50 protein-coding genes (1 of these 50 running past the window's edge) are annotated in these 56,282 nt (G+C 65.5%); 28 read left to right on the forward strand and 22 right to left on the reverse strand.

Going from position 1 to position 56,282, the window contains the following annotated elements; all coding sequences use genetic code 11:
- Positions 1-255: 255 nt before the first annotated feature.
- The 4 genes from AC1DGP_RS28660 to AC1DGP_RS28675 are packed head-to-tail and all read right to left on the reverse strand — an operon-like array spanning position 256 to position 4,666.
- Positions 256-1,365: an ABC transporter ATP-binding protein gene (locus tag AC1DGP_RS28660; protein WP_441507827.1), complete on the reverse strand. Its 1,110-nt coding sequence runs from the start codon at positions 1,363-1,365 to the stop codon at positions 256-258.
- 4 nt (positions 1,366-1,369) lie between these two features.
- On the reverse strand, positions 1,370-2,899 hold the full coding sequence (gene argH, locus AC1DGP_RS28665; protein WP_441507828.1) for an argininosuccinate lyase: 1,530 nt from the start codon (positions 2,897-2,899) through the stop codon (positions 1,370-1,372).
- A gap of 7 nt (positions 2,900-2,906) precedes the next feature.
- Complete coding sequence (locus tag AC1DGP_RS28670) at positions 2,907-3,773, reverse strand: carbohydrate ABC transporter permease (RefSeq protein WP_441490308.1); 867 nt, start codon at positions 3,771-3,773, stop codon at positions 2,907-2,909.
- Positions 3,770-4,666 (reverse strand): carbohydrate ABC transporter permease, encoded by an 897-nt coding sequence (locus tag AC1DGP_RS28675; RefSeq protein WP_441490307.1) that lies wholly within the window; start codon positions 4,664-4,666, stop codon positions 3,770-3,772. Before AC1DGP_RS28675 ends, AC1DGP_RS28670 begins: the two co-directional genes overlap by 4 nt.
- A 149-nt stretch (positions 4,667-4,815) precedes the next feature.
- Here AC1DGP_RS28675 and AC1DGP_RS28680 point away from each other — a divergent pair, with 149 nt between their 5' ends.
- On the forward strand, positions 4,816-6,075 hold the full coding sequence (locus tag AC1DGP_RS28680; protein WP_441507829.1) for an ROK family protein: 1,260 nt from the start codon (positions 4,816-4,818) through the stop codon (positions 6,073-6,075).
- Positions 6,076-6,121: 46 nt separating this feature from the next.
- Here the strand turns inward: AC1DGP_RS28680 and AC1DGP_RS28685 are convergent, their stop codons facing one another.
- Positions 6,122-6,988, reverse strand: a complete 867-nt coding sequence (locus AC1DGP_RS28685; RefSeq protein WP_441507830.1) for an MBL fold metallo-hydrolase — start codon at positions 6,986-6,988, stop codon at positions 6,122-6,124.
- Positions 6,989-7,074: 86 nt separating this feature from the next.
- Between AC1DGP_RS28685 and AC1DGP_RS28690 the strand changes: the two genes are divergently transcribed.
- Positions 7,075-8,364 carry an extracellular solute-binding protein gene (locus tag AC1DGP_RS28690; RefSeq protein WP_441490304.1) on the forward strand — a complete coding sequence of 430 codons (1,290 nt, stop codon included), beginning with the start codon at positions 7,075-7,077 and terminating at the stop codon, positions 8,362-8,364.
- A gap of 58 nt (positions 8,365-8,422) precedes the next feature.
- Here AC1DGP_RS28690 and AC1DGP_RS28695 read toward each other — a convergent pair whose 3' ends face one another.
- Genes AC1DGP_RS28695 through AC1DGP_RS28710 form a run of 4 tightly spaced genes read right to left on the reverse strand, consistent with a single transcriptional unit; the run spans position 8,423 to position 13,040 of the window.
- Positions 8,423-9,670, reverse strand: a complete 1,248-nt coding sequence (locus AC1DGP_RS28695; protein ID WP_441490303.1) for a Gfo/Idh/MocA family protein — start codon at positions 9,668-9,670, stop codon at positions 8,423-8,425.
- Positions 9,671-9,683: 13 nt separating this feature from the next.
- Positions 9,684-10,550 (reverse strand): ABC transporter permease, encoded by an 867-nt coding sequence (locus tag AC1DGP_RS28700; RefSeq protein WP_441507831.1) that lies wholly within the window; start codon positions 10,548-10,550, stop codon positions 9,684-9,686.
- Positions 10,547-11,488 (reverse strand): ABC transporter permease, encoded by a 942-nt coding sequence (locus AC1DGP_RS28705; protein WP_069877829.1) that lies wholly within the window; start codon positions 11,486-11,488, stop codon positions 10,547-10,549. Before AC1DGP_RS28705 ends, AC1DGP_RS28700 begins: the two co-directional genes overlap by 4 nt.
- A 31-nt stretch (positions 11,489-11,519) precedes the next feature.
- Positions 11,520-13,040 (reverse strand): ABC transporter substrate-binding protein, encoded by a 1,521-nt coding sequence (locus AC1DGP_RS28710; RefSeq protein WP_441507832.1) that lies wholly within the window; start codon positions 13,038-13,040, stop codon positions 11,520-11,522.
- 199 nt (positions 13,041-13,239) lie between these two features.
- On the opposite strand from AC1DGP_RS28710, the gene AC1DGP_RS28715 reads away from it, so the two are divergent.
- From AC1DGP_RS28715 to ggt, 3 genes are read left to right on the forward strand one after another with little or no spacing between them, the layout of a single operon-like run.
- Positions 13,240-14,481: an ROK family transcriptional regulator gene (locus tag AC1DGP_RS28715; RefSeq protein ID WP_441490498.1), complete on the forward strand. Its 1,242-nt coding sequence runs from the start codon at positions 13,240-13,242 to the stop codon at positions 14,479-14,481.
- Entirely contained in the window at positions 14,478-15,227 is a 750-nt protein-coding gene (gene nagB / locus AC1DGP_RS28720; RefSeq protein WP_441507833.1) for a glucosamine-6-phosphate deaminase, read from the forward strand. Before AC1DGP_RS28715 ends, nagB begins: the two co-directional genes overlap by 4 nt.
- A 21-nt stretch (positions 15,228-15,248) precedes the next feature.
- Positions 15,249-16,841: a gamma-glutamyltransferase gene (gene ggt, locus AC1DGP_RS28725; RefSeq protein ID WP_441507834.1), complete on the forward strand. Its 1,593-nt coding sequence runs from the start codon at positions 15,249-15,251 to the stop codon at positions 16,839-16,841.
- Positions 16,842-16,947: 106 nt separating this feature from the next.
- Here ggt and AC1DGP_RS28730 read toward each other — a convergent pair whose 3' ends face one another.
- Together AC1DGP_RS28730 and AC1DGP_RS28735 are read right to left on the reverse strand one after the other, a co-directional pair.
- The gene (locus AC1DGP_RS28730; RefSeq protein ID WP_441490297.1) at positions 16,948-18,183 is read right to left on the reverse strand and encodes an MFS transporter; all 1,236 of its coding nucleotides are present in this window, start codon (positions 18,181-18,183) and stop codon (positions 16,948-16,950) included.
- A 206-nt stretch (positions 18,184-18,389) separates the two neighbouring features.
- The gene (locus tag AC1DGP_RS28735; protein WP_441507835.1) at positions 18,390-19,277 is read right to left on the reverse strand and encodes a LysR substrate-binding domain-containing protein; all 888 of its coding nucleotides are present in this window, start codon (positions 19,275-19,277) and stop codon (positions 18,390-18,392) included.
- A gap of 245 nt (positions 19,278-19,522) precedes the next feature.
- Here AC1DGP_RS28735 and AC1DGP_RS28740 point away from each other — a divergent pair, with 245 nt between their 5' ends.
- From AC1DGP_RS28740 to AC1DGP_RS28760, 5 genes are all read left to right on the forward strand, one after another.
- Complete coding sequence (locus AC1DGP_RS28740) at positions 19,523-20,266, forward strand: helix-turn-helix transcriptional regulator (RefSeq protein WP_441507836.1); 744 nt, start codon at positions 19,523-19,525, stop codon at positions 20,264-20,266.
- An 82-nt stretch (positions 20,267-20,348) separates the two neighbouring features.
- Positions 20,349-21,056: an HAD-IA family hydrolase gene (locus tag AC1DGP_RS28745; RefSeq protein ID WP_441507837.1), complete on the forward strand. Its 708-nt coding sequence runs from the start codon at positions 20,349-20,351 to the stop codon at positions 21,054-21,056.
- Between the two features lie 78 nt (positions 21,057-21,134).
- Positions 21,135-23,552, forward strand: coding sequence for a heavy metal translocating P-type ATPase (locus tag AC1DGP_RS28750; protein ID WP_441507838.1), 2,418 nt, complete (start codon positions 21,135-21,137; stop codon positions 23,550-23,552).
- Between the two features lie 348 nt (positions 23,553-23,900).
- Positions 23,901-25,172, forward strand: coding sequence for a hypothetical protein (locus tag AC1DGP_RS28755; RefSeq protein ID WP_441507839.1), 1,272 nt, complete (start codon positions 23,901-23,903; stop codon positions 25,170-25,172).
- A gap of 16 nt (positions 25,173-25,188) precedes the next feature.
- Positions 25,189-25,536 carry a hypothetical protein gene (locus AC1DGP_RS28760; protein ID WP_441507840.1) on the forward strand — a complete coding sequence of 116 codons (348 nt, stop codon included), beginning with the start codon at positions 25,189-25,191 and terminating at the stop codon, positions 25,534-25,536.
- 15 nt (positions 25,537-25,551) lie between these two features.
- Here AC1DGP_RS28760 and AC1DGP_RS28765 read toward each other — a convergent pair whose 3' ends face one another.
- Positions 25,552-26,541: a radical SAM protein gene (locus tag AC1DGP_RS28765; RefSeq protein WP_441490290.1), complete on the reverse strand. Its 990-nt coding sequence runs from the start codon at positions 26,539-26,541 to the stop codon at positions 25,552-25,554.
- A 135-nt stretch (positions 26,542-26,676) separates the two neighbouring features.
- On the opposite strand from AC1DGP_RS28765, the gene AC1DGP_RS28770 reads away from it, so the two are divergent.
- On the forward strand, positions 26,677-27,195 hold the full coding sequence (locus AC1DGP_RS28770; RefSeq protein WP_441490289.1) for a hypothetical protein: 519 nt from the start codon (positions 26,677-26,679) through the stop codon (positions 27,193-27,195).
- Positions 27,196-27,372: 177 nt separating this feature from the next.
- Positions 27,373-30,543: an ATP-binding protein gene (locus AC1DGP_RS28775; RefSeq protein WP_441507841.1), complete on the forward strand. Its 3,171-nt coding sequence runs from the start codon at positions 27,373-27,375 to the stop codon at positions 30,541-30,543.
- A 51-nt stretch (positions 30,544-30,594) separates the two neighbouring features.
- On the opposite strand, the gene AC1DGP_RS28780 is transcribed toward AC1DGP_RS28775, so the two are convergent.
- The 4 genes from AC1DGP_RS28780 to AC1DGP_RS28795 form a co-directional block, all read right to left on the reverse strand.
- A complete protein-coding gene (locus AC1DGP_RS28780; RefSeq protein ID WP_441507842.1) occupies positions 30,595-31,533 on the reverse strand; it encodes a homocysteine S-methyltransferase family protein in 939 nt (312 codons plus the stop codon).
- 80 nt (positions 31,534-31,613) lie between these two features.
- The gene (locus AC1DGP_RS28785) at positions 31,614-33,452 is read right to left on the reverse strand and encodes a CHASE2 domain-containing protein (RefSeq protein WP_441507843.1); all 1,839 of its coding nucleotides are present in this window, start codon (positions 33,450-33,452) and stop codon (positions 31,614-31,616) included.
- On the reverse strand, positions 33,449-33,958 hold the full coding sequence (locus tag AC1DGP_RS28790; RefSeq protein WP_441507844.1) for a FecR domain-containing protein: 510 nt from the start codon (positions 33,956-33,958) through the stop codon (positions 33,449-33,451). Before AC1DGP_RS28790 ends, AC1DGP_RS28785 begins: the two co-directional genes overlap by 4 nt.
- Positions 33,959-33,981: 23 nt before the next feature.
- Entirely contained in the window at positions 33,982-34,665 is a 684-nt protein-coding gene (locus AC1DGP_RS28795) for a Crp/Fnr family transcriptional regulator (protein ID WP_441490284.1), read from the reverse strand.
- Positions 34,666-34,824: 159 nt separating this feature from the next.
- Here AC1DGP_RS28795 and AC1DGP_RS28800 point away from each other — a divergent pair, with 159 nt between their 5' ends.
- Together AC1DGP_RS28800 and AC1DGP_RS28805 are read left to right on the forward strand one after the other, a co-directional pair.
- A complete protein-coding gene (locus AC1DGP_RS28800) occupies positions 34,825-35,130 on the forward strand; it encodes a hypothetical protein (RefSeq protein ID WP_441490283.1) in 306 nt (101 codons plus the stop codon).
- Between the two features lie 90 nt (positions 35,131-35,220).
- Positions 35,221-38,400, forward strand: a complete 3,180-nt coding sequence (locus tag AC1DGP_RS28805; protein ID WP_441507845.1) for a cyclic nucleotide-binding domain-containing protein — start codon at positions 35,221-35,223, stop codon at positions 38,398-38,400.
- A 21-nt stretch (positions 38,401-38,421) separates the two neighbouring features.
- Here AC1DGP_RS28805 and AC1DGP_RS28810 read toward each other — a convergent pair whose 3' ends face one another.
- Positions 38,422-38,916: an Lrp/AsnC family transcriptional regulator gene (locus tag AC1DGP_RS28810; protein ID WP_441490281.1), complete on the reverse strand. Its 495-nt coding sequence runs from the start codon at positions 38,914-38,916 to the stop codon at positions 38,422-38,424.
- A 158-nt stretch (positions 38,917-39,074) separates the two neighbouring features.
- Between AC1DGP_RS28810 and AC1DGP_RS28815 the strand changes: the two genes are divergently transcribed.
- Genes AC1DGP_RS28815 through lpdA form a run of 5 tightly spaced genes read left to right on the forward strand, consistent with a single transcriptional unit; the run spans position 39,075 to position 44,336 of the window.
- Positions 39,075-39,374: a hypothetical protein gene (locus tag AC1DGP_RS28815; RefSeq protein ID WP_441507846.1), complete on the forward strand. Its 300-nt coding sequence runs from the start codon at positions 39,075-39,077 to the stop codon at positions 39,372-39,374.
- Positions 39,371-40,600: a 3-methyl-2-oxobutanoate dehydrogenase (2-methylpropanoyl-transferring) subunit alpha gene (locus AC1DGP_RS28820; protein ID WP_441490279.1), complete on the forward strand. Its 1,230-nt coding sequence runs from the start codon at positions 39,371-39,373 to the stop codon at positions 40,598-40,600. Before AC1DGP_RS28815 ends, AC1DGP_RS28820 begins: the two co-directional genes overlap by 4 nt.
- Before the next feature lie 4 nt (positions 40,601-40,604).
- Entirely contained in the window at positions 40,605-41,621 is a 1,017-nt protein-coding gene (locus AC1DGP_RS28825) for an alpha-ketoacid dehydrogenase subunit beta (RefSeq protein WP_441507848.1), read from the forward strand.
- Positions 41,621-42,934, forward strand: coding sequence for a dihydrolipoamide acetyltransferase family protein (locus AC1DGP_RS28830; protein WP_441507849.1), 1,314 nt, complete (start codon positions 41,621-41,623; stop codon positions 42,932-42,934). The genes AC1DGP_RS28825 and AC1DGP_RS28830 overlap by 1 nt, the downstream gene beginning before the upstream one ends.
- A 4-nt stretch (positions 42,935-42,938) precedes the next feature.
- Positions 42,939-44,336, forward strand: coding sequence for a dihydrolipoyl dehydrogenase (lpdA, locus tag AC1DGP_RS28835; RefSeq protein WP_441507850.1), 1,398 nt, complete (start codon positions 42,939-42,941; stop codon positions 44,334-44,336).
- Positions 44,337-44,372: 36 nt separating this feature from the next.
- Here the strand turns inward: lpdA and AC1DGP_RS28840 are convergent, their stop codons facing one another.
- The 4 genes from AC1DGP_RS28840 to AC1DGP_RS28855 all read right to left on the reverse strand — a co-directional run bounded on the left by AC1DGP_RS28840 (position 44,373) and on the right by AC1DGP_RS28855 (position 48,245).
- Positions 44,373-45,839: an ATP-binding protein gene (locus AC1DGP_RS28840; RefSeq protein WP_476768629.1), complete on the reverse strand. Its 1,467-nt coding sequence runs from the start codon at positions 45,837-45,839 to the stop codon at positions 44,373-44,375.
- Positions 45,817-46,473, reverse strand: a complete 657-nt coding sequence (locus tag AC1DGP_RS28845) for a response regulator transcription factor (protein WP_441507852.1) — start codon at positions 46,471-46,473, stop codon at positions 45,817-45,819. The genes AC1DGP_RS28840 and AC1DGP_RS28845 overlap by 23 nt, the downstream gene beginning before the upstream one ends.
- On the reverse strand, positions 46,473-47,171 hold the full coding sequence (locus AC1DGP_RS28850) for a PepSY domain-containing protein (RefSeq protein WP_441507853.1): 699 nt from the start codon (positions 47,169-47,171) through the stop codon (positions 46,473-46,475). Before AC1DGP_RS28850 ends, AC1DGP_RS28845 begins: the two co-directional genes overlap by 1 nt.
- Before the next feature lie 507 nt (positions 47,172-47,678).
- Positions 47,679-48,245: a hypothetical protein gene (locus AC1DGP_RS28855; RefSeq protein WP_476776570.1), complete on the reverse strand. Its 567-nt coding sequence runs from the start codon at positions 48,243-48,245 to the stop codon at positions 47,679-47,681.
- Between the two features lie 124 nt (positions 48,246-48,369).
- Here AC1DGP_RS28855 and AC1DGP_RS28860 point away from each other — a divergent pair, with 124 nt between their 5' ends.
- The 4 genes from AC1DGP_RS28860 (at position 48,370) to AC1DGP_RS28875 (ending at position 51,901) form a co-directional block, all read left to right on the forward strand.
- Positions 48,370-49,923: a sensor histidine kinase gene (locus tag AC1DGP_RS28860; protein WP_441507855.1), complete on the forward strand. Its 1,554-nt coding sequence runs from the start codon at positions 48,370-48,372 to the stop codon at positions 49,921-49,923.
- The gene (locus tag AC1DGP_RS28865) at positions 49,920-50,519 is read left to right on the forward strand and encodes a response regulator transcription factor (RefSeq protein WP_441507856.1); all 600 of its coding nucleotides are present in this window, start codon (positions 49,920-49,922) and stop codon (positions 50,517-50,519) included. The genes AC1DGP_RS28860 and AC1DGP_RS28865 overlap by 4 nt, the downstream gene beginning before the upstream one ends.
- 134 nt (positions 50,520-50,653) lie before the next feature.
- Entirely contained in the window at positions 50,654-51,142 is a 489-nt protein-coding gene (locus AC1DGP_RS28870; protein WP_441490269.1) for a GlcG/HbpS family heme-binding protein, read from the forward strand.
- A gap of 69 nt (positions 51,143-51,211) precedes the next feature.
- Positions 51,212-51,901: an ankyrin repeat domain-containing protein gene (locus AC1DGP_RS28875; RefSeq protein ID WP_476768626.1), complete on the forward strand. Its 690-nt coding sequence runs from the start codon at positions 51,212-51,214 to the stop codon at positions 51,899-51,901.
- A gap of 276 nt (positions 51,902-52,177) precedes the next feature.
- On the opposite strand, the gene AC1DGP_RS28880 is transcribed toward AC1DGP_RS28875, so the two are convergent.
- The gene (locus AC1DGP_RS28880; RefSeq protein WP_441507858.1) at positions 52,178-52,495 is read right to left on the reverse strand and encodes a hypothetical protein; all 318 of its coding nucleotides are present in this window, start codon (positions 52,493-52,495) and stop codon (positions 52,178-52,180) included.
- A gap of 454 nt (positions 52,496-52,949) precedes the next feature.
- Between AC1DGP_RS28880 and AC1DGP_RS28885 the strand changes: the two genes are divergently transcribed.
- From AC1DGP_RS28885 to AC1DGP_RS28905, 5 genes are all read left to right on the forward strand, one after another.
- Complete coding sequence (locus AC1DGP_RS28885; RefSeq protein WP_069877798.1) at positions 52,950-53,768, forward strand: transporter substrate-binding domain-containing protein; 819 nt, start codon at positions 52,950-52,952, stop codon at positions 53,766-53,768.
- 68 nt (positions 53,769-53,836) lie between these two features.
- Positions 53,837-54,517: an amino acid ABC transporter permease gene (locus AC1DGP_RS28890; protein ID WP_441490266.1), complete on the forward strand. Its 681-nt coding sequence runs from the start codon at positions 53,837-53,839 to the stop codon at positions 54,515-54,517.
- Positions 54,514-55,170, forward strand: a complete 657-nt coding sequence (locus tag AC1DGP_RS28895; protein WP_441507859.1) for an amino acid ABC transporter permease — start codon at positions 54,514-54,516, stop codon at positions 55,168-55,170. Before AC1DGP_RS28890 ends, AC1DGP_RS28895 begins: the two co-directional genes overlap by 4 nt.
- On the forward strand, positions 55,151-55,879 hold the full coding sequence (locus tag AC1DGP_RS28900; RefSeq protein ID WP_069877795.1) for an amino acid ABC transporter ATP-binding protein: 729 nt from the start codon (positions 55,151-55,153) through the stop codon (positions 55,877-55,879). The genes AC1DGP_RS28895 and AC1DGP_RS28900 overlap by 20 nt, the downstream gene beginning before the upstream one ends.
- Positions 55,880-55,881: 2 nt before the next feature.
- Positions 55,882-56,282, forward strand: the 5' portion of a protein-coding gene (locus AC1DGP_RS28905) for a LacI family DNA-binding transcriptional regulator (RefSeq protein ID WP_441507860.1). Its footprint extends 622 nt past the window's final position; 401 of the gene's 1,023 nt are visible here — the first part of the coding sequence; the start codon lies at positions 55,882-55,884; the stop codon falls past the right edge of the window.

A 56,282-nucleotide genomic window follows, 5' to 3' on the forward strand; every position in this document is an offset into this window, starting at 1 on the left:
GAGCCTCGAGCTCGCTCTCTTGATCAGGTCAGCGGATCAGCGGAATCCATCAGGGCCGGCGGATGACACCATCCGCAGCGACAGGCCGAAGACATGACCGCACCCGCGACCTTCACATGACCGAAGCCGAACCCTTGATCCGCAGGCGCGACGAACCGCCTCTGTCGTCGTGGCGCTCCCATGGTGAACCTGGCCCATAGCGCCTCCTTCCACTCACGCGAAAAGACTGCACCATCAAAGCCCGGGATCAAACACCTAGGAAAGGCGCAGCCGCGTCTCCGCATCGAACAGGTGTAGCCGGTCGAGATCGCATGCGAGTTTCACTGCCGCTCCGGCGGCAGGTACGAAGCGGCCATCAGCCATGCCGACCACTTCGCGGCCGGCGAGCTTGACGATGACCTGCGTCGTGACGCCGAGGGGTTCGGCTACGACCACCGTGGCATTGAGCTTCTGCCGCCCCGCGGAGGTGAGGTCGGGTGCATCGAGCGGCTCGACCGTGAGATTGTCGGGCCGCAGGCCCATCAAAACCGTGCTGCGGTCGCCGAGGCGCGCGCCCGCGTCAGGGGCGAGAGTGAGCGCCGCGCCACCGGGCTCCAACGCCAGCGCGGGCATCCCGTTCTGCTGGACCACGGAGACCTCCAGCAGGTTCATCGTCGGCGTGCCGATGAAACCGGCAACAAAGGCGCTCGCAGGGGTGTGAAACACGTCGAGCGGCGTGCCGACCTGCTCGATCCGTCCGTCGCGCATGATCACGATTCTGTCAGCGAGAGTCATCGCCTCGATCTGGTCATGCGTCACATAGACGATCGTGGTGCCGATCGACTGGTGCAGCCGCTTGATCTCGGTGCGCATCTGGCCGCGCAGCTGGGCGTCGAGATTGGAGAGCGGTTCGTCGAACAGGAAGACGGTGGGATCGCGCACGATGGCGCGGCCCATGGCGACGCGCTGGCGTTGGCCGCCGGAGAGCGCATTAGGCCGGCGTTCGAGCAGGTCGGTCAGCCCAAGCAGCGCGGCCGCTTCGCGTACCTTGCGGTCGATCTCGGCCTTCGGCAGTTTTGCAGCGTAGAGGCCGAAGGCGATGTTCCGGTGCACCGTCATATGCGGGTAGAGCGCATAGTTCTGGAACACCATCGCGATGTTCCGGTCCTTGGGCTCCAGCGTGTTCACGACGCGGCCGCCGATCGAGATCGTGCCGTCGCTGAGGCTCTCGAGCCCGGCGATCATCCTGAGTGTTGTCGACTTGCCGCAGCCTGAAGGACCGACCACGACGATGAACTCGCCATCGGCGATCTCGAGGTCGATGCCGTGGACAATGCCGACATCGCCATAGCGCTTGACGACCTTGCTGAGCGAAACGCTGGCCATCGGCTCAAAGTCCCTTCGGCGCGGAGAATGAGGCAATGGCGCCGGACAGCGTCTTGCCCGCTGCGGCGTCCCGCGCAGCGTGACGGGCAATCAGCTCCCGCGCCTCTGCAGCCTGTGCCTCGTAGAGGGAGAGGCTTTCGGCGATCGCGGCAGGGGCCGGTCCGCCTGGGAGGGTCCGCACCGAGACGAAATACTCGGGCGTCACGGCCTCGCGGAATTCGGCCTCGGTCAACACCGGGTCGCGGTCGGTGACCTTGCGGAACAAGGCGACGAACTCGGCATAGGGCACCGTGCCAAGGGTCTGCCGGGTCGCCTGCAGGTGCTTTGCCATCGCGGCGGCGACATGATGCGTGATGGCGAAGGGCAGTTTTTCGCGGCGCACCAGCGTGTCGGCGAGCTCGGTGATCGTGGCGTAGGACGCCTCGATATTCGCCCGCGCCCGCGTCTCGTCGACCTTGGCGGATGCGAAGACCCCGCCGAGAAGGCTGAGCGCGCGTTCGGCCATGACGAAGGCTTCGTAGCCCTGACCATGGACCTCGTGCTCATTGTCGTTCATGTCGGTGAAGGGCGTATTGTGCAAGGCGAGCAGCACCGCGTCGCATTTGCCCCCGGTGAGCGAAGCCATCAGGCGCAGATGCTCGACGGGAACCGGATTGCGCTTCTGCGGCATGATCGAGGAGATCTGCACGAAGCCGTCGGAGAAGCGCAGTTGCCCGACCTCGAACGAGGTCCAGAAGGCGAGGTCCTGCGCGAAACGGCCGAGATTCAGCGCCAGCACCCGCAGGGCCGAATAGACGCCGGCGGTATAGTCGCTCGAGGCGATGCAGCCATAGGAGTTCCGCAGGAAATCGGGGAAGCCGAGCAGGTCTGCGACGCGGGCGCGGTCGAGCGGGAAGCCTGTCGTGGTGATGGCAGCTGCGCCCATCGTGCTGAGGTCGACGACCTCGCGCGCCTGCATCAGCCGGGTCACGTCGCGCAGCAACACCTCGATCACTGCGCCGAGATAGTGGCCATAGGTCGAAGGCTGGGCCGGCTGGCCGTGTGTATAGGCGAGGATCAGCGTGCCGGCCTCCTCGCGCGAGCGCCGGATCAGCGTTGTGATCAGGTCGAGCAGCTGCAGGCCGAGCGTGTCGAGCCGCTCGCGCAGCGCGAGCTTGAACAGGGTGTGGTCGATATCGTTGCGCGAGCGCCCGGTATGCAGGCGCCCGGCGATGTCCTTGCCTATCAGCGCCGCGAGCTTGGTCTCGATGAAGAAGAACAGGTCCTCATGCTCGCCGGTATAAGCGGCGGGTTCGGCTCCGGTGAGTTCACGTTCCACGATGTCGAGAGCGCCAAAGATCGCCGCCGCCTCGGGGCGGGTCAGCAGGCTCTGCTCGGCCAGCATGACGCCATGGGCGCGGTGCAGGCGCAGGAGATGGGCGAGATGATGCATCTGGCTATGGGCAAAGCCCGGCGCCAGCACGGTGCGGGCATAGACCGGCGCCGGAAAACGGTCGTCGCTGCCGGAAGGGGCGTCGGGCGTAAGCGCGTTCATGCGAGAATCAGCCTTTCAGGCCCGCGAGCACGACGCCGCGGATGATGTAGCGCTGGAAGATGACGAAGACGACGAGCGTCGGCAGCGTCGCGATGGTGGCACCGGCCATGATCAGCTCCCAATCGGTCAGGAACTCGCCGGAGAACGAGGCAAGGCCGACCGGCAGTGTGTAGAGCGCACGGTCATTTGTGGCGATCAGCGGCCAGAGGAAGGCGGTCCAATTGCCGAGGAAGGTGAAGATCGCCAGGGCCGACAGCGCCGGCGTCACCAGCGGCAAAGCCACCTTCCACCAGATCGCGAATTCGCCGAGCCCATCGATACGCGCGGCATGGATGTAGTCGTCGGGCACGCCGGCGAAGAACTGCCGCATCAGGAAGACGCCGAAGCCGGTCATCAGTCCGGGAAACATGATGCCCCAATAGCTGTTCAGCCAGCCGAAATTCTTGGCCATCAGATACCAGGGCACTACCAGCATCTCGGTCGGGATCATCAGCGTCGTCAGGATGGCGATGAACACCACCTCGCGGCCGCGGAACTTGAACTTGGCGAGCGTGTAGCCGATCAGCGAATCGAAGAAGAGCACGGACAGGGTGACGAGGAGGCTCGTCACCAGCGAGTTGACGAACCACAGGCCGAAGCGCGTGTTCTTGAAGATATAAACGTAGTTCTCGAAGGTCGGTTCGCGCGGGATGATGTTGAGTTCATAGACCTCGTTGGAGAGCTTCAGCGAGGTTGCGACCATGTAGAGCAGCGGCATCATCATCGCGATGGCGCCCATGGCGAGGAGCGTCCAGGCGAGCACCTGGCCGGGACGAGCGGCGAGTTGCAGCCGCCAGTTCGGCATCGGGGACGCGGCGGAGGTTGCCGTGCTCATGATTTCTCCCGCATCAGCCAGAGTTGGAGGAGGCTGACCGTCAGAAGGATCACGAACAGCACCAATGTCTGCGCCGCCGCATAGCCCATCTGATATGAACGGAAGGCGGTCTCATAGATGTAGAGCACCAGAGGCTTGGTGCTGTTCAGAGGTCCGCCGGCGCCGTTGTCGGTCATGTTGTAGACCGTGTCGAAGATGCGCAGGAAGCCGATCGACGAGATCACCACCAGGAAGACGATGGTGGGCTTGAGCAGGGGCAGGGTGATCTGGCGCAGGATCATCCATTTGCCCGCGCCGTCGATCCGCGCCGCCTCGTAATAGCTCGACGGAATGGCACGCAAGCCCGCCATGAACAGCACGATCTGGAAGCCGAGCCCGGCCCAGATCGCCGGCGTCAGCACTGCATAGAGCGCCTGCGTCGTCGAGCGCAGGAAGGGCTGCGCATCGAGCCCGACCGCGTTCAGCATGTTGTTGAGCAGCCCGATCGGTGGCGGCTGGTAGAACCAGCGCCAGACCCAGGCCATCGCGACTGTCGTCGTCAGGTGCGGGATGAAATAGCAGGCCCGGATCAGGCCATGCGCGAAGCGGACCTGATCGAGATAATAGGCGATGACGAAGGACAGGAGCAGGCTGAGCGGCGTGCCGACCATGAGGTAGATGAACGTGTTCTTGAAGGCGAGCCAGAACACCGGATCGCCCATCATCTTCCGGAAATTGTCGAGCCCGATGAAGACCGGTTTCGAGAGCAGGTTCCACTGCATGAAGGCGATGCCGAACGATTCCAGTGCCGGATAGAATCGGATCACCGCGAAGAATGCGATCGGCACGGCAAGGAACGCCCAGGCCGTGAGTGCCTGCTTCGTCTCGATCGTCAATCCCGCGTAGCCCCGCATTCGTCGCATCCCCGTTCCGGCGTCCCCGCTGTGTGTCGTCCGATTAAATCAAGTCCGTTGATTTAATACGAAGCCGGCGACATGATGCAAGCCCTGCTTCGCGCCAGGCCCACAGGCTCTGCATTTCAATCGGAAGGTTCGCGCCGCTCATGAGCGTATCCGGTCTCGCCCCGTTCGATCGCCGCGGCCATCATCGCCGCGTGGTGATCGAGGCGTTGAGGCGTTCCGGTGCAGCCTCGCGCGCGGAGATCGCCGCGGCGACCGGGCTCTCGGCCCAGACCGTCTCGACCGTGACTGACGAGCTGTGTCGCGAAGGACTGGTGAGCATCGTCGGCCGCCGCGCTTCGGCGCGCGGCCAGCCGCCAATCGATCTCGCGCTGGCGCTCGATGGCGGCTTTGCCGTCGGTGTGCAGGTCGAGCCTGGCCGCATGACCGGTATCCTCGTCGATCTCGGCGCCCATGTCCGGGCCGAGCGCAGCATCGATTGCGATACGGGGCGCCCCGATCTCGCCCTCCCGAGCCTGATTTCGCTGGTTGCCGAGTTGGTCGAGCAAGGCCGCATTGCGCGCGCCCGGCTCTGGGGCGTCGGCATCGCATTGCCGGGCCCGTTCGGTGATGTCGCGGAGAGCGAGCAGGACCCGCTAGCCATGGCGGCCTGGTCGCGGCTTCCGTTTCGCGAAGCCTTCTCTGCGGGGCTGAACCTGCCCGTCATCGTCGGCAACGACGCGACGGCTGCGGCAATCGGCGAGCATCTGCATGGAGTTGCGCGCGATCTGCGCAGCTTCGTCTATCTCTACCTTGCCGAAGGCATCGGTGGCGGCCTCTTCGTCGAGGGACAACCGGTGACCGGCGCCTTCGGCAATGCCGGCGAGATTGGCCGCATGATCGTCGGCCACGAGCCTGATCGGGGTGGGCTTGTGACGCTGGAGGCGCGTGCTTCGCTGCATGCGTTGCGTCGGATGCTGGGTGAGGCCGGCGTCGGGGATGCGGACAACTGTGCCGTTGAGCGTCTCTTCGACGGTCACGAGGCGATCGTCGCATGCTGGATCGCCGAGGCCGCGCGCCATTTGCGCATCGCCATCGCCAACATCGAGAACCTGCTCGATCCCGAGACTATCGTGATTGGTGGGCAGGTGCCGGAGCGGGTCCTGGCTGCGCTGATGCAGGCCATCGCGCCGCTGCCGGCCTCCGTCAGCCAGCGCAAGGGCCGACAGCAGCCGCGCTTGCTGACCGGGCGCGCTGGCCGCAATTCGCCGGCTCTCGGCGGCGCGACCTTGCCGTTGTTCAGTGGCCTGACGCCGCATCCGCGTGCGGCAAAACTGCCGAAACCGGCGCGTGCGGCGAGAGCATCGGAGCTAGGAAAAACCCGTCCGGCCAATGGCAGGCGGGATCTGGCGGCGGGGAGCTGAGGCCATGGTGCCGGCTTGTCCCGCAATCGAGATCGAACCGGCCAGCCTATTGGTGGAGCGGTTGGTAGGCGAGGGCGCCCGTCGCGGCGTCCTGTACGATCTGGCCGAAGGCCTCGGACTCGATGAAATGCCCGGCGGCAACGATCGCCCCGGTTCTGGCTGCATGTTCCGCCACGGCGCGGCGGCTCTGCCGCGCCTGATCCTGGTCGCGATCGGCACGATGGCACCACTCGGGAACCGCGATCTGGGCCGGGTTGTGCCAGCTGTCTCCGGCGATCAGGACGGGGCGGCCCGCACCTTCTATCAGGATCGCATGATGGCCGGCGGTATGTCCGGGAGCCGGCAGGAGCGAGGCGGTGATTTTGCCGCTGTCGAAGATCGGCAGTCCAGCCTCTGCGGCCTCGAGCCGACGGCTCTCGACGATGGGCGCGATGCTGCGCCGGAAGGCCGCGACATGGTGCGGCAGGGCGGCTTCCTCGCCCTGAGCCTGCCAGTGCGCGATCTCGGCTGCCGGCGCGAGATAGCGCGCCTGGCTGAAGCGGAGAGCGCCGGTCTCGTCGAGTGCCCAGCCGACATGGTCGAGATGGAAATGGCTGAAGACCACGAGCGAGACTGCGTTCGGATCGAGCCCAGCGGCCTTGAACTCCTCTGGCAGCCGGCCGCCGAGCCCGTCGAAATAGGGACTGGGGCCGGGGCCGAGGCCGGCATCGACCATGAGGATGCGGCCATCGCGGCAGAGCAGCGCGAAGACGCCGAAGCGCGTGTGGAACATCCCGCCGGGGAACCAGCGCGCCGTCAATTCAGGATGCGCCGCGAAATCGGCTTCGGGAAACGCATAGCGCGAAGCAGCCGGCGCTGGCGCGGCATCGGTCAGCGCAAACAGCGTTGCGCCATCGAGGTCCAGTCGCCGCATTTCAGTCTCCAGCCACAGATGCGGGCCGGCGCCCGCCTGTTCCACGCCTGCCATCCTTCACCAGGGACAACAAGGGAGAGTAGACCATGACGACAGACAACCAGGGCTTCCGCCTCAGCCGGCGCAGCTTCGCGACCGGGGCCGCGGCCGCCGGCCTGACCGTGGCGGCGCCGAGTGTGCTGCGTGCCCAGACCGTGCAGATCGAGTACTGGCAGTACTTCTTCAAGGAACGCGTCGAGGCGATGGATGCGCTCATCCAGCAGTTCGAGGCTGCCAATCCGGGCATCAAGGTCAAGCACACGCACTTCCCCTACGCCCAGTACCGGACCAAGACGGCGGCTGCCGTGCCGGCGGGCGAGGGACCCGATGTCCTGCAGCTCTTCTTCGGCTGGATGCGCGAATACGCCAAGTCGAAGCTGATCCAGCCGCTGCCGGCCGAGCATTTCAACGTCGCCGATATCGACAAGAACTATTTCGAGTTCGTCCGGATGATGCGGACGAACGAGGGATACTGGGCGCTTCCGACCGCCGTCCGCAGCCTCGGCCTGTTCTACAACAAGACGCTGCTGAGCAAGCCGGGCGCATCTGGTGGCAAGCCGCCGGTGACGCTTGACGACATGCTGAAGAACGCGCTGGCCGTCACCGAGCGCGACTCGCGTGGCAACATCACCACGGCCGGCGCGACCATCGGCATCCCGTCGCAGGACTACCATTGGTGGCGCGAGATCCTGCTGCGCCAGTTCGGCGGCAAGCCCTACTCGGACGATGGCCGCACCGTGACCTATGCCAACGACGCGGGGGCCGCCTCCTTCGGCTGGTATACCGATCTGCAGCGCAAGCATAAGGTCGCTGCGGCGGGCTTCCTCTCCGAGAGCCAGGCGGCCTTCAAGGCCGGCAAGGCGGCGCAGCATGTCGACGGTTCGTTCCGCCTCGGCACCTTCAAGAGCGCGCGTGGCTTCGACTGGGGCGTCTCGGAAATGCCGACCCATAACGGCATTGCCAGCAACTACGCCTCCTATTGGGTCAATGGCCTGGCGTCGAGCGCGACCGGAGCCAAGCGCGATGCAGCGCTCAAGTTCCTCGCCTTCATCACCACCAATGACGCGATGCAGCTCTGGTTCGAGAAGACCGGCGAGCTGCCGGCCAAGCCCGAGGTCGCACTGAGCGCCAAGAACCTGGCCGATCCGCTTTCCGGCCCGATGCTGGCTGGCCTCAAATACGCCCATGCCACCGATTTCGTGGCGGAAGAGGCTCAGGGCCAGATCTTCCAGGACATGCTCGACCGGGTGCTGCTGCAGAACCAGGATCCGCTCGCGGCCCTGAAGGAGGCTGCCGCTGCCGAGCAGAAGCTGATCGACGACTACTACAAGGCCTGATCCAAGGCTTTGGTCCAAATGTGCTGCCGCCCGGTTCTCCCGGGCGGCAGCGCTGATCTCAGGTCGCCGGCCGCGCGACGACGGGGACGTACTCGTCCAGATCCTCATCGGCGAAGTTCACGGTCCGGCCGAGTTCCGCCGAGCGATAGAGCGCCATCAGCATGTGCACGACGGCGACGCCGTCGGCAAAGGTCTCCTCCGGCATGGTGCCGCGCCGGAACGCCTCGACGAAATGCCGGTTCTCCAGCGTGTAGCCATAGACGCCGGCTTCGTCCTCCAGCACGGGCATCAGGCCGTGCTCGGCATTCTGCTTCTCGACCAGGTCCTCGCCGCTTGCGCCGCTGACCGCGCGCGAGATGAAGATCTTCAGTCCCGTGTTCAGCGAGCTGAACTCCATCGCATATTCCGGCCCGAGCAGTTCGAGCGTGATCCTGAGGCCGGGGCCGACATAGGCCCATGACGTCGTCGCCTCGATCATCAGCTCGTTGCCGTCGGGGTCCCGCAGCGTGATCAGCCCGCGTGCAAAATCCTCCGACGGCCGCTTGGCATAGTCGACCTCAGGGCCCATCCCAGCCTTGAGCTGCTTGACATAGGCCGGCCGGTTCCATTTCAGCGTCGCGACGGTGGCATTGGCGGAGACCAGGGTCAGCGCATCGCGGGGCTCGCCCGGCGCGGTCAGCAGATGGCGGGCGACCTCGACGCTGTGGCACATCATGTCCGAGAGCACGCCGCCGCCCTGCTTCTCGCCCTGCCAGAACCAGGGTTCGTGCGGGCCGCTATGTTCTTCGGCGGCGCGCGCGATATAGGGCCGACCGGCGCCGGGCACGGCGCGACGCCAGATGATCTCGCGCCCGCGCTGCACCGCCGTCGAGAACAGCTGGTTCTCGAGATAGCCGTGCAGCAGCCTGGCATCCTCGGCCAGCCTCAGCATCTCGCGCGCCTCGCGCAGTGTCCGGCCCAGAGGCTTCTCGCAGGCGATGGCGCGCAGGCGGGACCGGCCGGACGTTACCGCCGCGTGGATCTCGCGCATCGTCTCGACGCGCGTGTGGTTCGGGCTCAGCAGCCAGATCGCGTCGATCTCGCCGGAGGTCAGCATGGCCTCGAGGCTGGCGAACGCCTTGCAGGGGCCAAGATCGAGTTCGTTCGCCCGCGCCGCGAGGGCCGCGCGGCGTTCCGCGCGCGGCGAGTAGACCCCGGTGACCGCGACATTGCGGACTCCCATCAGCGCCGTCAGATGGAAATGCGCGATGAAGCCGGAGCCGACGAAGCCGATCCGCAGGGTGGGAAGCAGGGAGTGATCGGGCATGGCCACCTCGTGATCAGTCGCGCGGGTTGAGAACGTCATTGAGCGCATCGCCAAGCAGGTTGAAGCCGATCACGACGACGACGATCGCGAGCCCGGGCCAGATCGCCATCCAGGGGGCCTCCACCAGGAATTGCCGCGCGGCGTCGAGCATGCTGCCCCAGGATGGGTCGGGGGGCGCCTGGCCAAGGCCGAGAAAGGCGAGGCTCGCCTCCGCCAGCACAGCGATCGCCGTGGTCAGCGTTGCCTGCACGACGAGCGGCGGCATGATGTTGGGCAGGATATGCGAGATGATGACCTTGCGATGCGACGCGCCGAGCGAGACCACCGCGCTGACATAGTCTTCTTCCCGCACGATCAGGGTCTGCCCGCGCGCGAGCCGCACGAAGATCGGCATCGCCGAGATGCCGATGGCGATCATGGCGTTCTGCAGGCTTGGGCCGAGGAAGGCGGCAAGCGCGATCGCCAGAACCAGGAACGGACAGGCGAGCAGCGCGTCGGTCAGGCGCGAGATCACGATGTCGACGACACCGCCGAAATATCCGGCGATCAGGCCGAAGGGCACGCCGAAGACCAGTGCGATCGCCACCGAGAGGAAGCCGGCCGCGAGCGAGGCCCTCGCGCCGAAGATGATGCGCGACAGGACGTCCCGGCCCAGATCGTCGGTGCCGAAGGGGTGGGCGAGTGTCGGGCCGAGCCGGATCGCCGACCAGTCCGAGGCATTGGGATCGTAGGGGGCGACCCAGGGGGCGAAGACGGCCATCAGCGCGAAGACGAGCACGATGCCACCGCCGATCAGCGCCGAAGGCTCGCGCAGCAGGCGCTCCCACCCCGTACGGGTCCGCACCGGGACAGAGGGCCCAATGATCTCGACCTGGCTCATCCGCGCAGCTTCGGATTGAGCGCCGCATAGGCGATGTCGGCGAGAAGGCTCATCAGCAGGAAGAAACCGGCCGCACACATCACCACGGCCTGGACCACGGCGTAGTCGCGGCTGAAGACGCCGTCGACGATCATCTTGCCGAAGCCGGGAATACCGAAGACCTGTTCCGTCAGCACGGCGCCGGAGAGGAGCTGCCCGAATTGCAGCGTGCCAAGGGTGACGACCGGGATCAGTCCGTTGCGCAGCGCATGGCGGACCACGACGACATGTTCGCTGAGGCCTTTGGCGCGCGCCGTGCGGACGAAATCCTGCTTCAGCACGGTCAACATCGAGCTGCGGGTATGGCGCATGATGATGGCGCCGGAGGCGGCGCCGAGCACGAGGCTCGGCATGGCCATGGTCTTCAGGTTGCCGAGCGGACTTTCGAAGAAGGGGACGTAGCCGCCTGACGGCAGCCAGCCGAGCGAGACCGAGAACAGCAGGATCAGCATGATCCCGAGCCAGAAGCTCGGGATCGAGAGGCCGGCGAGGCCGAACAGGCTGACGGCGTGGTCGAGCACCGAACCGCGCCACAGGGCGGCGATGATTCCGGCCGGGATTCCGATCGCGACCGCGATCAGCATCGAGAGCGTCGCGAGTTCGATCGTGACCGGCAGTTTCTCTGCGATCATCGTGCCGATCGGCAGTCGGGTTCGGATCGAGAGACCGAAATCGCCCTGCACGAAGGCGCTCAGCCAGCTCCAGTATTGCACCGGCAGGGGCTGGTCGAACTGGTACTTGGCGCGGAGGTACGCGATGATCTCGGGGCTGCGATCCTCGCCGGCGAGTGCGAGCGCGGGGTCGCCGGGCAACAGTTTCTGCAGCCCGAATACCAGGATCGAGACCAGCAGCAGCGTCGGCACCGCGACGGCCAGACGCCCCGCCAGGAAGTTGATCATTCCGCGCCCCTCTCGGCCGCCGGCACGTGCCTCACGGCGCCGGCTTGACGCCCTTCAGCCGCAGCAACCCGTCGGGATACACGCTGAGGCCGCCGACATTGGCGCGCGCCGCGAAGAACCAGTTCGGATGATAAAGCGGGATGCTGGGCAGGTCGGCGAGATAAAGGCCGGTGGCCTTCTCATAGAGCGCCTTGCGCTTGCCGGCGTCACCCTCGGCACGGGCGTTGTTCAGGACGGTTTCGAGATCGCGGTTGCAGTATTTGTTGAAATTCTGCCCGCCGGCGCAGGAGAAGAAGGCGTAGAGGGTCGGATCCGGATCGCCGCGCCCGCTCCAGTTGCCGATATAGACCTCGAAATTGCCCGCGAGATAGCGCTGGATCGCACTCGCCGTTTCGAGCGGCAGAAGCTTGACGTCGAAGCCCGCCTCCTTGGCCATGGATTGCACGATCTGTGCGACGCGCGCATCCGTGAGGGCGTTCTCGAAGGTGATCTCGACCGGCACGCTGGTCACTCCGGCCTGCGCCATCAGGGCCTTGGCCGCGGCGACGTCACGGGCCGGAACCGGATGCGCCTTCGAATGGAACGGGTCCGAGGGCGGGATCATCTGGTTGTCGGCGGTGTATTCACCGTTGAAGGCAACGCGGTTGATGATGGCGCGATCGAGCGAGAGCTCGAAGGCCTTGCGCAGCCGGGCATCCTTCGCCAGGGGGCCGTTGGCCTTCTCGCCATTGCCGAGATTGACCATCAGATGCGAGACGGCGAGACCGGGCGCGCCGTGCAGCTTGAGGCTCTTGTCGTCACGCACGGTCTTGAGATCGGTCGGTGCGACGCGCTCGACGAGATCGAGATCGCCGGCCCGAACGCGCGACAGGCGAACGGTTGAATCCGGCACGTAATAATAGGCCACGCTGTCATAGCCGTAATTGGCGGCGTCCCAGTAATCTGCGAACTTCGTCAGCTTGATCAGGTCGCGCGCCTTGCGCTCGACGAACTTGTAGGGTCCCGCACAGACAGGCGCGTTGGCGAAGTCGTCCTTCGCACCGGCCGCAGGCGAGACCATCATGCCGGCGCGGTCGCTGAGCACGGAGAGCAGGGGKGCGAAAGGCTCCTTGAGCGTCAGGCGCACCTGATCGGGGGCCACGACCTCGACGCCAGCCACCGCTGAAAGCTCGGCCTTCCGGCGAGAGTCCTTCATCGTCAGCATGCGCTCGATGTTGAACTTCACGGCCTCCGCATCGAAGCTGGTGCCGTCGTGGAACTTCACGCCTGGGCGGAGCTTGAAGGTGATCGCCTTCTGATCCGGCGCCCATTCCCAGCTCTGGGCGAGTTGCGGTGCGATCGTCAGGTCAGGCGCAATATCGACGAGCTTGTCGCACATGGCCGCGAAGACGAAGCGGCCGGCATAGGTCCCGCTCGTCGCCGGGTCGAGCGCATCGGGGTCGTCCTGGATGCCGACCCGCAGATTGGTGCCCTGGGCTGAAGCGGCAACTGCAGCGCCTGCCAGACTGGCTGCGAGCGCAGCGGCAAAAACCAATGGTCTAGAATTTCGCATGATCCAGCCTCCCGAGCCGTCTCGTCACCAGCTGCCGCCGAGGCGGCGCCGTCTTGAGCGTGATGCTGACGGGAATGCATGCACGTGCTCTCGAGTTTGTAAAGACACCTGACGAACAATGCCGCTCGGCAAGAGGATTTAGTCGCATCTTGCATGTGCGAGATTGACAATTGGCAAGAACGATCCGTTATTAGTTCGCATGGTTGACGAATTGACGGATGAACCGCCTCGCGCAGAGGCTTACTCCACGCCGGTTGCGCGCCAGATGTCGGTGCGCTCGGTGATTGAGGCCGTGCTGCATCGCGGCCCGATTTCACGTGCCGAGCTGGCCCGCATCACCGGCCTGTCGAAGCAGACGACCTCCGAGGTCGTGCGCGCGCTGGAGGATAGCGGCTGGCTGCGTGTGCGTGGGCAGACGCAGGGCGCGGTGGGACGAAGTGCCGTGACCTACGAGATCCAGCAGGACGCCGCTTTCGTGCTCGGCGTGGATCTCGGGGGCACCAAGATCCACGCCGCGCTTGCCAATGTGGTCGGTACGATCGTCGCGGAAGAGATGGAGCCGACGGATTCGCGCGGCGGCCTTGCGGTGGTAGAACAGATCGGCGCGCTGGCTGAGCGGCTGGCGCGCAAGGCCGGCCTCGCTCCGGGCGGCCTGCGCTGCGCCGCCATGGGCAGTCCGGGCGTCGTCGATCCACGCTCGGGCAAGATCGAGATCGCGCCCAACATCCCCGGCTTCGACCGCATCCGGGTGGCGGACGAGCTCGAGCGCCGTCTCGGCTGTGCCGTGGTGATCGAGAATGACGTCAATCTCGCAGCGATGGGCGAGCAATGGCAGGGCTGCTGCAAGGACGTCCGCAACTTCGCCTTCATCGCGATGGGCACCGGCATCGGCATGGGCCTTGTTCTGGATGGGCGACTTGCCCGCGGCGCCAGCGGGGCTGCTGGCGAAATCGCCTTTCTGCCGGTTGGCGGCGATCCTTTCGACTCGCGCGGCCAGTTCCATGGCCCCTTTGAGACCGCGATCGGCAGCGTAGCCATCCTTCAGCGTTACCGCGGCTTTGGCGGTCGCATGGCGCAGGATGTGCGCGGTGTCTTCGCGCAGCTCGCCCAGGGCGAAGAGGCCGCCATCGCGACACTCGACGAGACGGCGCGCGTCATGGTCCAGGGCATGATGGCGATCCGCGCCGTGGTCGACCCTGAACTGATTGTGCTCGGCGGCAGCATTGGCGTGCGCGAAGAACTGATCTCGCGACTGCGTACGCTCGTAGCCCGGCATCTCGGGGGAGCCCTGCGGATCGAGCCGAGCGCGCTTGGCAGCCGCGCGACGCTTGTCGGAGCCGTCGGCACGGCGCTGTCACGAATCCATGACAGCCTGTTCGGCCTGACCAGCCTCCAGAGCGACTTCGCTCTCCCCGTCGGGAAGGCGACCGAGACAGCATGAACGCCCATGTCACTGCCCCCGGCCTCGTCGTGCTCGACGATGCCGCTACCGTTGCCGCGGATGTCGCGAACAGGATCGTGGCGGAACTCTTGTCGCGGCCTTCGACCGTGCTTGGCCTGGCGACAGGCGAGACGATGCGCCCGGTCTACGGCGAGTTGGTTGCGGCCTATCGCGCCGGGCGGGTCTCCTTTGCCGCGAGCACAAGCTTCAATCTCGACGATTATGTCGGCGTGCCGCCGCAGCACCCGGCCTCGTTCCCGCGTTTCATGAATGAGACGCTGTTCGACAAGGTCGATGCCGATCGCTCCCGCACCTTCATGCCAGACGGCAATGCGTTCGATCTCGCTCGTGAGGCGGCAGCCTATGAAGCCGCTATCGCGGCGGCCGGCGGCATCGACCTGCAGCTGCTGGGCATCGGCTCCAACGGCCATATCGCCTTCAACGAACCCGGTTCGGATTTTACCTCGCGTACGCGCCAGGTCGCGCTCGCGGCCTCGACTCAGGAAGCGAACCAGGGGCCCTTCGACGGAAGCGAAACGGTGCCGGAATTCGGCATCACCATGGGGATCGGGACGATTCTGGAGGCGGGCCGGATCATCCTGATCGCTACCGGAGCGGGGAAGGCGGCGGCGGTGGCCCGCGCGGTCAAGGGGCCCCTCGATCCTGCCTGCCCTGCGTCGATCCTCAGGACACATCGCGCCGCGATCATGATATGCGACCGCGCAGCAGCAGCCGGTTTGAGCTGACGACAAAGGGAAGAGACGACCATGTTCGGGACGCGGGATTTCACCAGACCGGGGCGTTCGCTGGCGGTGGCAGAGAACGGGATGGCGGCGACCTCCCACCCCGCGGCCACATTGGCGGCGCTTGGCATCCTGAAGGCGGGCGGTAATGCGATCGATGCGGCGATCGCCGCCGTGGCGATGCAGGGCGTCATCGACCCCCATATGACCGGCATCGGCGGTGACTGTTTCGCGATCTACGCTCAGCCCGGCAAGGCGCCGATCGCGCTCAATGGCTCCGGGCGTGCACCCGCGGCGGCGACGCTGGCTTGGTTCCGCGAGCAGGGCATGACCTCGATTGCCGATAACTCACCCCATGCCGTGACGGTTCCAGGCGCGGCCGATGCCTGGTGCCGGCTCTCGGCCGACCATGGCCGCCTCAGCCTGGAGGAAGTGCTGCAGCCCGCCATCAAGGCGGCGGAGGACGGCTTCCTGGTGACCCCGCGCGTCGCCCATGACTGGGCGATCTACGCCAATCGCCTGCGTAAATATGAAGGTGCGGCCGCTGTCTATTTGCCGGGCGGCGAAGCCCCCCGCGTCGGCGATCGCATGACCCATCCCGCGCTCGGGCGGACGCTGCGCCGGCTCGGCCAGCACGGACGCGACGCCTTCTATCGCGGGCCAGTGGCGGACGAGATCGTTTCCGTCCTCAATCGCAACGGCGCTCTGCATGTCGCGGATGACTTCGTCGGCCAGACCTCCGACTATGTCGAGCCGATTTCAGCCGAATATCGTGGCTATCGCCTGCACGAGTGCCCGCCGAACGGCCAGGGGCTGACGGCACTGATCATCGCCCGCATCCTCGAGGGTTTCGATCTCGCCGAGGGGCGCGTCAGCGAGGCCGATCGTATCCATCTGCTGGCGGAGGCGACGAAGGCTGCCTATCACCAGCGCGACCTGCTCGTTGCCGATCCGGCCTTTGCGCCTGTCGATGTGCAGCAGGTTCTGTCGGATGCCTTCATCGGCCGCCTGCGCGACCGGATCGACATGAAGCGGGCGCAGCCCGCCGTCGACGACGACATGCCGGTGCATCGCGACACGGTCTATCTCACCGTGGTCGATCGCGATCGTAACGCCGTCTCCTTCATCAATTCGTTGTTCTGGGCCTTCGGCAGCGGCATCTATGCGCCTGAATCCGGTGTGATGCTGCAGAACCGTGGCGCCGGCTTCCGGTTGATCGAGGGCCATCCCAACGCGATCGCGCCGCGCAAGCGCCCGCTCCACACCATCATCCCGGCGCTGCTGACCAAGGATGGCCGCACCCAGATGACCTATGGCGTGATGGGCGGCCAGTATCAGGCGACCGGCCACGCGCATGTCCTGTCTTCGATGCTCGATCGTGGCGACGACCCGCAGCAGGCGGCCGACCGCCCGCGCAGCTTCGTCGCCGAGGGCAAGCTCACGGTCGAGTCGACGATCGGCCCCGAGATCCGCGCCGATCTCGCCGCGCGCGGCCATGATGTCTCGGTGCTGCCCGAGCCGACCGGCGGCTGCCAGGCCATCTGGATCGACGAGGCGCGGGGCGTCCTGCTCGGCGGCTCCGATCAGCGCAAGGACGGCATGGCGCTCGGCTACTGAGCCTGGCGCCGGCACACCGAGCCCGCTCGGCGTATGATATGAACAGGGCCCGCCTGGCACAGGCGGGCCGCTTTGCGAGAGCTGTCTATCGCTTTGTAAGAGCTGCCTATCGCGGTCTCGGCCCGATATCCGGCATGGACGGTGGCCGTGTGCTGCGCTCGGAGCCGAGGCTTGCCGCCGGCGGCTTTTTCAACAGCCGCACAGCGAGATAGCCGACGAGGCCGGCCGATAGCAGGCCGATATAGGCCAGCAACGCCTGCGGCCCGAACACTTGCATGAACCCGGTGGCGACGATCGGGCCGATGGCTGCGCCCGTTCCCCAGAGGAAGAGCAGCCCGGCCGAAAGGCCGACCGCCTGATCCTGCCCCAGCCTGAGATAGGCATGCGTGACCGCGACGGTGTAGAGCGCAACGCTGCAGCCCCCGATCAGCGCGAAGAGGGTGTAGGACCAGAGCTTGGCGTGCGGAGCATTGGCGAAGAGCACGGCGCCGAGCGCTGCGGCAGCGAGCGTCACGATCGTTGCCGCGCCCAGCATGATGATGCGGCTGTCGATCCGGTCGGCCATCAGGCCGATCGGCCATTGCAGGATCAGCGCGCCGATCTGGATCGAGGCGGTCAGCAGGATGGCCGATTGCTGGTCGAGACCGATGAGGATGCCATAGGCCGGGGCGACATTGGTCAGCACCCCGCCCATCAATCCGACGTAAAGACAACCGACGACGGCAGCCGGGGCCTGGAGCCAGAGCGTCTTCAGCTTGACCGAGACGAGCTCGTGCGATTCCGGGGCTCTCGTGCGCGTCAGCCCGACCGGGATGAGCGCCAGCGAAAAAGCGGCGCTCGCGATCAGGAAGATGTCGTGGGATTCGATGGCGACATAGCCGATCCCGATCTGCGAGCCGATCAGTGCGAGGCGATTGAGGATCTGGTAGGCGCCGAAAATCCGGCCGCGATGGCTCGAAGGCGCCTGTCCGCTGATCCAGCTTTCGATGCAGATGCCGTGCCCGGCTGCGGCCACGCCCATGATGAAGCGCGAGACGCCCCACCATTCCACCGGCATGGCCGGAAAGCTCAGCGCAAGCACCGATTGCACCGCGGCAAAGACCGCAAAGCCACGGATATGGCCGATCCGCCGGATCAGCGAGGGGATAGCGAAACAGCCGAGCAGGAAGCCGAGCGAATAGGCGGAACCGACGATGCCGATGAGGAGAGGAGGCTGCTTTTCGACCGCCAGGCGCAGGGGTACGACCGTGTGAATGATCGTGCTTGCGATCTGCAGGATCAGGGCACCGGTGACGATCGCACCGAGGGCTGCGACAGAGCCGGTCTGGCTTTTCTCCGTCACCGGCCTGTCCACCCGTCGGCGAGCCGCTCGTCGCGGAGCTGGGGCAGCGAAGACCTGGCGGCCGGGGCGAGGATCCTCATCGAACTATTTTCGTCAGGCGGGCTGATTCGGGGTGAGCGCCGGAGTTGAATAGCATCGTGACCGATGCTTCGCTTAGGAAAACTGTTTCCGAGGGCGGGATTATTCCCTTGTCGGCTCGCCCGACGCTAAGCGCGCAGCCCCTTTGCCAGAAACGAGACGACCGCGCGGACGCCGGGGAGCTGCCCGCGCCGATGTGTCGTCAGGATCGAGGTCGTGACCGTGCCGGCTGTCCAGTCCGGCAGGACGCGCATGATTTCGCCGGCATCGATGGCCCTTCGGCAGGCGACCTCCGGCAGGCATGCGATCCCAAGCCCGGCCTTGGCAGCTCCGAGCAATATCTGCGTTTCGTCGGCGATGAAGCGCCCGAAGGGCGCGGCGAGCACCTCCTGGCCTGCGCTGTCGTGCAGTCGCCAGATCTTGGCGGAGGGGGAGACCAGGAGCCCGTCATGCACACTGAGATCGCCTGGCACGGCAGGAGCGCTCCGCTGGCTGAGATAGCCCGGAGACGCCACCAGTATGATGGTCACCGTGGCGACCTGCAACTGCACGAGCCCCGAATCCGGCAGTGGCGCGAAATGGCTGCGCACCGCGATGTCAAATCCCTCCTGGGCCAGGTCGACGAAGCGATCGGTGGCATGAAGCTGCACCGTCAGCTTCGGATAGGCTGCCACAAGCGCCGGTAGGCGTTCCGCCAGGTAGAGCTGCGCTGTCGGGACCGATGTCGTGACCCGCACGGTGCCGCTGGGCTCGGCCTGGCGCCGGCGGACGATGCTCTCGGCGGCTTCCGCCTCGATCAGCGAGGCGCGCGCGTGCTCGTAGAAGTCCCGCCCGAGTTCAGTCAGCGTGAAGCTGCGCGATGTCCGGTGAATCAACCGTGTGGCGAGACTGGCTTCAAGCACGGCGACGCGCTTGCTGATCGTCGATTTGGGCATGCCGAGGCGGCGTGACGCCGACGCGAAGCCGCCGCTGTCGACGGCCTGGACGAAGAGATGAAGGTCGTTGAGGTTGAGCATGGGGCGATTTCATCATCCACCGCTGTGGACTTTCGGCTCTGGTATGAGCGATTGCCGCCGCAAGGTCCATGAACTCATCGCAGGCGAGCCAGGGAATAGCGCCCCAGGACTGGCTCATTTGCTTCGGTTTTCCGTCGAATGATGCTTGCGAAGCGGCCCTTCTCTGCCCATTTTGCCGTGCTCATGCCGGCGCTTCCCCGGGGTGTCGAACTTCGGGCACAGAACTTCGAATGGGGAGGCTGCGGATGCGCCCGATCCTGTCGCTACGATCCTATCCGCCACATGAAACGGAGCACGCGCACGACTGGCATCAGATTGTCGTGCCCGTCGATGGCACCATGCAGATGCGCATCGCGGGGCAGGATGGCATCGTCGATGACAGCAGCTTCGTGATCGTCGCCTCGCAGGCGCGCCACCGTTTCACGACCCCGCATCATGGCCATTTCGTCGTGCTCGATGTTCCGACCGGAGCGGGCTTCTTTGGCCTGCCGGATCGCCTCGTCCACCAGGCGGAGGGGCAGCCATTTCACCCCCTCGACGCCGGATTGCGGCATCTCGCGCATTACATCGCCCATGATGCGGCGGCGCCTGCGCGCCGATCGGACCTGCTTGATCGGCTCGGCGGCATGTTGCTCGAGGCGGTGGCGGAACGGTCCGGCGATCGGCTGCATTGGCCGCCAGCGCTGGAGCGTGCGGTCTCGCTGCTCGGTCATGGCTATGATGCGACGCTGACCGTCCAGCAGCTGGCAGTCGCCGCCGGCGTGTCGGTCAGTGGCTTGCATGCGCTGTTCCAGCGTTGGATCGGTATGTCGCCGGGGCGCTATCTCGCCGATCTGCGCCTGCGGGAAGCCGAACAACTGATCCGTGAAACCCGGCGTCCGCTTGCCGAGATCGCGCTTGCAGTCGGGTTCAGCGATCAAAGTGCGCTGACGCGAAGCCTGCGTCGTCGGCGCTCGACCACTCCCGCGGCATTGCGACGTGGAGATTGAGCCCAAAGGTTTGGAAATCGGGACAAGAGCGGGAATCGCCGCCGGTCTATGACCGTCACCAGAGAGATGATGGAGACGGCCCATGAAGCTGCGTGATTTCACCACCCTGACCTTCGATGTTTACGGCACCCTGATCGACTGGGAGTCCGGTCTGCTGGCGCAATTGCAGCCTTGGCTGAACGCCAGGGGGATTGTCGTCCGTGACGAAGACCTGCTCGCCGAGTTTGCCCGGCTCGAAAGCCAGTGGGAGGCTGAACAGCCGCGGCTGCTTTATCCCGAGATTCTGGAGCGCGTGCATGGCGACCTCGCCAGGCATTTCGGCACGCCGCCTGATCAGCTGGCGGCCCGGGAATTCGGTGCTTCGGTCGGGAACTGGCCGGCCTTCCCCGATAGTCGCGAGGCTCTGCAATATCTGGCCAGGCACTATCGCCTTGTCGTGCTCTCCAATGTCGACCGCGCGAGCCTTGGCCGCAGTGCGGCCTTGCTCGGCACGGAGTTCGACCTCCGGTTCACCGCGCAGGATATCGGCTCCTACAAGCCATCGCTCGCCAATTTCGAGTACATGCTGGCCCATGTCGGCGAGGACAAGGGCAAGATCCTCCACGTGGCGCAAAGCCTGTTCCACGACCACGTGCCGGCCAGCGCAATGGGGATCAGCAGTGCCTGGATCGACCGCCGTCACGACAAGGGGGGCGGAGGCGCAACGCTGCCACCGAAGGATATGCCGCGCCCAGCCTGGACCTTCCGGAGCTTGGCTGAATTCTGCGAGGCGCATGCTGCGGAGCGGTGAGGGGCAGGCTTGACCTTCCCACAATGGAAGGTTGCACGATGCCGCCGCTATCGCGGCCGGATTGTGCAAAGGAATATCATGGCGAATGCCCCGAAGGAGACGTCTCACGGTGGTCACGAGGCCCATGTGGGCCATGCCGCCCACCATGGTAACCACGGACATGGTGCCCATGTCGGGCACCAGGATGCCGGGAAGACGAATGAGGGGCAGGTCAAGGATCCGGTCTGCGGGATGGCGGTCGATCCCCACGAGACGACACACCGCGCGCAGCACGGAGGGCGGCCCTATTATTTCTGCTCCTCTGGCTGCCAGTCGAAATTCGAGGCTGACCCGGCTCGTTACGTCGATCCAGAGCTAGCCGCGGCAACCGATACCGCGCCGGAGGGGGCGACCTACACCTGCCCGATGCATCCCGAGATCAGGCAGATCGGGCCGGGTTCCTGCCCGATCTGCGGCATGGCGCTCGAACCGGTTCTGATGACTGCTGAAGCACAGCCCAATGCCGAGCTGGTCGACATGAGCCGGCGCTTCTGGATCGGCCTCGTTCTCGCCCTCCCGGTCGCGATCCTGGAAATGGGTGGGCATCTGCTCGACCTTGACCACCTGATTCCGCGTCACCTCTCCAACTGGATCCAGCTCGCCCTGGCGACGCCGGTGGTGCTGTGGGCTGGCTGGCCGTTCTTCGAGCGCGGCTGGCATTCGCTGGTCAGCCGCAACCTCAACATGTTCACGCTGATTGCGATGGGAACGGGCGTTGCCTGGGTCTACAGCGTCGTGGCGACGTTGATGCCCGGGATCTTCCCGCCGGCCTTCCGCGGGCATGACGGCTCGGTCGCAGTTTATTTCGAGGCCGCGGCTGTCATCACGGTGCTGGTCTTGCTCGGGCAGGTGCTCGAGCTGCGCGCGCGGGAAAGCACGGGCGGCGCCATTCGCGCCCTTCTCGATCTTGCTCCCAAGACGGCCCGGCGTCTGAATGCCGACGGCTCCGAGGAGGAGATCCAGCTCGATACGGTGCAATTGGGGGATCGTCTGCGGGTTCGCCCTGGCGAGAAAGTGCCCGTGGACGGCGCAGTGGTCGATGGCCGCAGCGCTGTCGACGAATCCATGGTCACTGGCGAATCCATGCCCGTGACCAAGACTGTCGGCGACGCCGTGATCGGCGGCACGATGAACCAGTCCGGCGGCCTCGTCATCGAAGCGCAGAAGATCGGGCGCGACACCATGCTGTCGCGGATCGTGTTGCTGGTCTCGGAAGCCCAGCGCAGCCGCGCGCCGATCCAGCGCCTGGCCGACCAGGTCTCTGGCTATTTCGTGCCGGCCGTCATCGCCATTGCCCTGCTCGCCTTTGCCGCCTGGGCCATCTGGGGGCCGGAGCCGCGCCTTGCCTTCGGGCTGGTGGCTGCGGTCTCGGTCCTGATCATCGCCTGCCCCTGTGCGCTCGGCCTTGCGACGCCGATGTCGATCATGGTCGGTGTCGGGCGAGGGGCCCGGGCCGGCGTGCTGATCAAGAATGCCGAGGCGCTTGAGCAGATGGAGAAGATCGACACGCTTGTCGTCGACAAGACCGGCACGCTCACCGAGGGGCGGCCGGCGGTCACCGCGATCCGGCCGGCTTCGGGATTTTCCGAGGCCGACATTCTGCGCCTTGCCGCCAGCGTGGAGCGGCCGAGCGAGCATCCCCTGGCGGTTGCGATCGTTGCATCTGCCGAAGCCAAGGGCGTTACGACGGCGGCCGTGACGGACTTCGATTCCCCGACCGGCAAGGGAGCGTTGGGAACGGTCGAGGGCCAGCGGATCGTGCTCGGCAATGATCGCTTCCTGGCCGAGCACGGCGTCGATGTGTCGGGCCTCGTCCAGATCGCGGACGACCTGCGCAGGGACGGTGCGACGGCGATTTTCATGGGCGTGGACGGCAAGCCCGCTGGCGTGATCGCCATTGCCGACCCGGTCAAGGCTTCGACGCCGGAGGCTCTGTCGGCGCTGCGGTCCGAGGGGATACGCGTCGTCATGCTCACCGGCGACAACCGTACCACGGCGCAAGCCGTGGCCCGCAGGCTCGGCATCACCGAGGTCGAGGCCGAGGTTCTCCCAGAGGACAAGAGCGCGGTCGTGGCGAAGCTCAAGCGGGAGGGGCGCGTGGTCGCGATGGCGGGCGACGGCGTCAATGACGCGCCGGCTCTGGCTGCAGCCGATGTCGGCATCGCGATGGGCTCCGGGACCGATGTCGCCATCGAGAGTGCCGGCGTCACATTGCTCCAGGGCGACATGACCGGGATCGTGCGTGCCCGGCGTCTGTCTGAGGCCACGATGCGCAATATCCGACAGAACCTGTTCTTCGCCTTCGTCTACAACGCGTTCGGGGTGCCGGTGGCGGCAGGCGTGCTCTATCCGATCTTCGGCTTGCTGTTGTCGCCGATCATCGCAGCGGCCGCGATGGCGTTGTCCTCGGTCAGCGTGATCGCCAATGCCGCGCGGCTGCGGGCGGTGAAGTTGTGACCGATGCGAGCCGGCCGCGGCCGTATCCCCGCTCCGGCTCGCTGGCGGCTTGCCGGTGGCGAGCGCCGAGAGGGCGCAGGAACACGGTCAGACATGTCCTCGGGCCGGAATGCGCCCGGACGGTGCGCCCATTCTTCGTCTTGGTTCGGATTTGAGTTCCTGACGCAGATCTGAGGGAAGCATCTCGTAGCGTCACTACAGCATTGCCTGCGTCAGTCGTTTGAGAGATGCTGTCATTGCGGTTTGGGATGGTCGCGTCGTTGTTGCCCCATCCCTGCCGGCCTGTCGCTTGGATGAGCAAGCCTGCCTTACCCGCAGAATGTGAGAGCGTTCTCGACCGGAGGCGAAATGAGCTACGTCGCTGATCGTGACAAGCAGCAGCTCGCGCAACTCGACGAGCAGATTTCGCAGTTCATCGCGCGCTACAGGCAGCACAGACCGGCGCGGCGCAAGACGGTCATCCTGTTCCCGGGAGGCATGGGATCCAGCATCAAATGGGCGACCACGACCCAGGGCAATACGCCCTATTTCTACAATCTGATCTGGCTGGATTGCCCCATCCTGACCGGGGGCGCGCTGCTGCTCAAGATGAAGGGCGATGACGATGCGGGCCGGCATTTCGTGATCGCCGATGGCTGCGTCCGGTTTCCTCCGGTGCTTACCCCCTACGACGATTTCCTGAGCTGGTGCACAGCCAGGAAATTCGATTGGTTCGTCTTTGGCTGGGACTGGCGGCGCGATCCCGAGCTCGTGGCGCGCTTCTTCCTGAAGAGCTTCGTGCCGAAGTTCCGTCAACGGGTCCGCGAGGAATGCGGCACCGATCCCTTCGCCGATGTGACGCTGATCGGGCACAGCTTCGGCGGCATGGTCGTCAAGCTGGTCCTGAACCAGGGCGGCTCGCATGTCGCAGCGGTCAGGCGGGCGATCAGCGTCGGGTCGCCCTTCTACGGCTATGCCGGGCAACTGAACCGCTATTTCAAGGGCGACCCCGACCTGGACAGGCTCTCATGGTCCTACGACCCGCGCAATCTGACCCAGTTGATCTCGTCGTTGCCGGGGCCATACACGCTTCTCTACCTGGACCAGGCGACCTTCCAGCGTGACCAGGCGGCGTTGGCTGCCGATCCGAACTATCCGCTGTCGCGATATCCGGTCAGGGACCGCGATACCGGCGCGATCGCCGATCCTTACAACCCCGGGAAGAACGGAACCCAGGTGCGCTACCCCGTGAACTGGGGCTTCAGCCATGCCGCCCTGGGCCGGGGCAACACGGTCTATGAGAATGTGGCGCTGCCGCTCGGGGCGGCCACGAAGAGCAAGTTCTACAATATCCGCGGCGTCCAGCAGCGCAGTGGAAGAACCGTCGACGAGACGATCCTTGAGCAGACATGGGACTGGATCGACCCCGCCTTCGACCCGAACTCCGATCCGTCACCCATTGTCGATCACTCCTGTTGCCCGGGAGATGGCGTGATCCCGGCCTGGTCCGCGCGTCTGGTCTCGACCCCCGCGGCCAATGTGCGCACCGTGACCGGAGACATTGACCGGGACAGTCTCGAGCATATGGATCTGATGCTGAGCCCGCAGATCCGCGCGCAGATCCTCAACATCATGCAGTAGCTTGGCGAGGTGCGTCATGGCCGTGAAAACACGCAAGCCAAAGTCCCCGCCGCCTCCTTTGCGTGCCTCCCGGGACGAGCTCAACAGGTTTCTGGACGGTCTCCAGGCTGCCCAGGCGGAGGCTGCCGGAGACAGCACCAAGCTCCGGACGGCGACGCTCGCGCACATCGCCAAATACAGTCTGCCTGAATTGCAGGGACTCATCGGCAGGGCCTATGTCGATGCGCCCAAGAGCGCCAGCCAGAAGCTCGGTACGATGCCGAAGGATGGCGGGCCTACGGAAGAGGAAGGTTCGCCCAAGGTTCCACGACCGCGCTCTCCAGCCCCGAGGGGCAGGGCCAGCCCAAAGCCGAAAGGCAAGTGAGCCTGGAATGCTGCGCTATTTCTCCGGCCGCATGGCGACGATGCCGGTGTCCAGGGGAGGCGAAACCGGCAGAGGTCGTGCCGTCGCCTTGGGTTTCCGGCGGGCTTCGGCATAGGGAATGAGCCAGAGGCTCGGCTTGCCGTCGCCATCGGTGAGCGCGATCGGCTCGAAATAGCGGACGCGATCCTCCGGCGACAGATCGTCCGGATGTTCGCCATATTGCGGGTCGAGCGTATCGCTCCCAGCCAGATAGGTGCGCGGTCGCGCCGGCGAGGACTTTGACCAGGTAAAGCAATGAAAGCTCGCCGAGGCGATGATGTACCATCGCATCGGGTTGAACGAACGGCTGTGGCGGAGCCTCCGCAAGGTCTTGAGCAGGATGCGCATGCGCCCGACCACGGTCCAGGGACGCCGGAAGATCCGTTCGAGAAAGGCGACGATCGGCTGAGCCGGTTCGGCAAGCTGCGCGTAGCAGATCGTCTCGCCGTCCAGGTCCCGGAAGCGAAGATTGGGAGCCAGGCGCCCGCTCTCCAGATCCTCCCAGAAGAGCTGGGTTCCGGCGAGAGGAGCAACGACGCTGAGATAGGTCGGCATCGGCATCAGCGGGTTGTCGGCGATGGCTTCCATGGCCTGCTGCATCTCCGCAGCCGTCTGGTAGCGAGGGTCGAAGAGATAGCCGTAACCGACGGCAATGCCGTGCCCCTCGGCGAAGGCGACGTCATCGATGACATTCTGGCGCCGGCTGAGGTTCTGGGTCTTGTTGTAGCGGCGCAGAAAGCTCGCATCGAGCGATTCAATCCCGACGAACAGCCCGACGCATTTGGAGGCGGCGAAGGTCTCGATGAGCGCGCGGTCCTGGACGACGTTCTGGGTGACCAGCGCGCCCCAGCCCCGCACCTTGGGATGGTCGCGCAGGAACTCGCAGATGGCCAGCATATGGGCCCGGTCATCCGAGAAATTATTGTCCAGCAGCATGACCATCGGATACCAGCTGCGCATGCTCAAGCGGGGGCTCGATTGCAGCGCGCTTTCGAGCGACGCCTTGAAGCTGGCTAGCCCATGGCGAACATGCGCCCCGACTTCCGAGGGGATGACGCAAAAGCTGCATTTGAAGCTGCATCCGCGTGAGGTCTCCGCAAGATGCGTGCTCGGATTGATGCCGCTTTTGCGCAAAAGGCTATAATCGACCGTGTAGTCGGAGATTTGTGCAATCGGAGAGCGGTAGATTGGTCGGAGCGAGCCGGCCAAATAATCGTTAACGACATCTCTGACGCAATCGACGCCGCCGGCGCAGACGACATCGAAGAACTGCTGAGCGAATTCCGGGAAAAGCGTGCATACGCTCCCGCCGGCAACGACCGTCGCTCCACTGCGTCTGAAATGATAGGAGAGTTGCCGCAGTCGATCGAAGTCGGGCTGAAGCCCCGTGAGGAATACGAGGTCGTACTTGTTGCAATGTGCAGGGTCGAATGGGCCGTGCCAGTCTTCATGATAAAGCACGACATCAAATCGCTTTGCATCGATCAGTGCAGCAATATGCAGACCTGCGATAGGTTGCATGAAATGCGTCGAGCGCCGTTTGTCGCGACCAGGCCGAAGATGGGCGCAAATGACGACCGTTTTGATCGTCTGTGGTGCGCCGGGACTGGCTTCGGCTGATGTTCGGGAGAAAAGACGCGATATTCTTGAGGCAGGCATGAACGGTCGCCCCCCGTATACTGGCGGAAAAACTAGAGACAGCTAGGTAATGACTTCACTCTATGCGCATATGCGGCCATATTCAAACTGACGAGACAGTAGCCGAGCGCCGACTTTCGCGACACAGGAGCCTGTGCGATGACGATGAGCGAAGCCGAGCCTCGAAAACTTGTGTCGGAGAGGCGCTACGTCACGATCGTCTTCGTCGACCTCGTCGGTTACACCCAGTTGTCGGAGCAGCTTGATCCGGAAGAGCTCCGTCTCGTTCAGCGCCGCTACCAGCAACTGACCCTGACGACCATGGAGCGCTATGGCGGCTTCGTTGCGAGTTACACGGGCGACGGTGTCCTCATCTTCTTCGGCTATCCCACGGCCCGCGAGAACGACGCGGAACGGGCCGTCCGTGCCTCCCTCGAGCTGATGGAGCGGATCAAGACGCTGAACACGAGCATCGAGGATGGCACCGTTCCGGATATCGCAGCGCGTATCGGCGTTCACACGGGCCTCGTCGTGATGGCTCCGGCCCGCGTCAGCAGCGGCTCCAGCGAACTCGGTGCGGTGGGCGAGGCCATCAATCTCGCGGCGCGACTGCAGGCTGAGGCCGCGCCTGGGACGGTCGTGGCGACCCGGGAGGTCACCGACCTCACCGCCGGGCTGTTTGAAGTCAGGGCCCTCGGCCCAAGAGCCATCCGGGGCCTTTCGCGTGAGATCGAAGTCTTCGAGATTGCTCGTGAGCGATTGGGAACGGCGCGGCGCCGAGGCAGGGTCGCGAGCAGTGTTCCGATCGCTGTCGGCCGGGAAAGCCATCTCCAGAGCATCCTTGCGCGCTGGACCAGCGCAACGAGCGACAGGCGGGCGCAGTTCGTTCTCGTGGCCGCGGATGCAGGAGTCGGAAAGACGAAGGTCATCACGGAGATCTGCGGTCATCCGGCGCTCTCCGATGCAGCGATTTACATGACCTATTGCCATGAGCTGTTCGCGAGTACGCCGCTCTACCCGGTCGCGAGCTTTCTCTGGGCACGGGCTGGTCTCAAGTTCGAGGACGACAACAAGGTGCGCGGCGCGAAGATCGGCGCCGTCCTGGACGAAATCGGCCTCAACACGCCGGAGAACAACGAAATACTGGCAAGCCTGATCGGTTTGGCTGCAACCGGCATCCGCGAGCAGTTTGCCCCGGCCCCGACAATGTTCAAGCGCAAGCAGTATGAGTTCGTCATCTCGGTCATCGTGCGCACGGCCCGCCGACAGCCGACCCTTGTGGTGATCGAGGATGCGCATTGGCTCGACCCGTCCTCGGCGGAGCTCTTGCGGGAACTCCTCGTAGCCGGGGGCGATGAGGCACTGATGGTCGTGGCCACCGCACGGCCGTTCCCGCGCGCCGAGGGATTGCCGGAGCCCGACGAAGTCGTGACGTTGGAGCCGTTGTCGGGGGAGCAGAGTCTCGCACTGGCGCACGCGATTCCGGGTTCGGAGGAGCTGCCTCCCGAAAAGATCGCGCAGGCGGTCGCTGCCGCCGAGGGCGTTCCGCTCTTTGTCGAGCAGTTCGTGCTCTCCTTGATCGACGAACACATCCAGACGCCTCATCCCATCCGCAAACCGTCGAATGTCCCGCTTCTCCTCGCGGAACTCATGTCCGAGCGGCTCGATCGGCGTCCGGGTGCCCGACCCGTCGTACAGGCCGCGGCGTGTATCGGTCGTTCCTTCACCCCGGTATTCCTCGCCCACGTCCTGGAGAAGGGCATCAGGGAGGTGATCGCGCCTGTCGAGGCGCTGGTCGACGCCGAGATTCTCCTGCCCAAGCGCATAGGCGGGGAAATCCGCTACGAGTTTCGGCATTCATTACTTCAGCGCATGGCTCATGAATCGATGCTCGCCACCGAACGGCGCGCGATCCATGATCGCATTCTGGGCCTGCTCGATCAGGGGGACGGCGTCGATATCCCCTTGCCTGAGGTCACTGCGCACCATCTCACCGAGGCGGGCCGCTACCAGGAGGCAGTCAAGGCCTGGCTGAGGGCTGGGGCGAGCGCCGGACAGCGTTCTGCCCATATCGAGGCGATCGGGCATATTCGCCACGGCTTGTCTCTGCTCGACAAATTGCCGGAGGACATGGCGCGGACGACGCTCGAGCGCGGCCTTCAGGCGGCGCTGGTCGGCTCCATCACCGCCGCGCAGGGGCCGACATCGTCAGGTTTGCTGCAATGCTGCAAGCGCGGGTTGGAGCTTTGCAGCGAAGACGAGCCCTCGGCATTGATGTTTCCGTTCCTGTTCGGAAAGTTCACTTTCGCCAATTGCAGCGGCGATGTGCCCGAAGCCGCGTCGCTGGCCCAGAACTTCCTCGATCGATCCGAGCGCGCGGACTATGGCTCCGGCCGAGCCATCGGGCACCGTCTGATCGGCATGGTGCGGCTCGGCCAGGGCAAGGCCGACGAGGCGATCGAGCATCTCGAGCACTCCCTGCTCATCGGAGAGCGTGATCGCGACGAGGCCAGTACATTCATGTTCGGCCAGAACACCGAGATTCACACCAGATCACTGCTGAGCCTCGCTCATTTCTGCCTCGGCAATGTCGGCGAGTCCCTGCGCATAGGCATCGATGCGCTTCGCTCCGCAGACGCCTTGCGGCATCCTCATTCCGCGGCGATTCCGATGTCCTATGTCGGTGGCTGGGTCTTCGGGCTTTCGAAGGCGACCAATGAGCTGATGCAGGAGGCAGGGCGGCTGGTGGCCTTGTCGGAGCAGCACGGGCTCGCAGGCTTCCGGGCCCATGGCGCGGCGTTTCTGGGCTGGGGGCTCTGCCAGAAGGGTGATCTCGCGCGCGGCGCGGCAACCATGCAGAGGGCGATCGCGGCATTCGAACGCGTCGGTTACGTATTGTCCCTCTCCGGCTATCTCGCCAATCTCGCCGAAGCTCAGCTTCAACTCGGGCAGTTGGCGGAGGCGCAAGCCTCCTGCGACCGGGCGATCGCGTTGATGTCGCGAAGCGGTTCGCTGTGGCTGGAGCCGGAGCTGGATCGGATCCAGGCCGGCATCATGGCCAGGGGCGTGCGGGCGCAGCAGCAGGATGCGGAGGCGGCACTGCGCTCGGCGGTGGAGAAGGCAAGGCGGCTGAACTCTCCCGTGCTGGAGCACCGCTGCCTGGCGTCCCTCCGGGATCACCTCAGGCCGCAGGGCCTCGACCCCGAGGTCGAGGCGCGTCTGGAGGCTCTCGCACGCTTTGACGATCTGTCCGGGACTGTGTCGCGCGCCTTGCGGGAGACGGGCGCTGCGGCTGACCTGTCTCGTGTCGCCAGCCAGATGGTGTCATAGGCCGCTGATGCGGCATGAGCAGCCGCGGCAGCGGCGCAATCTCCCGTCGCGCTACAGGCAGGCATAGCAGATCGCCCTGACATGGCGCAGGTCGGTGCCGCAACAGCCTCCGAGGACACGCGCGTTCTTGAGTTGCTTGCGCAGGCTGCGATAGCGATGGGCGAGGTCGAGGGGATCCCCAGCATCGAGTTCGGTTGCCATGTCGAGTTCGGTGTGGCTCAAGGTCGAGGCGTTCGCCCTCAAGCCCCCGATCCTGTCGAGCCAGGGTGCGCTGCCGGAGATGACCCGCTCGAAATGCAGGGGATGCGCGCAGTTGATCATGTAATGGAGGGGATAGGCCTCGGTTGCCTCATCGACGCGCTCGATCGCATGGCCCAGGGGCTCTCCGCTCGGGAGCCTGCCGTCGGTCTCCAGGGTGAAGGAGATGACGGCGGGCATTCGGTGAGCCTGCGCAGCGGCGGCGATGCCGATCGCCTCGTTGCTGTAGGTCATCGTGATGGCGCTCACCATGTCCGCTTCGGTGCGGGCAAAGGTCTTGACCTGATCCTGATGGTAGAGCTGCGCTTGCCGCGCGCTCATGCGCGTATCGATCCGATAGCCATCCCCACGCGGCCCGATCACGCCGTTGATCACGATCCTTGAATCGCTGGTTTCGTAGTGAGGACGCAGCTCCATCGCCAGCTGAACCGAGGCTCTCTGAACCTCCTCGATCATGGTGCGCGAGTAGTCCAGCTTGCGGGCCCAATCGGGATTGGCGCGCCAGGTCGGCGTATCCAGAATGAAGCCCTTGCCGTACTCGGCGGCGAGCGTGAGATAGGGCAGGAAATAGGCCTTGAGGCGGGCTCGGCCTTCTTCGCTGCGCACCAGCGGGAAAGCGGCGAAGAATGGCAATTCAAGCCCGTCACGAAAGGCGAGTGTCGTTTCCAGTCCGCCGTCCGTGAGGAATTCTCGCGCCAGGACCTGCGGAAGAATCGCCCTGTACTTGGCCATGGCCTTTCCCCTGTGTGGGATTGTCGCCGAACCCTTCCCGGAAAGGCGGATGCGTTCTGTGATCTGGATCACAGATGCTGTCAGGCGCCCCAGAGCGCGACGGAGATGCGTTGGCGCCTGCCGCGAATCTCGACTGTGCGAATGCTGTCGGGTTCGCGGTGGCGCTTCCGGATGTCGCCGGATGCGACGAGGAGCTCTGCTGAAACGGCAAGCGCGGCGCCTTGCTCCTTTGCGACTTCCATCAAGCGGCTCGCGACATTGACGCTGTCCCCGGTCGCAGTGATGTGCTGATGCGCTTCGTGCCCGAGACGAGAGACGATGACCGGGCCGAAATGGACACCGACACGAAGATCCGGATGGCCAATCGATACCTCTTCGCCGGTGGCCCACTCGCGCATATCCTTGAGCAGTGCCCAGGCCGTGGAGAGAGCGTGGCCGGCATCATCGGCGTGCGGATCTGGAATGCCGAACGCGATCATTGCACCGTCGCCCATGAAGGAGATGACGAGCCCGTCATGCGCGGTCACCTCGTTTTCGATGAGCGTGTGAAACGCCTTGAGAAATTCGCGTGTTCGCGTGAGGCCGGCCTGCTCGCTCAGCCGCGTGAAGCCCGAGAGGTCCACGAACAGGATCGCAACCGTCTGTTGCACCGGCTCGCGCAGGAACCCCGGGTCCCGTGCAATGCGATCTGCGAGCAATGGCGGCTGAAACTGCCGTAAAGCGGCTTCGGAACGGGCGATATCCGTGGCCTGGCGGCGGTCCCATGTCTGCCGTAAAACCACTGCGAGGACGACAGGTGGAATGACTGACGCCAGCGGGAGCGCCGAACTGAGCCAATAGCCTGCGGCGAAGAGCGCCGTGGTGGCCAGCAGCCAGGCAGCGAGACCGAAGACCGCTGCGCCGACGCCGATGCCGAGCGGAGCAGAGGCGATGAAGAAGACGGAGCCGGTGGCCAGCACGAGTGCCACGCCTGCGTCGAGCAACCGCACCTCGTGATCCCGGACCAGTCCGGTGCCGGCGATCAAATGAGCGATGCCGGTCGCCAGGACCTCCACGCCCGGCGTCACGGGATCGAAGGCGGTGCTGAAGGTGTCGCCGATAGCCGTGGCGGTGACGCCGACAATGACGATACGGCCCCGCAGGCGCTCTACGGGCACGGTGCCCGCAAGCAGGCCGGTTGCACTGATCGTTTCGAAGCTGCCTCGCGGGCCGTAGAACCGGAGCGGAAGATGGAATCCGAGGTCGAGCTTCACCGGGCTGCCTGCCAGGCGCACGGTATCGACGCCGAACACAGGAGCCTCGCCCTTGAAGCCTGCCGCCACACTTAGGACGAATGATGGCATGACCCCGCGGTCGGTCCGGAAAAGCAGCGGCACATGCCGCGGGGTGCCGCTTGCGTCGGATGAAATATTGACGAGACCGACGGCTGCCAACCGGTCGAACGGCGACAGCGGCCAGAGCATCTGTTTCGGTGCCGGTAATTGCGAGCTTCCTTCCTCGTCCCGGCCGAAGCTGCCGGCCGCGGCGACGAGTGAAGGCGTTCGTTCGAGAGCCTGGGCAAGCGCCTCATCTGTCTCGGGCGAGGTCGGGTCGACGAGCAGCAGGTCGAGTGCAAGGGTGCGTGGGGCCGCGGTTCCAATGGCGAGGATCATCCGAGCCAAAGTGGAGCGCTGGAGCGGGTAGCCGCGTTGCTGAGCCACGGTTTCATCATCGATGGCGATGATGACGATTTCGCCTGGGGGTGAGCGTCGACCGGCAATAAGCAGGCGCATGTCGGCGAGCGCCGCCTCGACTCGGTCGAGAGGATTGCGCTCGCCCGCGAGATGCATTCGCCCCAGAAATCCGGACCAGAGCGCGGCGATCACGAGGCAGAGGATGGTGATCGACGCGGGCAGGCGGACACTGCGCGTCGAGGTCACCGCCCGAACCGAGCAAGCAGCCCTGCGGCGCGCTCGCGGGACCAGCGGTGCACGTCAAGTCGCTTTTCCTGGGAGACGTCAACGCCATCGCCGGGATTGAGTTCGACGGGGTCCGTGCCATCGCGGCGCGTGACACGCACGCGCCCTTCGGCGACGAACACCGATGTCTTCGAGGTCGTTACGTCGACGGCATAGATCGTGCCGCGGACCGAGGCGATGGCGTGGGGCGTCAGGATCTGGAGGGGCCCGCGGCGACGGGGTAGCTCGACCAGAAGGCCTTTGCCATCCAATGCGATTGATTGAATCGCGCGGCCGGGCTGTGGCGATTGGACCTGGAAGCGGGTGGCGGCCTCCGCTTCAATGATCAGGCCACCGCTGCACCGGAACACGGTTCTCGGCGGATCGGTCCGCGCTGACGGGGTGCAGCCCGCGGGTTGTTGCGCGGCGGCGGGCGGGATCGATGCGCAAATGGCGCAAGCGGCAATCGAGAATCGGAGGAAGCGCATGGCAAGCCTCTCATGCTCGGTATTCAGATCGCGCCGGACTTCGCCAGCTGCCGAAAGCTGTCGACATTATGAATCACGAGGCGGCCCCGTCCAAGGGAGAGAATGCCGATCTGTTTCCAGCGCTGCAGCTGGCGGTTCACGGTTTCGCGGGTGACGCCGGTCAGCGCCGCCAGTTCCTCCTGGGAAATGTGCAGCTCGCTGCCATAGTCGGTGACGAGCACTTCGATGCGTCGCGCCAGCCGTGATGCGGCTGGAAGGAAGGCCGTGTCCTCCATGCGCTCGCTCATGCCGCGCAGCCGCTCGCAGAGCAATTCGATCAGCCGGATTGCAATCAGTGGCTCGTTGTCGAGCAGATTCAGGAAGTCACGCCGCGGCACGAAGAACATCTCGGTGTCTTCCAGCGCAATGGCGTCGGCGCTGCGGGCGCGACCGTCGAGAAGGGCGATCTCCCCGAAGACGTCGCCGCCTCCCAGCAGGTTCATCGTCAGCTGCTGGCCGGCATCGTCCGTGGTGCCAATTCGGATCCGGCCATGCCGGATGGCATAGAGGCCATCGCCGGGATCGCCCTTCAGGAACAGGACCTCGTGCGGTGCCAGGTGCCTCGGCAGGCAAATTGCGGCGATCTTGACCAGGGCGTCGTGAGCAAGCCCAGCGAAGAACGGATTTACCGATAGAAGCCGAACCACCAGATGCGGCGCGCTGCGCATTCCCAAGTCCCCCTGTTCTCTCCGTTGCTAGGAAAAGCTGACGCCTATGTGACCTGTTTCACAGAAGATAGCACGGGAACGGCCGAAAACCCCCGGCGAAGGCCGCAGCGACCGCAGCCCGCAGTCGCTGTGTGTGCCGCTCCGAACGGGAGTTTCGCCGTGCACCACACCGCCAACACTCATTCCACGCCGTTCAGGACAACCTCGCTCGAACCGCTGCGCGAGCCCGAGACAGTGACGCAGGCGGGCGAGTGCCCCTTTCTTGGCAGGATGACGCGCGCGAGCCGCGCGCTGGTCACATCGCTGGCGCTCGCCTTTGGCCCGCAGCGCGGGCAGTCGCAGAGCGTTGCCATGGATGCGCATACATTGAATGACATTGGGCTGAGCCACGCCGAGGCTGCCCAATGGGGGCCGCTGAGCCGTTACATGCCACGCCCCTGGGGCGAGACGGATACGCTGAACTGATGCGCAGGCGCAGGGAAGCTATTGTCCGCAACACGGGAAAATTGCGGTACGCTGGAGCGCAGCGCTCACATCACAGGCCGGATGCGCTCCATGGCGGATGGTTCCTCTCTGCAGGCGGCCCAGCGCTTGCGCTCGCGGCCAGGACAGGCGGCAGCGCAAACCACGCCTCAGGCGCCGGTTGAGGCGAGCGCGCCCGCAGCAACAGGCTTGTTTGCCTATATCTGGCGCAACAGCCGCCGGCAGCAGCTCCAGATCATCGCGATCGTGCTGCTGTCGTTTCCCTTTTACTATCTTTCGCTTGAGCTGCCGAAATACATCATCACGGACGCCATCCAGGGCCGCGCCTTTTCCGGTGGGCAGGAGACTGCACGGCTCTTCCGGTTCTCGCTCGCCCTACCGGCCTGGCTCGGGGGCAGCCGTGAACTTCTCAGCGGCGTCATGCTCGATCGCATCAGCTATCTGTTTGCGCTGTCCGGCCTGTTTCTGCTGCTGGTGCTCATCAATGGCGCCTTCAAATACGTCATCAACATGCGCAAGGGGGCCTTGGGCGAACGGCTGCTGCAGCGCCTGCGCGCCGACCTCTTCGCGACGCTGCTGAGTTTCACGCCCGAGGCACGGCGCCGGCTCAAACCGTCCGAGGCCGCGACTGTCATCAAGGACGAGGTCGAGCCAGTCGGCGGTTTCGTCGGTGATGCCTTCATCCAGCCGGTTCTGCTCGGTGGCCAGGCGCTGACGGCGCTGATCTTCATTCTGCTGCAGAATCTGGCGCTGGGGTCGATCGCGGCAGGCATCGTTCTCGTGCAGGCAGTGATCATTCCCCGGATGCGGCGTGAGCAGATCCGGCTTGGGCGACAGCGCCAGATCGAGTCGCGGGCCCTGGCCGGCAAGATCGGCGAGGTCGTCGAGTCGCTGGACGAGGTTGCTGGCCACGGCACCTCTGCGGTCGAAAAAGCACTCGTCGCAGTGCGCCTCGAGAGGCTGTTCGGCATCCGCTACCAGCTCTATGGGCGCAAATTCGCGGTCAAGTTCCTGAACAACCTGTTGGCCCAGCTGACGCCATTCCTGTTCTACACGATCGGGGGGTATTTTGCCCTGACCGGCCGTCTCGACATCGGCCAGCTCGTCGCGGTCATCGCCGCGTATCGTGACCTGCCGACGCCGGTAAAGGAACTGATCGACTGGGATCAGCAGCGTCTCGACGTCGAGGCGCGGTTTCAGCAGGTCACCCAGCAATTCTCGCTGGACGATGCCCCGGCGCCGGAACGGCCGCAGGCCCCGCTCTCCGGAGATGGGATCGTGCCTGGCGAAGGCATGATCGCGGCCAAGGGGCTGACGGTTCTTGGGCCGGCCGGCGACCGGCTGCTCGAGCGCGTTTCATTCGCTCTGCCCTTGGGGGGGAACATCGCCTTGATCGACAAGGCGGGGGAAGGGGCGGCTGCGTTCGCGTCTGTGCTCGGGGGCAGTATGGCGCCGTTCGACGGCGCGGTGACGCTGGCCGGTATTCCCTTGGCTTCGTTGTCCTCCGAACGGCGAGGGCGGACACTGGCCTATCTCGGAGCGGAGCCCGTCATTCTCGATGCGTCCCTGCGCGACAACATTCTCTATGGCCTGCGCCGCCCTGTTGTCGCCCAGGCCGGGGCCCAGCCCTGGTCGCTCGACTTCAGCGGCGCCGGCGTCGCGAGCAGGCACGAGCTCGAACGTCTCCTGGTCGAGGTGCTAGGCGTGGTCGGGCTCGCCGAAACGGTGTTTCGCTTCGGCCTGCAGCGCCAATTGAGTGCGGACGACCCGACCGAGATCGTCAACAGGGTTGCCGAGATCCGTACGAGAATTCGCTCCAGGCTGATTGGGCGCGGGGCGGGCGATGCGGTGGAGCCCTACGATCCCGAGCGATACACACGAAACGCGACCATCGGCGAGAACATCCTGTTCGGCGTCGTCACTGATCCCGGCTTCGCCGGGGAACGCCTGGCCAGTCACAAGCTGGTGCGCGCCATTCTGGACGCGCAGGGCCTGACCACGCTTCTGACCCAGATCGGGCGGCGTATCGCGGCGACCATGCTCGAGATCTTTCGCGATCTTCCAGCCGATCACGTCCTGTTCGAGCAGTTCTCCTTCCTTTCCGCGGCCCAGTTCCCTGACTATCAGGTCATTCTCGGGCGGGCCGAGGCCCGCACCCTCCGGGAGGCCGATCGCTCCCGGTTGATCGCGCTGGCATTTCTCTATGCGGAGCCGCGGCATCGGCTGGGGCTGCTGAGCGAGGCGGACGAGGTCCGCATCCTCGCCGCGCGGCAGTCTTTCCGCGCGCAGGCCACCCCGGAGATGGCGGATGCCATCGCCTTCTACGATCCGGCCCGTTACTGCCCGGCAGCCCCTCTGCGCGACAATCTCTTGTTCGGCTGCGTTGCCAGCAGCAGTGCTGCGGATGCGGAGCGCGCGCTCGAGGCCATCCGTGAGAGCCTGATCGAACTGGGCCTGGAGCGTGACGTCTATCGTTGGGGACTTGAACAACAGGCCGGCTATGGCGGACAGTTCCTGTTTCCGGCTGCGAAAGCGGCCGTTGCTCTGGCACGTTGCCTGATCAAGCGCCCGCAGATCATGATCCTGAACGACGCGTTGGCGTCGTTCGGGCAGGCCGAGGCTGCCAGGCTATTCGCACGGATCACGACCTTCATGAAGGGGCGGACCATTCTCGTTGCCGGCCGGCAGATTGCGGAACTGGGTCGTTTCGACGCCAGCCTTGAATTCCACGGAACCAACTCCGTCAGTTCCGCAGACGCGGCGGTTCAGACGCAAGCTCAGTCCGACGAGGCGTTCGTGAGCGATCAGTTTGACGCGGGCAGTATCGAGCTGCGCGCCCTGCGTTCCGTGCCGATCTTTGCCGATGTCGATACGGTGCGCCTGAGGTTGCTGGCCTTCACTGGCGAGCGGGTCGAGTTCGCGGCGGGGGAGGTCATCTTTCGCCAGGGAGACGAGTCGGACGCCGCCTATCTGCTGATCACGGGCTCGGCCGACGTCGTGTCCGAGGCGTCGGGGCCGCCTGTCCGGATCTCGACCATGAACGCCAACAGCCTGTTCGGTGAAATGGGGATCGTGACGGATGATCCTCGCTCGGCAACGGTCATCGCGACCACGCCGCTGACGGCGCTCCGCTTGCGCAAGGAGGTTTTCGTCGCTCTGCTGACGGAGTTCCCTAACATGGCCCTCTCGGTGACGCGGTTGATCGTCCGGCGCCTGCAGGACAATGTGGTTACGCTGAGCCATCGGCACTGAACCGGCCCCTGGCATGGTGCATCACGGCAGTTGCAGCGGATCGACCGAGATCGCCCGCTTCAGCGTCCTGAGACCGAAGGTCGTGCGTGACTGGCGAATTCCGGGGATCCGGTACAGCGTCTCACGGAGGAAGCGCTCGTAGTGGTCGGTGCCGCTGACCACGACCTTGACGAGATAGTCGTATTCGCCGGTGACGAGATGCGCCTCGACCACTTCGGGAATGCGCGCCAGCGCGTCCCCGAACGTGTCGAGCACCTTGTCGTCGTGCTTGTCGAGCGTGATCTCGACAAAGACGGTGTTGTTGAGCCCCAGGGCCGCGTGATCCAGGACTGCCACATAGCGCTCGATTGCGCCGCTTTCCTCCAGCCGCCTGACCCGCGTCCAGCAAGGCGATGGCGAGAGCCCGACCTTCTCGGCCAGTGCGCTCGTCGTCAGGCGGCCATCGGCCCGCAGGGCGGACAGAATCCGCCGGTCGATAGGGTCGAGAGCGTCGCTGCGCCTGGACTTGCCGGTCATCGGGCGAATCTTCTGTAAATGGAGACAGTGGCGGAAGAATTTGCCGAGATTGAGCCGAATGTCGAGCGTCTTCGGGAAAACTCTTTCCGTTTGCCGGATTAACGTCGTTGCGGCGATGGGGGTGCGTGATGACCGGGCGAATGCAACGGCGAGTTGTGGTGAAAGCGTCGACCAGCGACGCCTATGACGGGCTGGTCAGACTCCTGCTCGATGCCCAGCGCCTAGGCTTCGCCCTTGTCGAACTGTCGAGCTCCCGCCAAGATGACGGACGAACCGCGATCCGCATGGTCATCGAGACCGAAGGCGTCTCGGACTGCGCGGAGATCGGCTTCCGCCTTGCCCGCCATCCGGCGCTCGCAGCTGTTGAGGCTTTCGAGTTCGGCGACGAGCCGGGTTCATTCTATGTCGGCTCGCTGCATGCGGGTCGGCAGGGCGCCCTTGCCGGAGTGCGGGCATGACCGATCAGCCGTTGCGCTTTCATGTCCCCGAACCCGCCAGCCGCCCGGGCGGCAGGCCGGATTTCTCCAATGTCGTCATCCCGGAAGCGGGCTCGGTCCGCCGGCCTCCGGTCGATATCGATCCCAAGGAAATTCGCGATCTCGCGTATTCGATCATCCGCGTGCTCGACCGGGAGGGGCAGGCTGTCGGCCCGTGGGTGCCCGATCTCGACAGGGATGCTCTGATCCGGGGCATGCGCCACATGATGACGCTGCGCGCCTTCGATGCCCGCATGCAGATGGCGCAGCGCCAGGGCAAGACCTCGTTCTACATGCAGCACACCGGGGAAGAGGCGGTGAGCTGCGCCTTTCGCATCGCGCTCGGCCCGGAGGACATGAATTTCCCGACCTATCGCCAGGCCGGGCTCCTCATCGCGCATGATTATCCGCTCGTCGACATGATGTGCCAGATCTACTCGAATGAGCGAGACCCGATCAAAGGCCGCCAGCTTCCGGTCATGTACTCGTCGAAGGCGCACGGCTTCTTTTCGATCTCCGGCAATCTCGCCACCCAATTCGTTCAGGCGGTAGGCTGGGCCATGGCCTCGGCGATCAAGGGCGATCGCAGGATCGCCGCCGCCTGGGTCGGCGACGGCTCGACAGCGGAGTCCGATTTCCACGCCGCCCTGGTCTTCGCCTCGACCTACAAGGCCCCGGTCGTCCTCAACGTCGTCAACAATCAGTGGGCGATCTCGACCTTCCAGGGCATTGCCCGCGGCGGCTCCGGCACTTTCGCGGCGCGCGGACTCGGCTTCGGCATTCCGGCCCTGCGCGTCGACGGCAACGACTACCTTGCGACCTACGCAGTGGCGCAATGGGCGATCGAGCGCGCGAGGCGCAATCTCGGGCCCACGCTGGTCGAATACGTCACCTATCGCGCCGGCGCCCACTCGACCTCGGACGACCCCTCCGCCTATCGGCCCAAGCATGAATCGGAAGGTTGGCCGCTCGGCGACCCGCTGATCCGGCTGAAGCAGCATCTGATCGCATTGGGCGCCTGGACTGAAGAGCGGCACAAGCAGGCCGAGGCCGAGATTCTCGCAACCGTGATCGCTGCGCAGAAGGAGGCCGAGGGCCACGGCACCCTGCATGCCGGCGGCAAACCCTCGGCACGCGACATCTTCGAGGATGTCTATGCCGAACTGCCTCCGCACCTGCGCCGGCAGCGTCAGCAGATCGGAGTCTGACGCGATGGCTCGAATGACGATGATCGAGGCGATCCGTTCGGCGCTCGATGTCTCGATGGGGCGCGACGAGAACGTCGTGGTCTATGGCGAGGATGTCGGCTTCTTCGGCGGCGTGTTCCGATGCACCCATGGCCTGCAGCAGAAATACGGGGTGAACCGCTGCTTCGACGCCCCGATCAACGAACTCGGCATCGTCGGCACGGCAGTCGGCATGGCGGCCTATGGCCTGCGCCCCTGCGTCGAGATCCAGTTCGCCGACTACATGTATCCGGCTTACGATCAGATCGTCTCGGAGGCGGCCAGGCTGCGCTACCGTTCGGCCGGCGATTTCACCTGTCCGCTGGTGATCCGCATGCCGACGGGCGGCGGCATCTTCGGCGGCCAGACGCATAGCCAGAGCCCGGAGGCGCTCTTCACCCATGTTTCCGGGCTGAAGACCGTGGTGCCCTCCAACCCGCATGACGCCAAGGGCCTCTTGATCGCCGCAATCGAGGATCCCGATCCCGTCATCTTCCTCGAACCGAAGCGGCTCTATAACGGCCCGTTCGACGGTCATCACGATCGCCCCGTGACACCCTGGTCCAAACATGAGCTCAGCGAGGTGCCGGACGGCCATTTCGTGCTGCCGCTCGGCAAGGCCGCGATCCGGCGCGAGGGCGCGAGCGTCACCATCATCGCCTATGGCACCATGGTTCATGTCGCCGAAGCGGCAGCCGAAGAGACCGGCATCGACGCCGAGGTCATCGATCTGCGCAGCCTGCTGCCGCTCGACCTCGATACGATCGTGGCCTCCGTGCGCAAGACCGGCCGCTGCATTGTCCTGCACGAGGCGACGCTGACCTCGGGGTTCGGCGCAGAACTCACGGCCCTGGTGCAGGAGCATTGCTTCTACCATCTCGAGGCGCCCGTCATGCGCGTCGCCGGCTGGGACACTCCCTATCCGCATGCCCAGGAATGGGCCTATTTCCCCGGCCCGGCGCGCGTCGGCGCCGCCCTGCGTGAGATCATGGAGAGCCGATGATGGCGGAACGGGTCATCAAGCTTCCGGATGTCGGCGAGGGCATTGCCGAGGCCGAGCTCGTCGAGTGGCACGTCAAAGTCGGCGACATCGTGCGTGAGGACGATCTCCTTGCTGCTGTGATGACCGACAAGGCGACGGTCGAGATCCCGTCGCCGGTCGACGGGGAGGTGGTCTGGGTCGGCGCCGATATCGGCGACACCGTTGCGATCGGCTCGGCGCTGGTCCGGCTGAAGGTTGCAGGCGAGGGCGCGACTGATCCTGGCGAACCGGAAGGGAGCGCGGCGCCGGAGCTGGTCGTTGTCGAGCAGCCTGTCGCCGCGCCGAAGAACGAAGCTCCCGCCCCCGCTCCGGCAAAGCTGACCGAGGCCAGGCCCGCTGCATCGCCCAAGCCGCGCGCGGTCTCAGCTCCCACGCTGAGCGCCGTACCGAGGCGGCAGGCTGGCGAGAAGCCGCTCGCTTCGCCGGCCGTCCGGCTGAAGGCGCGCGAGGCCGGGATCGACCTGCGCCAGGTCGTGGGCTCCGGCCCGGGTGGGCGCATCACTCACGAGGACCTCGACAGCTTCGCGTTGCGCGGGCCCGAGGCCGAACGAGCGCCAGGGCTGGCGCGCCTGACCGCCGTCACCGACATCAAGATCGTCGGCCTGCGCCGCAAGATCGCCGAGAAGATGGCGCTGTCCAAGGCGCGCATCCCCCACATCACCATCGTCGAGGAGGTCGACGTCAGCGCGCTGGAGGACCTCCGCGCAGTCCTGAACAAGAAGCCGACGCTCGAGCGACCGAAGCTGACGCTTCTGCCCTTCGTGATGCGGGCGCTGGTCAAGGCGCTGGCCGAGCAGCCGAACCTGAACGCGCTGTTCGATGACGAGGCCGGGATCGTCCACCAACATGCCGGCATCCATATCGGTATCGCGACCCAGACGCCGACCGGACTGATCGTGCCGGTCGTAAAACATGCCGAGGCTCGTGATCTCTGGGACTGCGCCCGGGAACTCGGCCGGCTCGCCGAACGGGGACGCGAAGGCATCGCGACCCGGGACGAATTGACGGGTTCAACGATCACGGTCACATCGCTCGGCGCGCTCGGCGGCGTCGCCACCACGCCGGTGATCAACCACCCCGAGGTCGCCATCGTCGGCGTCAACAAGATGATGATCCGGCCGATGTGGAACGGCACGAGCTTCGTCCCGCGCAAGATGATGAACCTGTCGTCGAGCTTCGACCATCGCGTCATCGACGGCTGGGATGCGGCCGTCTTCGTGCAGCGGCTCAAGGAGCTTCTGGAAAACCCGGCAATGCTCTTCGTGGATGCCTGACGCCATGACCGAGATCACCTGCAAACTGCTTGTCATCGGCGCGGGCCCGGGCGGTTATGTCTGCGCCATCAGGGCTGGCCAGCTCGGCATCGACACCGTGATCGTCGAGAGCACGAAGCTTGGCGGCAGCTGCCTCAATGTCGGCTGCATTCCGTCCAAGGCGCTGATCCATGTCGCCGATGAATATGAGAAGCTGGCCACGGCCGCGCAGGGCAAGACGCCGTTCGGGCTCACGGCCTCGGCGCCGGCGCTCGATTTTAAGCAGGCCATCGGCTGGAAGGACGGGATCGTCCAGCGCCTGAACAACGGCGTCGCCGCGCTCTTGCGCAAGTCCAAAGTCAAGATCGTGCATGGCCGGGCTCGCTTTCGCGACGGCAAGACCGTTGCCGTCGAGACCGAGACGGGCCCGAAGCTGATCCGGGCCGAAACAATCGTCATCGCCACCGGCTCTGCGCCGGTCGAGCTGCCCTTCCTGCCCTTTGGCGGCACTGTGATCTCGTCGACGCAGGCATTGTCGCTGCCCGCGGTTCCGGGGCGGCTGGCGGTCGTCGGTGCCGGCTATATCGGCCTGGAACTCGGGATCGCCTTTGCGAAGCTCGGCTCGCAGGTCACCCTCGTCGAGGCGTTGCCACGGATTCTTCCGCTTTACGATGCCGAGCTGACCGCGCCGGTCGAGAGATCGCTGTCGAGGCTCGGCGTCGGGCTTCTGCTCGGGGCGAAGGCGCGCGGCGCGACTCCGGACGGCAAGTCCCTGCTGGTGGAGACGGCGGAAGGCGAGGAACGGCGGATCGCGGCGGACGCGACACTCGTCACCGTTGGCCGCAAGCCGGTGCTGTCCGATCTCGGGCTCGAGGAACTGGTGCTCGACATGGATGGCAGCTTCATCCGCATCGGCGAGCGCTGCGAGACCTCGATGCGCGGTATCCATGCGATCGGGGATGTCACCGGCGAGCCGATGCTGGCGCACCGCGCCATGGCGCAGGGCGAGTTGGTGGCGGAGATCGTCGCCGGCCTGCCGCGCGCCTGGGACAAGCGTTGCATTCCGGCGATCTGCTTCACCGATCCGGAAATCGTCTCGGCCGGTTTTTCACCGGGCGAGGCGCGTCGCGCCGGCTTCGAAATTAAGACCGGGCAGTTTCCGCTGGCTGCCAGCGGCCGTGCGATGACGCTCCACAGCGAGCAGGGCTTTGTGCGCATCGTCGCGCAGGCCAACACCCATGTGATCCTGGGTATCCAGGCAGTCGGGCAATCCGTCTCCGAACTCAGCGCGGCGTTCGGGCTCGCCATCGAGATGGGCGCAACGCTCGAGGATATCGCCGGAACGATCCACGCCCATCCGACGCTTGGCGAGGCCGTGCAGGAGGCGGCGCTGAAGGCGCTCGGCCACGCCATTCATATCTGACGCGATTGCGGCTGTGACTGCGCTACGGCCCGGGCTTCATTCGGCAGCCCGCGCAACCGAGGGGATGACTGCCGGTCTCGGCTTCGCTGTGCCATCGCCCTGCCTTCGTTCGCTGCGCCGGGGCGGCTCGATTTCGAACGAGATGGTGCAGCCCGTTTCGGTGTCGGCGATGATCAGTTCCCGGCCGTACTCGGCCAATGTATCCGAGACGATTGCAAGGCCCAGTCCGGATGAATGATGACTGTCCGGAGCGAAGTGGACGCCACGTTGCAGGATCAGTTGGCGTCGGTCTCCCGGCACGCCGGGCCCATCATCGCTGACCGAGAGAACGGTGCTGCCGCCGTCAGCGGTGTGGACCTGCACCGTAACGGCGCTGCGTGCCCATTTGCGCGCATTGTCGAGCAGATTGCCGACGACCTCGGCGAAGTCGTCGGTTTCCATCGCGGCGCTGACGTGTTCGGGAATCGTGACGCTCCAGCTGATGCTGTCGGCGCTGTCGATGCGGCTCATCAGATCGACCAGCCGGTTAACGATCGGCAGCACGAGCGTTCTCATGCTCACTGCCTGGATCGCACCGTGCGTCCGCGCTCGCGCAAGCTCGCGCTCGACATGTGCGCCGATCGCTTCGCATTGTTCACGCAGAATGGCTGCATGCGCGTGCTGTCCGGACTTTTCAAGGCGCGCCACTTCGCTCGACAGGATCGTGAGCGGCGTCTTCAGCCCGTGGGCCAACAGGCCCGCCCTGTCGCGCGCCTTGCGCACCAGCTCATCCTGGCGATCGAGCAGCCTGTTCAGATCATCGACCAGCGGCTTGATCTCCTCGGGAAGGGTACCTGTCAGGCGCGATGTGCGGCCTTCGCGCACGGCGGTGAGACTCGCGCGTAGCTGATGAAGGGGGCGCAGGCCGAACCGCATCTGCAGCCAGGCCCCACCGATCAGCAACAATGCGAGCAGGAACAGGATCTTGGCGACATCGAGGGAGAAGGCGTGGCGCAGTTCGCCGATATCGGCATGATCAAGCGCGACGGCCAGCTGGAACGTCCGTGGGCCATCGGCGCCATCGAGCTTCACCGAGCGTTCGAGGACGTAGAGCTCGGAGTTGTTCGGCCCGTCGATCTCGAACGCGCCCTTGCTCTTGTCCTCCCCCTTGGCCGTGCTCGTATCGAGGATCTGGTCCCAGAGCGAGCGCGAGCGCAGATGCTGCACCGCCCCTTCGCTGATCTGCCAGTAGGCGCCGCCATAGGGCAGCTGATAGCGCGCATCGGCGAGATCGTGGTTGATCAGCGGGTTGCCGTCCGCATCGAGCTCGAACGCCTTGGCGAGTTCGCTGGAGCGGATCTCCAGCTCGATCGCGATGCGCTTCAGGACATGCTGCTCGAACACCAAGATGAGCGCTGCGCCTGCGGCCGCGAGCGTCACGGCAATCGTCAGGGCTGCGATCGTCAGGATGCGCTTGCGGATCGAGCCCGAGCTCATCGCCTCAGCCCCCGATGATGTAGCCATGGCCACGCCGGGTGCCGATCGTCTCCGCCCCGACCTTCCGGCGCAAGCGCCCGACCAGCACTTCGACAGCGTTGCTGTCGGGTTCGTGATCGCCGCCATAGACATGGTCGATCAATTCGCCCTGCGACACAACCCGCCCCTGATTATGCACGAGGTAGCGCAGCAGCCGATATTCCAGCGGAGACAGCTCGACATTGCGCCCGCCAACCGCAACCGTTCTGCGGCGCGTGTCGATATTGAGGTCTCGATAGACCAGTTGAGGCGTCAGGTGACCGCCAGCTCTGCGAATGAGTGCGCCGACCCGGGCGACCAGTTCCTCGGCCTGAAACGGCTTGGGCAGATAGTCGTCGGCGCCGGCGTCTATGCCTTCGACGCGCTCCATCCAGGCGCCGCGCGCGGTGAGGATCAGAATAGGTGTCCTGACCGAGGCTGCCCGCAGCTTGCGGACAACCGAGAGCCCGTCGAGCTTCGGCAGGCCAAGGTCGAGCACGAGCGCATCGAAATCGTCCGTCTCGGCGCGAAACCAGGCGGCCTCTCCATCATGGACGACCTCCGGAACATAGCCGGCTTCCGTGAGCGCGGAGGCGACATCGCTGGCGATGCGCCGTTCGTCCTCCACGACGAGAATTCTCATCATCGCCTCCGCATTTGGAGGATCCGGTTGCGCCGGGCGTCGACTACGACTTCGCGGTAGCGGCCTGCGCCGTCGAGAACCAGTAGTTCATAGCGCCATTCGCCCGTGGGCGCGAGGCGCAGATCGACCTCGAGCACGTCACCGGGAACAGCCGCGCGCACCACTGACAGGACGGCGCCGAGCGACACGACCTGTCCTCCCTGGGTCGCCTGACGTGCGAAATCGGCACTCGTATTGCCCCAGTGCTGGCCGGTGCTGACGGCATCCTCGCCGTTCCTGCCGCCGCGACCCGAGCGACCACGCTGATTGTCTCCCGAATTCTGGCTCGCGGCGGACCCGCCGTCATGGCCCGATCTGCCGCTGCCGGAATTGCTTCCGCTGTTGCCGGAGCCTCCGCCGCCGCTGGATCCGGAGCCGCCGCTGGAGCCACCGCTGCCACCGCCGGAGCCGCCGCCGCCGGAACCGCTACCTCCGCTTCCGCCTCCGGAGCCACCTCCACCTCCGGAGCCTCCGGAGCCGCCGCCGCCACCGCCGCCCCCCCCACCGCCGCCAGAACCGCCGCCGCCCCCGCCGCCATCGCCTCCGCCATCCTTGGCAAAGGAGGGGGCGATCCAGGCCGGGCTTGTCGTGACGAGCGCAAATACGACCGCGAGGGCCGGAACCGCGCGCCACAGGGCGATGTTGCGTGAATGTCGCATGGTAGCTTTCGAAGCTACGACACCCAAGCTGACATTTCCCTGACAGGCCGCGTCAGGCTGGCGAGGTTCGAGGGCGCGCAGGCTCTGCTCCGTCACCGAGGAGAGAATGATCGGCGGTGGCTATGGCAAGGAGATACGACCATGACATTGCGATCACTTATGCTGGCGACCACCATCCTGGTGGCGACCACCGGCTCGCAGGGCGCGAGCGCCGCCATCCGTGACGACAGCTCGCCTCACCTGGAAGGCATCATCCGCCTGGGGGCGTCAGCCCTGTCCCGGAGCGGTGAGGGCGAGAACGATTCCCCAGCTCACAAGAGTGCGACCTCGCATGAGGACGCGGCCCGCGTCATCCTGGCGCGCGACGGCGGCGGGGGAGGTGGCGGCGGAGGCGGCGGCGGAGGTGGTTCTGGAGGCGGAGGGAGCGGTGGAGGCTCCGGTGGTGGCAGCGGCGGCTCTGGCGGAGGCAGCGGAGGCAGTGGCGGCGGAAGTGGCTCCGGCTCCGGCTCAGGCTCCAGCGGCAGTAGCGGCGGCAGCGGCCGCGGTGGCGACAGCGGTGGTGGTCTCGGCGGTTCGTCGAGCGGCGGTGGCAGCGCAGCCGATGCGCGTGGCCGCGGCGCCGATGATGGAGCCGGTCATGCCCGAGGCGGTCGCGGTGCTGATAACGCTGTAGGTCAGGCTCGGCATGGGCGTGGAGCGGATGATCCGGCCGGCCATGTGCGGCAGGGACGGGGTGCGGACGATGCGGTCGGTCAGGCCCGGCGTGGGCGTGGAGCGGACGATCCGGCCGGCCATGTGCGGCAGGGCCGGGGTGCGGACGATGCAGTCGGCCAGGCCCGGCGTGGGCGTGGAGCGGACGATCCGGCTGGCCATGTGCGGCAGGGCCGGGGTGCGGACGATGCAGTCGGCCAGGCCCGGCGTGGGCGTGGGGCAGACAATCCGGTCGGCGACGTACGTCGCGCCCGCGGCGCCGACGACCCGGCCGGCCATATCCGGGGTGGCCGCAGGGCGGATGACCAGGCCGGTCATCTCTGAAACAGGCCGATGCGCGAGGCTCAACGCCGCCTCGCGCATCCTCTGGCATCCTGCCTGATGTGGGAAGCGAGAGGCTGGACAGGCTGGCTGTTTCGGCTCGGCGAGCGCGACGGTGACTGCGAACGGCTTGCGCGATAGGTTGGCCTAAACTAGGCGCACCCTCGTGAAGCAACGGTTCCTCGCGTTTCTCGGATTATGGATACCGCTGGCGCTCATCGCCCTTGCCCTGGCGGCTGCTACCGAATTCGTCCGGGTGCGGGACGGGCTGGAGCGGGATGGCGGCACGCTGCACCGCGTCCTGTCGCAGCGCGTCGATCAGCATGACGCCCATCTGACCAGCCTCGCAGCAGTCCTCGCAAGCTCGGATGCATCATCCGCAACCTTCCAGGCTGTGGTCGAGGCGATGCAGCGCTTCTATCCCCGCATAGCTGCTGTCGCCCTGATCGATTTCCCCAAGTCATCCGAAATGGATGTCGGCAGCCCACCATCTGCTCTCCGGGATTTCGACATGGCGGCGCTTGCGGGAAAGCTCCGCGAACTCGGGCCAGGGCAGGCTGGGACGGTCGCCAGCCGAGGGGGGACGCCGTTCTACGCGCTGGTCAAGCGCCTTCCCGACACTGCGTCCGAAGTCCGCGCGCTCATCCTGGTGATCGACGGCAAGCTCCTGGTCGAACCGGAGGGCGGCCAGCCGCACGAGATCGCTCTCGTGCTTCGGGATGCTGCCGGAGCGATCCTCGTTCAGACCGGGGTAACCCTTCCCGAACAGGGAGTGATCCCCCGTCTCACCTATGAAAGGGCGCTGGGCAGTCGGTCACAGCCGCTCGTGCTGCACCTCGCCGGGCAGCCGGTTCTGGCGGATCTCCTCCCGCCGCGCACCGCATTCGTCGTCCTGACCGCGACGGGGCTCGCGGTCTTCCTGTTGCTGGTGATCCGGCGCGAGAGACGGCGAACGGCGGGCGCAAGGGAGGCCATGCGCCTGCACCAGCATGAGGCCCGGCTGGCCCATGCGATGCGGGTCAATACAGTCGGTGAAATGGCGTCCGGCATTGCCCATGAGATAACCCAACCCCTGACGGCGATCCTCAGCCAGAGCCAGGCGGGCCTTCGCCTGGCTCGGTCGGGAGGGAAAACCCCCGACGAACTCGTGAGCGTGCTTGAGGCCAATGTCCGTCACGCGCGGAGGGCGGGCGAGATATTGGAGCGGCTGAGGGCCTATGTCTCACGACGTGATCCGGTCCGGCAGCCTGCAGATCTCAACCAGATTACCCGCAATGTGGTCGAACTGGTCGAACGCGACCTGCAGGAGCGCGCGATCACGTTGCGGCTGGAGCTGAGCCCCATTCCGCCATGGGCGGTGGTGGATCGCGTTTCCATCGAGCAGGTCGTGCATAATCTGGTTCGAAACGCTGCCGAGGCGCTCGACGCGATGCCGGAGGAGCGGCGCGTGATCACGATCAGGGTCCGGGAGGTTGCGGGGGAGGCGGTGATTTCGGTCGCGGATCAGGGGAGCGGCATCGCGGATGCCGATATGGCGCGCCTCTTCGAGCCGTTCTTCACGACCAAGAGCGGCGGAATGGGCCTTGGCCTGCCATTATGCGAGCGCTTGGTCGAAAGCGCGGCCGGACGCATGGAAGTCCGGAACGGAGCGGCGAGTGGGGCCGTCTTCACGATCCGTATCCCCGTCTTGATCGCGGAGCGGAAGGTTGCTGCGGAATGAAGCCGGCTGCACGCACGGTCTATCTGGTGGATGACGACAGCGATGTCAGGGAAGCGTTGACCCTGCTGTTGAAGACCATGGGATTCGCCGCGAAGCCGTTTTCGAGCGCGCAGGCTTTCCTTGATCGCCCGGATCCGCGGCAGGATGGCTGCGTGGTCGTCGATATCCGCATGCCGGGGGTCTCGGGTCTGCAGCTGCTCGAACGGATGGCCACCGCGGCAGTACGTATGCCGACGGTTGTGATCACCGGCCATGGCGATGTCACCGCCTGCCGGCGCGCATTCAAGGCCGGGGCCGTCGATTTTCTGACCAAGCCGGTCGATGAGCAGGTTCTGCTCGAAGCGATCGAGGCCGGTTTCGCGCAGCGCGACGACCTGAGCCGGGATCAGGCAGAGCGGACCGAGCGGGCCGCACTGCTCGCTCGCCTGACCCCACGCGAGCGCGAAATTCTCGATCTGGTAGCGCAGGGCCGGTCGACCAAGGAGATCGCACGCGCTCTCGACCTCTCGCCCCGCACGGTCGAGACCCATCGTGCCAATATCGGGGTAAAGCTTGGCGCGACCTCGGTTGCCGCCATGGTGCGGGCCGCGCTTTAGGGCTCGGCCTCCGGCAGGTCTCCGTATGATTACGGAGATGGCTCCGGCACCGCACCGATAATCTTCGCCGCCGCCTCGGGCTAACCTTTCTCCGTCGAGCACAGGGTTCGATCACGCTCAGTACCGGAGAAATCATGTCCATGATCCGCCTTGCTGCCGCCGCAGCCCTTGCGCTTGTCCCCGTCGTCGCCGGGGCTCAGGTTCTTCAGGAACGGAACATGCCGCTGGCCATCGCCCAGGAACTCGCCCAGGCCACCGTCGAGGCTTGCGCGGCCAAGAATTTCAATGTGACGGCGACCGTCGTCGATCGTGCCGGGCTCGTGCGCGCCGTGCTTCGCGCCGATCGGGCCGGGCCGCACACTGTCGAGGCCAGCCGCGCCAAGGCTTTCACCTCTGCCTCTGCCCGCAACGCTACCTCGGCGATCGCGGAGGGCGCCGAGAAGAATCCGGCCGCTCGTCATCTTGCGTCGATCGAAGGCTTCCTGCTGCTCGGCGGCGGCGTGCCGGTCAAGGTCGGTGACGAGGTCATCGGTGCGGTCGGGGTCGGGGGCGCTCCCGGGGGGCATCTTGATGAAGAATGCGCCAATGCCGGCATCGAGAAGGTGAAGGCGAAGCTGCGCTGAGACTATTCTTAGGCATGTCGATGAAGGCGGCCGGCGCTCGGCCGTCTTCGGGATCGTCGGAGTGGGGCAATGTCGAGAACGCTGTTCGCCGCCGTAATCCTCGCGGTCGCGACCCTGTCGGGCCAAGTGCGGGCGCAGACGCCGCCGAGTGCCGCGGAATTGTCCGCCTATCAGGGCCTCCACGCCGCTGCCGCGTCCGGCGACGTCGCCCGGGTCAACCACCTTGCCGCGACGGGGGCTGACCTGAACGCCCGGGACGGGAACGGCCGCACGCCGCTCCATGTCGCGGCCTTTCGCGGGCAGGGGGCCGTGGCGTGCGCCCTGATCGTCGCGGGAGCGAACCCGGCGCTTCTCGACCACCAGCGTTATGATGCCGTCACCATCGTCGCAGTCAGTGACGATGTGCCGACGTTGAAGGCTCTGCTCGCCGCGGGCGCGGCCGCGACCCTCGTCACCAGCCGCTATGACGGCACCGCGCTGATCGCCGCCGCCCATCTCGGCCATGAGGGCATCGTAGAAGAGCTGATCAAGGCGAAGGCGCCCCTCGATCACGTCAACAATCTCGGCTGGACAGCGCTGATGGAGGCGGTGGTGCTCGGCAATGGCGGCCCACGGCATGTCGCGACCGTGCGGGCCCTGGTCGCTGCCGGCGCCAATCCCGGGATTGCTGATCGGGACGGCCTTACGCCGCTGCAACATGCCCGCGCTCGGGGCTATAAGGCCATCGTCGAGGCGCTTGAAGGCAGGCGCCTTCGCTGATCCAAGCCGGGCCCGGCAAATCTCTCGGGCGCTGGTTCGCGCCGGGCTCACGTCAGGCGGCCGTCCTCAGGACCGCTGTGACCTCGGAATCCTGGACAGCGCGAAATGAGCGGGCTGGGTGTCCGCGCGGGTTGTCGACGTCAGGCTAAAGCATCGGCCCGAAAAGTGGATCGCGGTTTTCGGAAAAGCCGATGCAAACACAGAAGGCCAGATCATCGGACCGGATACGATATCCGGTCTGATGATCTGGCCTTGGGCGGCGAGCGCTATCCGGCCTCAATCAGCCAACCGGTGTTCAAGCACCTGATAGAAATCATCATTGGCGGGATCCGCAGCCAGCGCGAGGGTCGTCTCGTCGGAGGGGACACTCAGCCCGCCGGCAAACGCCTTGAAGGCGTGGGCAGATTCCTCTTCCAGGAAGCAGAGCCGTATCGCCATCTTGTCCCTGGGCAGGGCGACAACGCGATAGGGGATTCCCCGCAGACTGAGCCACGCATCCATGGCGTCGAGCTTGAGGCGCAGATTCACATCGTCCGTCGTGACCAGGACGTGATGAATCCAGTGGGGGGCATCAACGACATCAAGGCATGCCATGCCAATTTCCCCCGCTCGCAGATTTTCTCACCGCGCTGCTCTTAAACCTGAGGTTTCTCGCTTAGGTTGTATAGGGTGAATTCCTGCTTGTTCGCAGAATTGAGCTGCCCCCCGGGAAAAATCGCGCGGCACGTGCGCGGTGGTTTCCGGAGTGTTCGTTCAGTCCTGGATCGACCGACCAGGGGCGGCTCGCATGCAACCTCACAGGCGCGCTGCAGGCGCCATCACGCCAGGCGCGAGAACCAGCCATCTGCATCGCTCGCTTGCCTCGGCTGTGCCCTGGATCTCCAGAATTCGAAGAGGCTTTCGGCGGCTCTTGCTGGCGGGCGGAGAGCCATGAGCTGGATGGAAGCGTTCATGGGCTTGACACCGATTTGGTCATATGGAACGTTCCAGTTCGAAGCTGGAACGTTCTAGAAGCCCGGCTCATGGAAACGCGACATGGAGAAAGTGCATGGACGAGCATAATCCGTCACGCCGCGCCGCTTTGGGCGCGCTAGCCTTGGGGACGGCCGCCGCTGCTGCGGTCACTGCAAGCACGACGACAGCCAGCGCCTCGACGCCTGAGGAATTCACCAAGCGCGGCAGCATTGCCATCGGTGTCGTGTCGGGCGTGCCGCCTTTCGGTATCGTCAATGAGCGCGGCGAAGCATCGGGCTACGATGTCGATGTCGCCAATCTCATCGCCAAATACATGGGCGTGAAGGCGGAGATCACCGCGCTGGCGCCGCCGGCACGCATTCCCGCCTTGCAGGCCAAGCGTGTGGACCTGCTGGTCGCGACGCTCGGACCGACGCCGGAGCGCGCCAAGACCATCGTCTTCCCGATGCCTTACAGCGCCTTCCGCATGTCGATCATGGGCGCGAACGATCTGGCCGCGAAGTCTCTGGCTGATCTCGCCGGCAAGCGCGTCGCGGTTCCGCGCGGCAGCCCGCAGGACACCACGCTGACGCGCATGGCGATGCCGGGTACGAACATCGTGCGCTTCGATGACGATGCGATCTGCGCCCAGGCGGTCTTCAGCCGCCAGGTCGATGCCGCGGCCCTTCCGGACACCACGGTCAATCAGATTCTGGGTCAGAACAAGGGCGCCAACGCCGAGCTCAAGTTTGCCTTCGCGCTGCAGCCCAACTCGATGGCTGTCCGCAAGGACCAGATGGAGCTGCATCAGTGGCTCAACAACACGATCTGGTTCATGAAGAACTCTGGAGAGCTCGACGAAATCTCCAAGAAGTGGCTCAACGCGCCTCTGCCGGAACTCCCGGTCTTCTGAGCTAGCGCGCCGGTGCGCCCCGGCGGCGCACCGGCTTCGTCTTCTCCCGCGATCGAAATGTCAGCACTATGCCAAGCCTCGTCTTTTCCGACGTTTGGGCGCAATTAGACACGCTCCTGAGCGGCCTTCTGCAGACCGTCTGGATCTCCGCTGTCGCTATCGTGCTCGGCGTGGTCATCGGCGTCCTGTGCGCGGTCGCGCGCAGCGCACGCAGCCGGCTCCTGCGCGTTCTTGCAGCCGGATATGTCGAGGGCATGCGCAACACGCCCTTCATCGTCCAGCTCTTCCTCGTCTTCTTCGGGCTTCCCGGCCTGGGCATTCAGATCACGGCGATCCAGGCCGGGCTGATCGCGCTCACCCTCAATCTCGGCGCCTATTCGGCAGAGATCATTCGCGCTGGAATCGAGGCCACCCATCGCTCGCAGATCGAGGCCGGTGCGGCACTCGGACTGAGGCGCCGCGACATTCTGCTCCACGTCGTGCTTCTGCCGGCCCTGGAGCGGGTCTGGCCGGCGCTGTCGAGCCAGTTCGTCCTCACCATGCTTGCCTCATCGATCCTCTCCCAGATTTCCGTCGAGGAACTGTCCTCTGCGGGAGCCCTGATCGACAGCCGCACCTATCGCTCGATGGAGGTCTACATCATCCTCGCCGGCTTCTATCTCGGCCTCACGATGCTGTTCCGCCTGAGCTTCGATCTCGCCGGCCGGTTCCTGTTTCCGCGCCGTCGCGCGGTGGCGGTGCGTCGATGATCCGTTCCTTCGGTCCTGCCGAATTCACCTTTCTCGTCGAGGCGGCGCGCTGGACCGTGCTGCTCTCGCTGCTGGCCTTCATTGGCGGCGGCGCGATCGGCATGGTCGTCGCGCTGATGCGGGTGTCGCGCAACGCCATGCTCAGGAACATCGCAGCCGGCTGGATCAGCGTGGTGCAGGGCACGCCGGTGCTGATCGTGCTCTTCCTCGTCTTCTACGGCCTGCCGTTCCTCGGCTTGCGCTTTCCACCCCTCGTGGCGGCGGCGCTCGGGATGACGGTCTATGCCAGTGCCTTTCTGGGCGACATCTGGCGAGGCTGTATCGAGGCCGTGCCGCGCCAGCAATGGGAGGCGGCGTCCTCGCTCGCGCTGAAACCGGCGCAGCGCATGATCTATGTCGTGCTGCCGCAGGCCGTCAGGCTGGCGGTACCGCCGACGGTCGGCTTCATGGTGCAGATCGTCAAGAACACCTCGGTGGCGTCGATCATCGGCTTTGTCGAGCTGACGCGGGCCGGCACCCTCATGAACAACGTGACATTCCAGCCCTTCTGGGTCTTCGGCTCTGTCGCACTTCTTTACTTCGCCATGTGCTGGCCGCTGAGCGTGATGAGCCAGCGGCTCGAGAGGAGGCTCCATGCCGGTCGTCGTAGCTGAGGACGTTCGCAAGTCGTTCGGATCGCTCACCGTCCTCGACGGTGTCTCGCTGAGTGTTTCCGAAGGGGAGCTGATCGCGGTGATCGGCCGCAGCGGCTCGGGCAAGAGCACCTTCCTGCGTTGTCTGAACGGCTTGGAGACGCCTGATTCCGGGCAGATCATCGTTGCCGGTCACGCGCTTGCTCCGGGTGAGGAGGCCCTGCGTGCGCTGCGCCAGGATGTCGGCATGGTGTTCCAGTCTTACAATCTCTTTCCGCATCTGACGGTCGGTAAGAACATCGAGCTGGCGCCCAGGCTGGTGAAGAAGATCGGCAAGGCCGAGGCTTCGGATATCGCCCGTTCCGTGCTCGCCGAGGTCGGGCTGGCCGAGAAATACGACGCCTTCCCGGAGCAGCTCTCAGGCGGGCAGCAGCAGCGTGTCGCGATCGCGCGCAGCCTGGCCATGCGTCCGAAGGTGATGCTCTTCGACGAGGTCACATCGGCGCTCGATCCGGAACTGACGGGCGAGGTGCTCAAGGTCATGGAGGGCCTGTCGCGGTCCGGCATGACCATGCTGCTTGTCACACACGAAATGGCTTTTGCGAGGAAGGCGGCGAGCCGGGTGGTCTATTTCCACCAGGGACGCATTCACGAGCAGGGGCCACCCGAGGAGTTCTTCGGTGCGCCGAAGACTCCTGAACTGCAGCAATTCCTCGGAGCCGTTCTCTAGCGATGTCCCGGCCCACGCTGATCGAAGTCGCGGAACAGGCGGGCGTGTCGAAGTCGACCGCTTCGCTGGCGCTGCGCGGCGCCCCGGTTTCGGCCGAGGCGCGCGAGCGGGTTCAGCGCGCCGCGTCCCAGCTGGGCTATATCTATGATCGTGCCGCTGCCGCGATGCGGGGCGCTCGTTCGGGCACGATCGGGTTGATCGTCTTCGATCTTGCCAACCCCTTCTATTCGGAGCTCGCCGCCGGCGTGTCCGAGAGCCTGGAGGCGGAGGGCGCGCTCGTTCTGATCGCCGACACGCGCGAGGATTGCGGACGGCAGTCACGAATCCTGACCCGGATGCGCGAACATCGGCTCGACGGGCTGATCCTCTGCCCGTCGACCGGCAGCGATGCGTCGGAATTGAG

The organism is Allobosea sp. 05T433 (assembly GCF_056396065.1).

What these genes read in the sequence shown, in the direction of transcription:
- AC1DGP_RS28790 (WP_441507844.1), bottom strand. Translation starts at nt 33,958, where the DNA reads ATGCGCTTCCTCCGATTCTCGATTGCCGCTTGCGCCATTTGCGCATCG.
- AC1DGP_RS28840 (WP_476768629.1), bottom strand. Translation starts at nt 45,839, where the DNA reads ATGGCTACATCATCGGGGGCTGAGGCGATGAGCTCGGGCTCGATCCGC.
- AC1DGP_RS28890 (WP_441490266.1), top strand. Translation starts at nt 53,837, where the DNA reads ATGCCAAGCCTCGTCTTTTCCGACGTTTGGGCGCAATTAGACACGCTC.
- AC1DGP_RS28675 (WP_441490307.1), bottom strand. Translation starts at nt 4,666, where the DNA reads ATGCGGGGCTACGCGGGATTGACGATCGAGACGAAGCAGGCACTCACG.
- AC1DGP_RS28695 (WP_441490303.1), bottom strand. Translation starts at nt 9,670, where the DNA reads ATGCCCGATCACTCCCTGCTTCCCACCCTGCGGATCGGCTTCGTCGGC.
- argH (WP_441507828.1), bottom strand. Translation starts at nt 2,899, where the DNA reads ATGAACGCGCTTACGCCCGACGCCCCTTCCGGCAGCGACGACCGTTTT.
- AC1DGP_RS28690 (WP_441490304.1), top strand. Translation starts at nt 7,075, where the DNA reads ATGACGACAGACAACCAGGGCTTCCGCCTCAGCCGGCGCAGCTTCGCG.
- AC1DGP_RS28845 (WP_441507852.1), bottom strand. Translation starts at nt 46,473, where the DNA reads ATGAGAATTCTCGTCGTGGAGGACGAACGGCGCATCGCCAGCGATGTC.
- AC1DGP_RS28715 (WP_441490498.1), top strand. Translation starts at nt 13,240, where the DNA reads ATGGTTGACGAATTGACGGATGAACCGCCTCGCGCAGAGGCTTACTCC.
- AC1DGP_RS28795 (WP_441490284.1), bottom strand. Translation starts at nt 34,665, where the DNA reads ATGCGCAGCGCGCCGCATCTGGTGGTTCGGCTTCTATCGGTAAATCCG.
- AC1DGP_RS28825 (WP_441507848.1), top strand. Translation starts at nt 40,605, where the DNA reads ATGGCTCGAATGACGATGATCGAGGCGATCCGTTCGGCGCTCGATGTC.
- AC1DGP_RS28895 (WP_441507859.1), top strand. Translation starts at nt 54,514, where the DNA reads ATGATCCGTTCCTTCGGTCCTGCCGAATTCACCTTTCTCGTCGAGGCG.
- AC1DGP_RS28850 (WP_441507853.1), bottom strand. Translation starts at nt 47,171, where the DNA reads ATGCGACATTCACGCAACATCGCCCTGTGGCGCGCGGTTCCGGCCCTC.
- AC1DGP_RS28810 (WP_441490281.1), bottom strand. Translation starts at nt 38,916, where the DNA reads ATGACCGGCAAGTCCAGGCGCAGCGACGCTCTCGACCCTATCGACCGG.
- AC1DGP_RS28755 (WP_441507839.1), top strand. Translation starts at nt 23,901, where the DNA reads ATGAGCTACGTCGCTGATCGTGACAAGCAGCAGCTCGCGCAACTCGAC.
- AC1DGP_RS28735 (WP_441507835.1), bottom strand. Translation starts at nt 19,277, where the DNA reads ATGCTCAACCTCAACGACCTTCATCTCTTCGTCCAGGCCGTCGACAGC.
- AC1DGP_RS28865 (WP_441507856.1), top strand. Translation starts at nt 49,920, where the DNA reads ATGAAGCCGGCTGCACGCACGGTCTATCTGGTGGATGACGACAGCGAT.
- AC1DGP_RS28745 (WP_441507837.1), top strand. Translation starts at nt 20,349, where the DNA reads ATGAAGCTGCGTGATTTCACCACCCTGACCTTCGATGTTTACGGCACC.
- lpdA (WP_441507850.1), top strand. Translation starts at nt 42,939, where the DNA reads ATGACCGAGATCACCTGCAAACTGCTTGTCATCGGCGCGGGCCCGGGC.
- AC1DGP_RS28870 (WP_441490269.1), top strand. Translation starts at nt 50,654, where the DNA reads ATGTCCATGATCCGCCTTGCTGCCGCCGCAGCCCTTGCGCTTGTCCCC.
- AC1DGP_RS28740 (WP_441507836.1), top strand. Translation starts at nt 19,523, where the DNA reads ATGCGCCCGATCCTGTCGCTACGATCCTATCCGCCACATGAAACGGAG.
- AC1DGP_RS28855 (WP_476776570.1), bottom strand. Translation starts at nt 48,245, where the DNA reads ATGCGCGAGGCGGCGTTGAGCCTCGCGCATCGGCCTGTTTCAGAGATG.
- AC1DGP_RS28880 (WP_441507858.1), bottom strand. Translation starts at nt 52,495, where the DNA reads ATGGCATGCCTTGATGTCGTTGATGCCCCCCACTGGATTCATCACGTC.
- AC1DGP_RS28750 (WP_441507838.1), top strand. Translation starts at nt 21,135, where the DNA reads ATGGCGAATGCCCCGAAGGAGACGTCTCACGGTGGTCACGAGGCCCAT.
- AC1DGP_RS28875 (WP_476768626.1), top strand. Translation starts at nt 51,212, where the DNA reads ATGTCGAGAACGCTGTTCGCCGCCGTAATCCTCGCGGTCGCGACCCTG.
- nagB (WP_441507833.1), top strand. Translation starts at nt 14,478, where the DNA reads ATGAACGCCCATGTCACTGCCCCCGGCCTCGTCGTGCTCGACGATGCC.
- AC1DGP_RS28760 (WP_441507840.1), top strand. Translation starts at nt 25,189, where the DNA reads ATGGCCGTGAAAACACGCAAGCCAAAGTCCCCGCCGCCTCCTTTGCGT.
- AC1DGP_RS28670 (WP_441490308.1), bottom strand. Translation starts at nt 3,773, where the DNA reads ATGAGCACGGCAACCTCCGCCGCGTCCCCGATGCCGAACTGGCGGCTG.
- AC1DGP_RS28700 (WP_441507831.1), bottom strand. Translation starts at nt 10,550, where the DNA reads ATGAGCCAGGTCGAGATCATTGGGCCCTCTGTCCCGGTGCGGACCCGT.
- AC1DGP_RS28705 (WP_069877829.1), bottom strand. Translation starts at nt 11,488, where the DNA reads ATGATCAACTTCCTGGCGGGGCGTCTGGCCGTCGCGGTGCCGACGCTG.
- AC1DGP_RS28680 (WP_441507829.1), top strand. Translation starts at nt 4,816, where the DNA reads ATGAGCGTATCCGGTCTCGCCCCGTTCGATCGCCGCGGCCATCATCGC.
- ggt (WP_441507834.1), top strand. Translation starts at nt 15,249, where the DNA reads ATGTTCGGGACGCGGGATTTCACCAGACCGGGGCGTTCGCTGGCGGTG.
- AC1DGP_RS28900 (WP_069877795.1), top strand. Translation starts at nt 55,151, where the DNA reads ATGCCGGTCGTCGTAGCTGAGGACGTTCGCAAGTCGTTCGGATCGCTC.
- AC1DGP_RS28775 (WP_441507841.1), top strand. Translation starts at nt 27,373, where the DNA reads ATGACGATGAGCGAAGCCGAGCCTCGAAAACTTGTGTCGGAGAGGCGC.
- AC1DGP_RS28885 (WP_069877798.1), top strand. Translation starts at nt 52,950, where the DNA reads ATGGACGAGCATAATCCGTCACGCCGCGCCGCTTTGGGCGCGCTAGCC.
- AC1DGP_RS28770 (WP_441490289.1), top strand. Translation starts at nt 26,677, where the DNA reads ATGCGTGCTCGGATTGATGCCGCTTTTGCGCAAAAGGCTATAATCGAC.
- AC1DGP_RS28660 (WP_441507827.1), bottom strand. Translation starts at nt 1,365, where the DNA reads ATGGCCAGCGTTTCGCTCAGCAAGGTCGTCAAGCGCTATGGCGATGTC.
- AC1DGP_RS28685 (WP_441507830.1), bottom strand. Translation starts at nt 6,988, where the DNA reads ATGCGGCGACTGGACCTCGATGGCGCAACGCTGTTTGCGCTGACCGAT.
- AC1DGP_RS28805 (WP_441507845.1), top strand. Translation starts at nt 35,221, where the DNA reads ATGGCGGATGGTTCCTCTCTGCAGGCGGCCCAGCGCTTGCGCTCGCGG.
- AC1DGP_RS28820 (WP_441490279.1), top strand. Translation starts at nt 39,371, where the DNA reads ATGACCGATCAGCCGTTGCGCTTTCATGTCCCCGAACCCGCCAGCCGC.
- AC1DGP_RS28780 (WP_441507842.1), bottom strand. Translation starts at nt 31,533, where the DNA reads ATGGCCAAGTACAGGGCGATTCTTCCGCAGGTCCTGGCGCGAGAATTC.
- AC1DGP_RS28830 (WP_441507849.1), top strand. Translation starts at nt 41,621, where the DNA reads ATGGCGGAACGGGTCATCAAGCTTCCGGATGTCGGCGAGGGCATTGCC.